Origin of the sequence: Melghirimyces algeriensis (genome assembly GCF_900182565.1) — a bacterium.
Lineage (GTDB): Bacteria > Bacillota > Bacilli > Thermoactinomycetales > DSM-45169 > Melghirimyces > Melghirimyces algeriensis.
On sequence record NZ_FXTI01000007.1, the window covers coordinates 1 to 57,671 of the forward strand.

58 protein-coding genes and 1 rRNA gene (1 of these 59 running past the window's edge) are annotated in these 57,671 nt (G+C 45.1%); 13 read left to right on the forward strand and 46 right to left on the reverse strand.

The annotated features are described in order from the left end of the window. Positions 1 to 139: ribosomal RNA gene (locus tag FN782_RS10775) — 16S ribosomal RNA — on the reverse strand; the annotation flags it as partial. Positions 140 to 444: 305 nt separating this feature from the next. Beyond that, a complete protein-coding gene (locus FN782_RS10780) occupies positions 445 to 1,338 on the reverse strand; it encodes a nucleotidyltransferase-like protein (RefSeq protein ID WP_185956228.1) in 894 nt (297 codons plus the stop codon). A 207-nt stretch (positions 1,339 to 1,545) separates the two neighbouring features. Between FN782_RS10780 and FN782_RS17170 the strand changes: the two genes are divergently transcribed. After that, positions 1,546 to 1,863: a YgzB family protein gene (locus FN782_RS17170; protein ID WP_281285942.1), complete on the forward strand. Its 318-nt coding sequence runs from the start codon at positions 1,546 to 1,548 to the stop codon at positions 1,861 to 1,863. A gap of 66 nt (positions 1,864 to 1,929) precedes the next feature. On the opposite strand, the gene perR is transcribed toward FN782_RS17170, so the two are convergent. From perR to bcp, 5 genes are all read right to left on the reverse strand, one after another. Next, complete coding sequence (gene perR / locus FN782_RS10790) at positions 1,930 to 2,367, reverse strand: peroxide-responsive transcriptional repressor PerR (RefSeq protein ID WP_185956229.1); 438 nt, start codon at positions 2,365 to 2,367, stop codon at positions 1,930 to 1,932. A 105-nt stretch (positions 2,368 to 2,472) separates the two neighbouring features. Beyond that, complete coding sequence (nth, locus tag FN782_RS10795; RefSeq protein ID WP_142505818.1) at positions 2,473 to 3,117, reverse strand: endonuclease III; 645 nt, start codon at positions 3,115 to 3,117, stop codon at positions 2,473 to 2,475. A 19-nt stretch (positions 3,118 to 3,136) separates the two neighbouring features. Then, positions 3,137 to 4,090: a D-2-hydroxyacid dehydrogenase gene (locus FN782_RS10800; protein ID WP_142505819.1), complete on the reverse strand. Its 954-nt coding sequence runs from the start codon at positions 4,088 to 4,090 to the stop codon at positions 3,137 to 3,139. After that, positions 4,087 to 4,875, reverse strand: a complete 789-nt coding sequence (locus FN782_RS10805; RefSeq protein WP_246064930.1) for a class I SAM-dependent methyltransferase — start codon at positions 4,873 to 4,875, stop codon at positions 4,087 to 4,089. Before FN782_RS10805 ends, FN782_RS10800 begins: the two co-directional genes overlap by 4 nt. A gap of 70 nt (positions 4,876 to 4,945) precedes the next feature. Then, positions 4,946 to 5,419 carry a thioredoxin-dependent thiol peroxidase gene (gene bcp, locus FN782_RS10810; protein WP_142505968.1) on the reverse strand — a complete coding sequence of 158 codons (474 nt, stop codon included), beginning with the start codon at positions 5,417 to 5,419 and terminating at the stop codon, positions 4,946 to 4,948. Between the two features lie 504 nt (positions 5,420 to 5,923). Between bcp and FN782_RS16875 the strand changes: the two genes are divergently transcribed. Continuing rightward, on the forward strand, positions 5,924 to 6,061 hold the full coding sequence (locus FN782_RS16875) for a hypothetical protein (protein WP_185956230.1): 138 nt from the start codon (positions 5,924 to 5,926) through the stop codon (positions 6,059 to 6,061). A gap of 71 nt (positions 6,062 to 6,132) precedes the next feature. Here the strand turns inward: FN782_RS16875 and FN782_RS10815 are convergent, their stop codons facing one another. Next, positions 6,133 to 6,336, reverse strand: coding sequence for a spore germination protein (locus tag FN782_RS10815; RefSeq protein WP_142505821.1), 204 nt, complete (start codon positions 6,334 to 6,336; stop codon positions 6,133 to 6,135). Between the two features lie 63 nt (positions 6,337 to 6,399). After that, the gene (locus FN782_RS10820; protein ID WP_142505822.1) at positions 6,400 to 6,822 is read right to left on the reverse strand and encodes an Hsp20/alpha crystallin family protein; all 423 of its coding nucleotides are present in this window, start codon (positions 6,820 to 6,822) and stop codon (positions 6,400 to 6,402) included. Between the two features lie 129 nt (positions 6,823 to 6,951). Between FN782_RS10820 and gerPC the strand changes: the two genes are divergently transcribed. Continuing rightward, a complete protein-coding gene (gene gerPC, locus FN782_RS10825; protein WP_142505823.1) occupies positions 6,952 to 7,356 on the forward strand; it encodes a spore germination protein GerPC in 405 nt (134 codons plus the stop codon). Between the two features lie 45 nt (positions 7,357 to 7,401). On the opposite strand, the gene FN782_RS10830 is transcribed toward gerPC, so the two are convergent. From FN782_RS10830 to FN782_RS10870, 9 genes are all read right to left on the reverse strand, one after another. Then, a complete protein-coding gene (locus tag FN782_RS10830; protein ID WP_142505824.1) occupies positions 7,402 to 8,187 on the reverse strand; it encodes an ABC transporter permease in 786 nt (261 codons plus the stop codon). Between the two features lie 7 nt (positions 8,188 to 8,194). Next, positions 8,195 to 8,989 carry an ABC transporter permease gene (locus FN782_RS10835; RefSeq protein ID WP_142505825.1) on the reverse strand — a complete coding sequence of 265 codons (795 nt, stop codon included), beginning with the start codon at positions 8,987 to 8,989 and terminating at the stop codon, positions 8,195 to 8,197. Then, entirely contained in the window at positions 8,982 to 9,986 is a 1,005-nt protein-coding gene (locus FN782_RS10840; protein ID WP_142505826.1) for an ABC transporter ATP-binding protein, read from the reverse strand. The genes FN782_RS10835 and FN782_RS10840 overlap by 8 nt, the downstream gene beginning before the upstream one ends. Positions 9,987 to 10,267: 281 nt before the next feature. Continuing rightward, positions 10,268 to 11,029 carry a sporulation protein gene (locus FN782_RS10845; RefSeq protein WP_142505827.1) on the reverse strand — a complete coding sequence of 254 codons (762 nt, stop codon included), beginning with the start codon at positions 11,027 to 11,029 and terminating at the stop codon, positions 10,268 to 10,270. A gap of 18 nt (positions 11,030 to 11,047) precedes the next feature. After that, positions 11,048 to 11,785 (reverse strand): sporulation protein, encoded by a 738-nt coding sequence (locus FN782_RS10850; RefSeq protein WP_142505828.1) that lies wholly within the window; start codon positions 11,783 to 11,785, stop codon positions 11,048 to 11,050. A 35-nt stretch (positions 11,786 to 11,820) separates the two neighbouring features. Beyond that, on the reverse strand, positions 11,821 to 13,215 hold the full coding sequence (locus tag FN782_RS10855; protein ID WP_142505829.1) for a class II fumarate hydratase: 1,395 nt from the start codon (positions 13,213 to 13,215) through the stop codon (positions 11,821 to 11,823). 49 nt (positions 13,216 to 13,264) lie between these two features. After that, entirely contained in the window at positions 13,265 to 14,713 is a 1,449-nt protein-coding gene (locus FN782_RS10860; protein WP_142505830.1) for a hypothetical protein, read from the reverse strand. A gap of 161 nt (positions 14,714 to 14,874) precedes the next feature. Beyond that, on the reverse strand, positions 14,875 to 15,957 hold the full coding sequence (locus FN782_RS10865; RefSeq protein WP_185956231.1) for a DUF1835 domain-containing protein: 1,083 nt from the start codon (positions 15,955 to 15,957) through the stop codon (positions 14,875 to 14,877). A gap of 63 nt (positions 15,958 to 16,020) precedes the next feature. Beyond that, positions 16,021 to 16,479 (reverse strand): DUF1499 domain-containing protein, encoded by a 459-nt coding sequence (locus FN782_RS10870; protein WP_185956232.1) that lies wholly within the window; start codon positions 16,477 to 16,479, stop codon positions 16,021 to 16,023. A gap of 197 nt (positions 16,480 to 16,676) precedes the next feature. Here FN782_RS10870 and FN782_RS10875 point away from each other — a divergent pair, with 197 nt between their 5' ends. After that, positions 16,677 to 17,978, forward strand: a complete 1,302-nt coding sequence (locus FN782_RS10875; RefSeq protein ID WP_142505833.1) for a glutamate-1-semialdehyde 2,1-aminomutase — start codon at positions 16,677 to 16,679, stop codon at positions 17,976 to 17,978. On the opposite strand, the gene FN782_RS10880 is transcribed toward FN782_RS10875, so the two are convergent. Further along, entirely contained in the window at positions 17,962 to 18,171 is a 210-nt protein-coding gene (locus FN782_RS10880; protein WP_142505834.1) for a hypothetical protein, read from the reverse strand. The genes FN782_RS10875 and FN782_RS10880 overlap by 17 nt on opposite strands. Before the next feature lie 67 nt (positions 18,172 to 18,238). Between FN782_RS10880 and FN782_RS10885 the strand changes: the two genes are divergently transcribed. Beyond that, positions 18,239 to 18,631: a globin domain-containing protein gene (locus tag FN782_RS10885; protein ID WP_142505835.1), complete on the forward strand. Its 393-nt coding sequence runs from the start codon at positions 18,239 to 18,241 to the stop codon at positions 18,629 to 18,631. Between the two features lie 151 nt (positions 18,632 to 18,782). Here FN782_RS10885 and FN782_RS10890 read toward each other — a convergent pair whose 3' ends face one another. From FN782_RS10890 to cyoE, 10 genes are all read right to left on the reverse strand, one after another. Then, the gene (locus FN782_RS10890) at positions 18,783 to 19,598 is read right to left on the reverse strand and encodes a cytochrome c oxidase assembly protein (protein ID WP_185956233.1); all 816 of its coding nucleotides are present in this window, start codon (positions 19,596 to 19,598) and stop codon (positions 18,783 to 18,785) included. A gap of 147 nt (positions 19,599 to 19,745) precedes the next feature. After that, positions 19,746 to 20,369 (reverse strand): cytochrome (ubi)quinol oxidase subunit III, encoded by a 624-nt coding sequence (locus FN782_RS10895; RefSeq protein ID WP_142505837.1) that lies wholly within the window; start codon positions 20,367 to 20,369, stop codon positions 19,746 to 19,748. Then, positions 20,369 to 22,186, reverse strand: a complete 1,818-nt coding sequence (ctaD, locus tag FN782_RS10900) for a cytochrome c oxidase subunit I (protein WP_142505969.1) — start codon at positions 22,184 to 22,186, stop codon at positions 20,369 to 20,371. The genes FN782_RS10895 and ctaD (FN782_RS10900) overlap by 1 nt, the downstream gene beginning before the upstream one ends. Positions 22,187 to 22,312: 126 nt before the next feature. Beyond that, the gene (gene coxB / locus FN782_RS10905) at positions 22,313 to 23,335 is read right to left on the reverse strand and encodes a cytochrome c oxidase subunit II (RefSeq protein WP_142505838.1); all 1,023 of its coding nucleotides are present in this window, start codon (positions 23,333 to 23,335) and stop codon (positions 22,313 to 22,315) included. Positions 23,336 to 23,565: 230 nt separating this feature from the next. Continuing rightward, a complete protein-coding gene (locus tag FN782_RS10910) occupies positions 23,566 to 24,435 on the reverse strand; it encodes a sulfite exporter TauE/SafE family protein (RefSeq protein WP_142505839.1) in 870 nt (289 codons plus the stop codon). A 310-nt stretch (positions 24,436 to 24,745) separates the two neighbouring features. Further along, positions 24,746 to 25,051, reverse strand: coding sequence for a cytochrome C oxidase subunit IV family protein (locus FN782_RS10915; RefSeq protein WP_142505840.1), 306 nt, complete (start codon positions 25,049 to 25,051; stop codon positions 24,746 to 24,748). 1 nt (position 25,052) lies between these two features. Beyond that, the gene (locus tag FN782_RS10920; RefSeq protein WP_142505841.1) at positions 25,053 to 25,679 is read right to left on the reverse strand and encodes a cytochrome (ubi)quinol oxidase subunit III; all 627 of its coding nucleotides are present in this window, start codon (positions 25,677 to 25,679) and stop codon (positions 25,053 to 25,055) included. Further along, positions 25,679 to 27,520, reverse strand: a complete 1,842-nt coding sequence (ctaD, locus tag FN782_RS10925) for a cytochrome c oxidase subunit I (protein WP_246064934.1) — start codon at positions 27,518 to 27,520, stop codon at positions 25,679 to 25,681. Before ctaD (FN782_RS10925) ends, FN782_RS10920 begins: the two co-directional genes overlap by 1 nt. 141 nt (positions 27,521 to 27,661) lie before the next feature. Continuing rightward, entirely contained in the window at positions 27,662 to 28,678 is a 1,017-nt protein-coding gene (coxB, locus tag FN782_RS10930) for a cytochrome c oxidase subunit II (protein ID WP_142505843.1), read from the reverse strand. Positions 28,679 to 28,813: 135 nt separating this feature from the next. Next, positions 28,814 to 29,752, reverse strand: coding sequence for a heme o synthase (cyoE, locus tag FN782_RS10935; protein ID WP_142505844.1), 939 nt, complete (start codon positions 29,750 to 29,752; stop codon positions 28,814 to 28,816). A 282-nt stretch (positions 29,753 to 30,034) separates the two neighbouring features. Here cyoE and FN782_RS17075 point away from each other — a divergent pair, with 282 nt between their 5' ends. Beyond that, positions 30,035 to 30,181, forward strand: a complete 147-nt coding sequence (locus FN782_RS17075) for a hypothetical protein (protein ID WP_221930178.1) — start codon at positions 30,035 to 30,037, stop codon at positions 30,179 to 30,181. Here the strand turns inward: FN782_RS17075 and FN782_RS10940 are convergent, their stop codons facing one another. The 5 genes from FN782_RS10940 to FN782_RS10960 form a co-directional block, all read right to left on the reverse strand. Beyond that, positions 30,182 to 30,640: an ATP-binding protein gene (locus FN782_RS10940; protein ID WP_142505845.1), complete on the reverse strand. Its 459-nt coding sequence runs from the start codon at positions 30,638 to 30,640 to the stop codon at positions 30,182 to 30,184. It lies immediately after the preceding gene. A 33-nt stretch (positions 30,641 to 30,673) separates the two neighbouring features. Further along, a complete protein-coding gene (locus FN782_RS10945) occupies positions 30,674 to 32,434 on the reverse strand; it encodes an ABC transporter ATP-binding protein (protein WP_142505846.1) in 1,761 nt (586 codons plus the stop codon). 279 nt (positions 32,435 to 32,713) lie between these two features. Next, on the reverse strand, positions 32,714 to 33,493 hold the full coding sequence (gene codY / locus FN782_RS10950) for a GTP-sensing pleiotropic transcriptional regulator CodY (RefSeq protein WP_142505847.1): 780 nt from the start codon (positions 33,491 to 33,493) through the stop codon (positions 32,714 to 32,716). A 245-nt stretch (positions 33,494 to 33,738) separates the two neighbouring features. Then, positions 33,739 to 34,269: a signal peptidase I gene (gene lepB, locus FN782_RS10955; protein WP_142505848.1), complete on the reverse strand. Its 531-nt coding sequence runs from the start codon at positions 34,267 to 34,269 to the stop codon at positions 33,739 to 33,741. A gap of 11 nt (positions 34,270 to 34,280) precedes the next feature. After that, a complete protein-coding gene (locus tag FN782_RS10960) occupies positions 34,281 to 34,823 on the reverse strand; it encodes a DUF402 domain-containing protein (RefSeq protein WP_185956234.1) in 543 nt (180 codons plus the stop codon). A gap of 439 nt (positions 34,824 to 35,262) precedes the next feature. On the opposite strand from FN782_RS10960, the gene proC reads away from it, so the two are divergent. Next, entirely contained in the window at positions 35,263 to 36,099 is an 837-nt protein-coding gene (gene proC, locus FN782_RS10965) for a pyrroline-5-carboxylate reductase (RefSeq protein WP_142505850.1), read from the forward strand. A gap of 40 nt (positions 36,100 to 36,139) precedes the next feature. Here proC and FN782_RS10970 read toward each other — a convergent pair whose 3' ends face one another. The 3 genes from FN782_RS10970 to uvsE all read right to left on the reverse strand — a co-directional run bounded on the left by FN782_RS10970 (position 36,140) and on the right by uvsE (position 39,183). Further along, complete coding sequence (locus FN782_RS10970; RefSeq protein WP_142505851.1) at positions 36,140 to 37,438, reverse strand: S8 family peptidase; 1,299 nt, start codon at positions 37,436 to 37,438, stop codon at positions 36,140 to 36,142. Between the two features lie 181 nt (positions 37,439 to 37,619). After that, complete coding sequence (locus tag FN782_RS10975) at positions 37,620 to 38,021, reverse strand: GNAT family N-acetyltransferase (RefSeq protein ID WP_142505852.1); 402 nt, start codon at positions 38,019 to 38,021, stop codon at positions 37,620 to 37,622. Between the two features lie 202 nt (positions 38,022 to 38,223). Continuing rightward, entirely contained in the window at positions 38,224 to 39,183 is a 960-nt protein-coding gene (uvsE, locus tag FN782_RS10980) for a UV DNA damage repair endonuclease UvsE (RefSeq protein ID WP_142505853.1), read from the reverse strand. An 88-nt stretch (positions 39,184 to 39,271) separates the two neighbouring features. Here uvsE and FN782_RS10985 point away from each other — a divergent pair, with 88 nt between their 5' ends. Then, complete coding sequence (locus FN782_RS10985; protein WP_221930182.1) at positions 39,272 to 39,523, forward strand: hypothetical protein; 252 nt, start codon at positions 39,272 to 39,274, stop codon at positions 39,521 to 39,523. Positions 39,524 to 40,044: 521 nt separating this feature from the next. On the opposite strand, the gene FN782_RS10990 is transcribed toward FN782_RS10985, so the two are convergent. The 3 genes from FN782_RS10990 to FN782_RS11000 all read right to left on the reverse strand — a co-directional run bounded on the left by FN782_RS10990 (position 40,045) and on the right by FN782_RS11000 (position 45,159). Next, positions 40,045 to 42,153 (reverse strand): MMPL family transporter, encoded by a 2,109-nt coding sequence (locus tag FN782_RS10990; protein WP_142505855.1) that lies wholly within the window; start codon positions 42,151 to 42,153, stop codon positions 40,045 to 40,047. A gap of 112 nt (positions 42,154 to 42,265) precedes the next feature. Next, positions 42,266 to 42,841, reverse strand: a complete 576-nt coding sequence (locus tag FN782_RS10995) for a TetR/AcrR family transcriptional regulator (RefSeq protein ID WP_142505856.1) — start codon at positions 42,839 to 42,841, stop codon at positions 42,266 to 42,268. Positions 42,842 to 43,089: 248 nt separating this feature from the next. Beyond that, positions 43,090 to 45,159: a tetratricopeptide repeat protein gene (locus FN782_RS11000; RefSeq protein WP_142505857.1), complete on the reverse strand. Its 2,070-nt coding sequence runs from the start codon at positions 45,157 to 45,159 to the stop codon at positions 43,090 to 43,092. Between the two features lie 273 nt (positions 45,160 to 45,432). On the opposite strand from FN782_RS11000, the gene FN782_RS11005 reads away from it, so the two are divergent. The 3 genes from FN782_RS11005 to FN782_RS11015 all read left to right on the forward strand — a co-directional run bounded on the left by FN782_RS11005 (position 45,433) and on the right by FN782_RS11015 (position 49,600). Beyond that, a complete protein-coding gene (locus FN782_RS11005; protein ID WP_185956235.1) occupies positions 45,433 to 46,227 on the forward strand; it encodes an MSCRAMM family adhesin in 795 nt (264 codons plus the stop codon). 121 nt (positions 46,228 to 46,348) lie between these two features. Further along, positions 46,349 to 47,599: an ATP-grasp domain-containing protein gene (locus FN782_RS11010; protein WP_142505859.1), complete on the forward strand. Its 1,251-nt coding sequence runs from the start codon at positions 46,349 to 46,351 to the stop codon at positions 47,597 to 47,599. Positions 47,600 to 47,614: 15 nt separating this feature from the next. After that, entirely contained in the window at positions 47,615 to 49,600 is a 1,986-nt protein-coding gene (locus FN782_RS11015; RefSeq protein WP_142505860.1) for a hypothetical protein, read from the forward strand. A 27-nt stretch (positions 49,601 to 49,627) separates the two neighbouring features. Here FN782_RS11015 and ablB read toward each other — a convergent pair whose 3' ends face one another. From ablB to FN782_RS11035, 4 genes are all read right to left on the reverse strand, one after another. Next, positions 49,628 to 50,476 carry a putative beta-lysine N-acetyltransferase gene (ablB, locus tag FN782_RS11020; RefSeq protein WP_185956236.1) on the reverse strand — a complete coding sequence of 283 codons (849 nt, stop codon included), beginning with the start codon at positions 50,474 to 50,476 and terminating at the stop codon, positions 49,628 to 49,630. Between the two features lie 143 nt (positions 50,477 to 50,619). Continuing rightward, complete coding sequence (locus tag FN782_RS11025; RefSeq protein ID WP_185956237.1) at positions 50,620 to 52,071, reverse strand: VanW family protein; 1,452 nt, start codon at positions 52,069 to 52,071, stop codon at positions 50,620 to 50,622. A gap of 356 nt (positions 52,072 to 52,427) precedes the next feature. Continuing rightward, complete coding sequence (gene mutY, locus FN782_RS11030) at positions 52,428 to 53,561, reverse strand: A/G-specific adenine glycosylase (RefSeq protein WP_142505863.1); 1,134 nt, start codon at positions 53,559 to 53,561, stop codon at positions 52,428 to 52,430. Between the two features lie 53 nt (positions 53,562 to 53,614). Continuing rightward, on the reverse strand, positions 53,615 to 55,009 hold the full coding sequence (locus tag FN782_RS11035) for a WD40 repeat domain-containing protein (protein ID WP_142505864.1): 1,395 nt from the start codon (positions 55,007 to 55,009) through the stop codon (positions 53,615 to 53,617). Between the two features lie 380 nt (positions 55,010 to 55,389). On the opposite strand from FN782_RS11035, the gene FN782_RS11040 reads away from it, so the two are divergent. Beyond that, positions 55,390 to 56,409, forward strand: coding sequence for a mechanosensitive ion channel family protein (locus FN782_RS11040; RefSeq protein ID WP_185956238.1), 1,020 nt, complete (start codon positions 55,390 to 55,392; stop codon positions 56,407 to 56,409). 74 nt (positions 56,410 to 56,483) lie between these two features. Here FN782_RS11040 and FN782_RS16880 read toward each other — a convergent pair whose 3' ends face one another. Then, complete coding sequence (locus tag FN782_RS16880; RefSeq protein ID WP_185956239.1) at positions 56,484 to 56,630, reverse strand: hypothetical protein; 147 nt, start codon at positions 56,628 to 56,630, stop codon at positions 56,484 to 56,486. 215 nt (positions 56,631 to 56,845) lie between these two features. Here FN782_RS16880 and FN782_RS11045 point away from each other — a divergent pair, with 215 nt between their 5' ends. After that, positions 56,846 to 57,067, forward strand: a complete 222-nt coding sequence (locus FN782_RS11045) for a hypothetical protein (protein ID WP_142505866.1) — start codon at positions 56,846 to 56,848, stop codon at positions 57,065 to 57,067. Between the two features lie 6 nt (positions 57,068 to 57,073). Here FN782_RS11045 and FN782_RS11050 read toward each other — a convergent pair whose 3' ends face one another. Next, positions 57,074 to 57,671: the 3' portion of a DNA-3-methyladenine glycosylase family protein gene (locus FN782_RS11050; RefSeq protein ID WP_142505867.1), read on the reverse strand. The gene runs 305 nt beyond the window's last position; the window shows 598 of its 903 coding nt (coding positions 306-903); its start codon lies beyond the right edge, outside the window — the gene reads right to left on this strand; the stop codon is at positions 57,074 to 57,076.

Consider the following 57,671-nt stretch of genomic DNA (forward strand, 5'->3'; position numbering starts at 1 on the left):
GTCTTGCAGGCAGGTTGCCCACGTGTTACTCACCCGTCCGCCGCTGATTCCACTCCCGAAGGAACTTCCTCCGCTCGACTTGCATGTATTAGGCACGCCGCCAGCGTTCGTCCTGAGCCAGGATCAAACTCTCCGTTGAATTCCGTTAGCGATTCCGCCGCTTACGGATTCATGTCCCGCACAAAAGTGCGGGGCTACATTTCGAGCTTGAAACGCTCAAATGAATCGACAGGTCGTTCATTCGCTCTTCAGTTTTCAAGGAACGCTTTTTCGCTGTCTGTCGCATGTTTCCGCGACTGCCACTCGTTCGTAGCGACAAGATCTATCTTATCATCCTCAGTTGATCTTGTCAACAACTTTTTTTAATTTCTTTTGTTGCCGCTCAGGCTGTTGACCCTCATCTCGCGACGACAGGTAATAATATATCATGGCCTTTTCATTTGGTCAACACCTTTTTTGATTTTTTTCATACCGTATACCGGATATCCATCGATAACGTTGTTCTTTCATCTCTTCCCCACTCATAACCAGTTCAACCAACGTACGACGAACCAATTCTTCCATAATAAGTGTGACATCTTGATGAAACTCCTTGATCCATAATTGCTCATGGATCTCATTTATACTCCAGCTTTCCTCTTTGGAAGCAAGCAACTCCATTAAGTAAGAACAATAATATTCCAGCCGATTTAGAATCGTATATTCAACTGCCAACATCACCAAATGCACTCTCTGGTCAATGCTTTCCTCTCCCCATACCAACTCTCTGTATAACTTGTAGACCCCCGGATTAATGGACTTGACTTGATACCATAAGTGGGCACGGGGATAGGTTCCAGATTCCACAACAGCGAGTCGTGCCCAATGAGTAAGAACTTTCTGTACGGAAGAATGTGCATCCAACAGATTCGCTTCTTTCATATAAGACTCGCTCTCCACATGAGCCTGTAATAAGCGGGAAAATTCCAAGCACATCATTTTTTGTTGCAGTTCCGTTGGAAATGTGCGCAAATCGTTCAATTGGTTCTGTATTTTTTCATAAGGATCATATAAAATGCGTCCATTCATCAGACATTCAACAACATCTCGTTCACCTTTCACCAATTCACTACTCCACTCTGATAGAGTGATCCACACTTCTTTTACTTTCCAATGATTTATACGGTACATCGATATTTGTTGATGAAATTTTCGGTTTTCCGTCAGAATCACCACCAGAAGGTCCAGCTCCTCTGGATTTACGGAATGATTCCTGCCCAGCTTTACAGCTATAGCACCCAGGGCATGGCTGTTTTGACTCAATTGCTGTCTTAAGTTGGGGCGGAATTTTTCCATCATAGCCCACACTCCCATCCATGGGAAGTTGAACGCTCAAGGATGTTATCTACTTTTTCGACAATTCCTCGAAAACTCCTCCCCTTTATCCGTTTGGGATGCATTCTTCAAATATGCTCCATTTTTATCCGCTCGTCTCCATGGTATACTGAAACCAAATCACTTCCAATCAAAGCGGATAGCCTTTATGTTTATAAGGAGGAAGCCCTATTGTTGTTTGCCGGCAAGATCAATAAATTTCGCACGGTCGCCCTTCTCATGATCTTTATTGGGATGGGTATTATGTATCTCGGCTTTCTGTGGCGTGAAGCCATGGCGGTTTTCTTTATTCTTGGGCTGCTCGGCGTGGGCTCCAGTGTAGCCATCTATTTCTGGGTCGGCGTACTTTCCACTCAGGCCGTTCAAGTGGAGTGCCCAGAGTGCAATAGAGCAACAAAAATGCTTGGAAAAATGGACGAATGCATGTTCTGTAAAGCCCGTCTGACGCTAGACCCTGAACAAGCAGGAACGGATCATCCAAAGAAATAAGGAAAAACCTGCCCCTTGGGCAGGTTTTTCATTTCACAGATTATTTCATCCCACATTCATCGGTCGTCAAACTACTTTTTCCTTTTGACACGATTGGCATAACCCATATATTTCCATTCGATGAGTCTCGACTCGGAAGCCGGTTTTACGAGCAGCTTCCTCCTCAATTTGATTTAAGGAAGGATAGTCAAAATCCACGATCTTTCCGCATTCTCTGCATATAATATGATAATGCTCTTCCATATTGGCATCAAAACGGCTTGAAGCATCACCATAGGTAAGCTCGCGCACCATGCCCGCTTCCTTAAACACACGGAGGTTATTATAAACTGTTGCTACGCTCATATTGGGAAATTTGCTCTCCAGCGCCCGGTAGATTTCATCGGCAGTGGGATGGCTATAGGAGGTTAACAAAAATTCCAAGATCGCATACCGTTGTGGAGTCATACGTACACCGTTGGTTTTCAGCCTTTCAATTGCTTGATTCAGGCGGTTTTGTTCCATTGCCATCACCTCGCTGGTTCCCGCCATGATATACCCGAAATGATTATTACTTAATAATATCTATAATTAGTCTACTTGCCACCTTGCAATTTTGTCAATAACTCATCAAGCCTGATTCTTTCCATACCAACACATCGCTAGCAAATCACAGTGATGACACTTTGGATTACGGGCAGAGCATACTCGGCGTCCATGCCAGATCAAACGATGATGGGTAAGCGTCCAATCTTTTTTGGGAATCCTTTTGGTCAGTTGCTTTTCAGTCTCCAAAGGTTGATCACTATCTGCAAGTGCCAAGCGATTGGCGACACGATGAACATGGGTGTCAACTGCTAAAGCAGGAACATCAAACGCATTGGAAAGGACTACATTGGCTGTTTTTCTGCCCACCCCTGGTAGCTTCTCAAGATCTTTTCGCTGAGAGGGAACCTTTCCACCGTATTGTTCCAATAGTATTTTACAGGTTGCCAAGATATTGCGGCTTTTATTCCGATAAAGCCCCAAACCACGAATCTCTGCTGCCAGTTCATCTTCTGTCAGCTGTACAAAGTCTTCAGGAGTGGGGAACTTCTGAAATAATTCTTTTGTCACGATATTTACCTGACGATCTGTCGATTGAGCGGAGAGAATGGTTGCAATCAACAATTCAAAAGGGTTGCGGTAATTTAATTCACAGTGGGCATCTGGATATAGCTCGGCCAAAGTGTTCAAAATTTTCTTCGTGGGTACACGTTTGGGCTTATTCTTCATTGAATGTTTCTCTCCTCCTTCAATAGCCTCTGTCCAGATCCAACTGGTTGACAAATGTTCCTGATCCGGAAAGATATACCTTCAGATTTTGTTGAAACAGCTTCAAGGCACGGGTCATATATAGCGGAGATCGACCCGAAATGTGAGGGGTGATAAACACATTGTCCAATTGCCAAAAAATATGATCGTTTGGCAAAGGCTCCTGCTCAAACACATCCAGAATCGCTCCCCCGATTTTTCGCTGAATAAGCGCATGACAAAGCGCGTTTTCTTCCACCACTTCTCCCCTCGACATATTAATCAGACAAGATGTTGGCTTCATCCAGCCAATCTCCTGATCTCCCAACAAGCCACGGGTTTGTGGAGTGGATGGAACCGTTACCACCACAAAATCGGAACGTTCCAGGATTCCTTTCAGCTCTGATGGGGTTCCCATTTCATCAAACCAAGGAAGGGAATGTCCTGATGTATTCATTCCCAGAACCGTGACATCAAACGCCTTTAAACGTTTGGCAATCCCCGTGCCAATCGCACCTGTCCCCAAAATACTAACCGTTTTACCTGCCAATTCCCCGACACGGATGCTTCGATCCCATTTCCCTTCTCTCTGTCGATCCCAAAAGGTGTGAAAGCGACGGGTCCACTGAAGAATCGCACCCAAGGCATACTCTCCCATAGGGACTTCATGAATCCCCCTGGATTGGGTCACCCGGATATTTCTTTTCTTCAAGGAGAGAAAAGGAAGCCGCTCTACTCCCGCACTGATGATATGAATCCAGCAAAGGTTGGGAAGGGAATTAATTTCTGCATCCGTAAGGTCTTCTCCGTAAGTAATCAGAACATCGGCCATATCCGCATTGGAGATGACATCTTTGATATGCTCATAAAAAGAAAACTGAACATCAGGGAATCTGTCAGCGAGCTGTTCCTGATGCTTCCTGCTGATCTTTGCCGATGAAGTGATCCGTGTCATGCACTCCCTCTTTTCTTCCTTTTTCTCGCTTCCACCACCAGCTCACTGCTTCCAGGACCAAAGGGTTCCCTGCGAAACCCTCCATAGCGGTGAATTATCTGAAAACCGCCTACATGTAACAGATGAAACAGTTCAGCCGGAAATATATAGCGGATGGAAAAGTTTGTCCGCAAGCGTGAAAGAGACATTCCATCTGAAGCAAACCGTTCATAGTATCGGGTGATGGATGCCCGTTGATGGAAAAAATCAAATTCCGTATAGTCATAAACGTCCACTGATTCATCGGTTCCAGGGATAAAAAAATTCCCCCGGCAGACATAGCGCTCATCTTCTTCCACCAATTGAGATACATTTGGAACAAACACATTAAAGGCGAACACTCCATCATCCGTTAAATGTTCCCTTACTTTTTGCAAGGCAGCGAGCTGATCTCGAATGGAGAGAAGATGAAGAAATGAACGGTAGGGAATCATCACCAACGGAAATTTTTTCTCTAAGTCAAAATCAGTCATATCTCCACATATCCATTGACATCGGTGGGACAGATCCATCGCATGGGCTTTCTTCTCGGCAACTTCAATCATCTCTGGTTGCTTATCAACGCCCACCACTTCGATTCCGTGACGAGCTACCCCAAGGCTGCAACGTCCTGTTCCGCAACCCAACTCCAAAACAGGTCCTCCCGACTCCATCGCCAGATTGGCATAGTAGGCCATGTCCCCGTCCAAACCATCTGACGTCCAATCATAATAATCCGGCCACTGATAGATATGGTTTTTTTTCAACAGTACACTCCTTTCCATCCAGAAAAGGGGGGCTGAAGTTCAATCTTCAACCCCCCCTCCTTATAGATGATTAATTGTTGAGATGTTCCCGAACCCATTCCAAGGCTTCATCCACATGTCCATCCACTTTTACTTTTCGCCATACCTTGGAAATTTTCCCCTCTTTATCAATGATAAAGGTGGAACGTTCAATTCCCCATTTTTTCTTACCAAACACATTTTTTTCTTTATACACTTCATATTTTCGGGAAACATCTGCATCTACATCACTTAAAAGGAGAAACGGAAGATTGTACTTGTTAATAAACTTCTCATGGGATTCCAAGTCATCCAAACTAACCCCCAGAATCACCGTATCAAGAGCAGAGAAATCCTTTTCTTTGTCCCGAAAATCACAAGATTCCGCTGTACAGCCTGGTGTATTATCTTTTGGATAAAAGTAAAGAACCACATTCTGCTTTCCCTGATAATCCGACAAAGATACAGATTGTCCGTTGGAAGCCGGCAAAGTAAAATTTGGCGCTTGGTCTCCTTCTTTGATCATGTTGCCACCTCCGATAATATCTTCATTCATTTTAACATGTCTTGGTACAAAAAGAAAAAACCTGACGTTTTACGGTCAGGATGTCTGATTACAGACTAGGGTAATTGGTATTTAATTTGTACATGCTTTACCTCTTCTCACCAGTTTATTCTTCCGGTAATTGATTTGCTTCATGGCATGACATCTCACAAATGTTGCTAAAGCAACCTGTCACGAAACGATAATACCTGCAAAGATTCCACTGGATGGCAGTACGAAAGGTGTAATCCCGGAACCCCCCAGATATTCTGGATGGACCAGAAGGTTTGAATCATACTTATGTATCCTGTGTAAAGGACGGATAAAGGCCGTAAATCCTCGTCCTCTAACGGTAAAGGATCGGAGAGGTTACAACCACAGGAGGCGAAAGCTGATAAAAGGTTCCGTTTCTCCAACCCCTTTTTTTCCATAAATAAGGATTGGAAACATACCCCATCGCTGGACCTGGGGCTGGAGCTGGTGCCGGTGGAGGTGGTAGTGGCGGCCCTATTGGAACGTCCGGCGGGGTTGCCGGGGGTTGAACAGGCTCTGGCTCCCTCTCCGGGGGAGTCGGCTCAGGCTTTGGTCTTGCGGATCGGATGTTTAGTGTCGTACCGATATTGAGAGAACCGTTCACATCATTCACCCGGAAACTTTGCGTCTTTATACATACATCCATCCCAACTCCTCCTGCCTTAAGCTTGATCAATGACATCGGGATCGATGGCTTGGTTGCGCTCAAAATCAACGTTGCGTGCAAAGTCCCCAATCGGCGAGGAACCACCCAATGACTTGGTATTGCTTTCCGCACCAATATTGACAGTATTTCCAAAATTAACAGACCCGGCGCTGGATACACTCTGGATTTTTAAATTGAAAATATTGTTGATCGTTCCCATTATTATTGAGCCTCCCCCGCTGGGGTCTATGTCATCCTATGTGCCGAATCTGGGCGATGTGAATCATCGATCACGAATGCGAATGGACGAACGATAGGATTCCCGATCCGATTTCGGCAGATGGATTTCCAACACTCCTTTTCGATAACGAGCGCTGCTGTTTTTTTGTGTTACATTTGTTCCCAATTCAATATTCCGTTCAAAATCACCGATATACCGTTCCTGAATCACCGGTTCATAATGGGTTTTCCGGGAATTGAGCCTTCCTCTGATCATCAGGGTATCGTCCTGCACCCGTAACTGAATCTGACTGATGTCTTCCACCCCCGGCAAATCCACCAGAACCAACACTTCATAATCACCGTGATAGACATCAACCTTGGGTCCGGACGTTGGAATCACATCCATCACATCAGACCAAAAATCCTCTCCCAAAAATTTTTTTGCCATTTCGCTCCACTTGATAAAATTTTGGTTTGGGTCCATTGGCGTACTCCTCCCCACTCCCTTCGTCACAATACAGTCTATTCAACATTTGCCCAACCTGACACCCATAGCATGATCGCAGGGAAACCTGTCATATACTGAATCATACAAAATGACGGGGAGGCAGAGGTGAGAAAAAACATGTATGCCTATCTATGGGACCGCATCAACCGATTGGAACAGGAAATGGAAGAGTTGCGAAGCGAAAATGAGCAGCTTCGAAAAAAAGTGGATTCCATTCAACCGCTTTCCATTGAACAGTTGGTGTACAAAATCCAGGAACTGAATGTACAAACGTTAAGCGGTACACTAAATGTTGGACTTACAACACAAGGAGACGGGGAAAACATTACCGATTTGATTGAGAAATTGCACCAGGAAGGGAAAGGAAAATTTGAAATTGGCGAACCAAAAGAGTCTTCCTCCTCTTCCATAGCTGTAGAGCATCATGAAAGCTCCTCTCCCTCTAACCCTTTAACTGACAAAACTTCCCCATCCTCCAATGAATCCAGCTCTAATCCATCCGACGGTTAAAAACCACGTTCAAACAGCAAATGCTCGACCTCTTACAAATTCACCTCAGTTTCCAGCACCTCGATAATTCCGGATTCCCCAATTCCAGACCTTGATTCCGAGATAAAGCCAAACCAAACCAACCACTGGAGTTAACAGAGCCAAAGTCATCCAACGCTCCTCATTCAAAAAGAAACTGGCTGGATAAAATCCAACAAAAGCAAAAGGGATCACCCATGTCAAAACCGTCCGAATCACTTTATTGTATACATCCACGGGGTATCTTCCATAGTTGCCTACATTAAACATAATCGGTTGGATATCCGTTTTTGAATCAGAAAACAGACTGATACTGGTCAAAAGAATATAGATTCCGGCATAAATCGCGCCTCCTCCGAGCACAAACAGAATAAACAGAAGCGGATCATACCAGGAAAGCTCCAATCCCATCTTCCAACCTGCCCATCCCATGACCAATAAACCAGTGATACCTCCACTCAAGGATTCTGGAGTCATGGTTTCCAATATCACCTGAAACAGGCTGTGAGCTGGCCGAGTTAAAACCCGGTCCAACTCTCCCTTAATGATATAACGTTCATTAAAATCCCACAGATTAAAAAAAGAAGCAAACAATGAAAAGGGAACGAGAAAGTAACCGTAAATAAAAATCACTTCTTCACGCGACCAACCACTCAAATCGGCAGTATGGGAAAAGACGACAATAATAAACACCAGGTTCACACCTTGAAACATCAGATCCGTCACCAATTGCACAAAAAAATCGCTTCGGTATTCCATCCGTATTTTTAGATACTGCATCCAGTAATGGAAAAAAAGTCGGACATAAAACATGGATTCATCATCCTCCTTGCACGATCAACCGACGACGGGCAGTCATCCACAACAACTGAATGGGAATCAATAAAAGGATTAACCAGAGCATTTGAATGCCCAGAAATTGAATAATTTCAGATGTTGGCAGTCCGCGGGAAAGGATTGTACTGGGCATATAACTGATACCTTGAAACGGCAGAAAGGCAAGAATCTTTCCAGCCCATTCCGGAAACAAATGAATGGGGATCAATAACCCGGACAGTAGATCCACCAATACCCTTTTCCCACGGATCAAACCTGTATTGTTCATAATAAAAAAAGCCATCAGCCCTGTGATTACATTAACCTGAGAATTGATTACAAAGGCAAAAACCAGACTGAGAACAAACCATCCCCAATCTTCCACTCCGGTCGGCAATTGAATGGGAAAGACCAAAGAGACCAAAAACAACCCTGGAGCACTAAACAGCAACAGACGAAAGATACCTTCCCCCAATCCCTGAAAACACTTGACCAAAATATAGTGATAAGGCCGGATCAGCTGTATTGCCACTGTTCCATCACGGATTTCTGCCGCGATCTCCCGATCCAGGTTGTTAAAATAAAACGCACGGGACATCCAGGCAACCGCTACATAGGTTGCCATCTGAACGGGCGTTGTCCCGTTTAGCGAAGAGTTTTCACCATAGATCGCCATCCATAGAAAATAATAAACACCAATATTTAAACTGTAGATAATAATCCCGCTGTAGTATTTCACCCGGTAGGCCAACATCATCAGAAATCGGATTCGAACCAGTTCCATATATGTGTTAAGCATGATGAGTGATGCCCTCCCGATAAATCCTGCGTACAATATCTTCTGTAGTTGCCTCTTCAATCTTCATTTCCCGAACGGTTACAGCGGGGACGAGCCGGGAGAGAACATCCGATACACCCGTTCCATTTTCCATATGGGCTACAAATCGGGTGCCTTCTCCTTCCCAGCGAAGAGCCAGACCGTGAGATCGTTCGTTCAGTGCGGATAACGAAATCTCATCTTTCAGCTCCAAAATTAAACGACGTCCATCTCCCCACTGAGAGCGAAGTCGTTCTAGGTCCCCATCGTAGATAATCTTACCCTGATCCAACATCACCACCCGTGAACATAAGGCCTCAATATCGGAAAGATCATGGGTGGTCAGCAATATGGTGGTTCCATATTCCTTGTTCACCTGTTTCAGAAAATGACGGATATTTTCTTTGACCAACACATCCAAACCGATAGTCGGTTCATCCAGAAACAATAGGCGTGGGCGATGTAAAAGAGCAGCTGCCAGCTCGCAACGCATACGCTGACCTAAACTTAATTTCCTGACCGGCTGATCAAGAAAGGAACCGATTTCCAAAACCTCAACCAGACGATCCAGATGTTGCCGGTACGAGTCATCGGGTATGCGATACAGCTTTTTCAGGAGACGAAAGGATTCCCTTACAGCGATATCCCACCACAATTGACTTCGTTGCCCAAAAACCACACCGATCGTCCGAACAAACTGTTCCCTTTCCCGATGCGGATCATATCCGTTTACCTGCAGGGTACCAGACGTCGGTTCCAATATTCCGGTTAACATTTTAATTGTAGTAGACTTACCAGCTCCGTTTTCTCCGATATACCCGACAATTTCCCCCTGTTCAATAGAAAGATTGATGTGATCCACCGCGCGGATCATGCGATATTTGCGGTTTAAAAGATCACGAAAGGCACCTTTTAATCCTGAGCGACTTTGATAAACCTTAAAATCCTTTGTTAACCCCTTTGCTTCAATACTTCGCACATGGATCCCCTCCCCCGGTCCCTGGTCCGAAAAAAGGCATCCCAAATTTGGGATACCCAATTATCAAAACCAAGGGTTACACTCTGAAATCTATCGATCCGGCTGATCATTTGGCGATCTTTTTCATCTTTTCTCATATGTTAACACAGTTGTCAAAAAGAGAGCTACTGAATTTTTACTAGACAAATTCCATCCACAGCCGTCTGTAAAAAACCATCTCTAACCCTTCATCGAAGGTTTATAAGATGGTTTTTTCACAGACAAGGATATGGCAAATATCTTTACTGTGCATGCTGTACGATCAGATCTGTCAATTTTCTTTCCAATTCCTGATCGCCCCCCTTGACATCCTCCTCAGAAATAGAAAGTCGAAATGTTTTTCGGTCCAGCTCCAATGCCTCTTCCAGGGATGACATCAAATCAGTCGCCTTCCGGTCCACCTGGAAAATCGCTTCCAACCGACGTTCTCCAATATAAAACATAAGATCCAGTCCATCCAATGAATTTCGCAAATCCCCAACGGGCTTAAAATTGAACACTTGGATAAACGGGTGACGAGAATAGAAATTCTCAAATTCAAAATCAATCTCTGTCAGTTGAAACCCGATTCTTTCCACTACTTGGAGCACCGTTTCCAACAAGGGATGGGGAAGAACTTCGATTCCATCTGTATCATCCGGATCCACTGCCATCGAGATATCCAAACCCGTCTTTAAAAATACCGGACACCCTCCAGTGGTAACAGGGGTGTCATAAGGAAGGCTAAATTCAAAAGGAATCACTTTTGTTTCTCTGGGACCAATCGTAAATACTTCAGACAATCGATATTCTTCCATCACATACTCCTGTTGGGAGTTATCTTGATGATATAAGATCACTAAATAAAGATAGATTTCATCAACCGTCTGTTCAACCTGACCTCCCTGGACAAATACCTCTCCTTCAATTAAATCGCCTTGACGATACTGAATTTGTTTCAGTCGGGTATCTACCTTGGCATTCCCGATTCCGAGGCTGGCCAGTGCTTTATTAAAAAACGACATCTCCTTGCTCCCCTCCGTTCAAGCTTTCAACAGAGATTGGATGGTTTCTACGGGGCTTACCACCGGATCTTGTTGTCCGCTGTGGGTATAGGTTAATGTTCCATCCGCATTTAATTGCCAACTGAAGGAAGTATTCAGTTTCCTTGTTCCTCTGGTGATTTCCACATCCATGTGAACGTCATGGGGAGTGACGTCAAAAAACAGATTCAGTTCGTCCAAATAGCCATGGTACTGTTCCGCAGGACGAAACTGGAACACTTGAATAAACGGTAGGCTTTTGGATGAAGGAACATATTCATTAAATACGCGATACATCAAAAAACCGGATTGTTCAATCTCTCCCAGAACTTTCTCCACTGTGGCATGTGGAAAAATTTCAATCCGGTCCAAATCCGTGGGATCTTTTGCCAGTTTAATATCCAGTCCCGTCTTGAGATAGATGGGAAACCGACCGCATGACATCGGTGTTTGATAAGGAAGGGAAAATTGAAAAGGAATAATCTGATAAGCTCCTTCTTCAATTTCAAAGGATTCACTCAGATGGAACTTTTCCATTACATAAGAAACTTTTTTATCATTTTTCAGGTAGTGAATCATCAAATACATATAGATATCATCCACCACCTGACTTGCACCTCCGCCGCGGACCATCACTTCGCCTCGTACCACATCACCCGGTTGGTATTGTTTTTTTTCCAACCGGGTATCCACTTTAGCACTCCCTACTCCGAGGCTGGCTAGCGCTTTTGTAAACATCTCACTCTCCACCTTCTTCAAAAGTTAACAAGTCACTAATTATCCGGAATTAAGTGATTTGGGTCAAGTATGCGTTCCGTCTCTTCCTGGCTGAGAATATTTTCATCCAAAATCACTTCACGGACGGTTTTTCCTTCCTGATAAGCTTTTTTGGCAACTTCGGATGCCCGGTCATACCCAATTACAGGATTCAACGCCGTCGCCAGGGCCAATGACTGTTCCATCAGTTCCCGACAACGCTCTTCGTTTACTGTCATTCGCTCCACAGCACGTTTTCTGAAGGCATCGATCCCATTGGTCAGTATCTGGATGGAATGCAATAAATTATGAGCAATCACCGGCATCATCACATTCAGTTCCAATTGAGCATGTTCCCCGGCAGCGGTTATGGCTGCATCGTTGCCAATCACCTGAATGCAAATCATATTCATCATTTCCGCCATTACAGGATTCACCTTCCCCGGCATAATCGAAGATCCGGGCTGAACAGGCGGTAATTGGTATTCCCCCAATCCCGTGCGAGGGCCTGAGCTCAATAAACGAAGGTCACTGGCCATTTTTCCGAGATGAATCGCCAAGCCCTTCAAAGCTGAGCTGGTTTTCAGTGCTGCTCCGGTATTCTGCATAAAGGCAAAAGAATATTCCGCTTTCCGAAAAGAAAGGTCCGTCCGACGGGCAATCTCTTGTATGGCCGCATCAGCATAACCAGGTGATGTATTGATCCCGGTCCCTACTGCGTTCCCGCCCAGTCCGATTTGAAAGAGAAAATCAAGCGTCTCTTTCACCCCATCCAGAGCGTGTTTTAATGCACCAATATAGCCGGAGATCTCCTGCTCCACACGTAAAGGAACCGCATCCTGAAGATGGGTACGGCCTGACTTTACAATCTGTCCAAACTCTTCTTTTTTCTTTTCTAGACTTTGAATCAACAGATCCACAGAAGGAATCAAGTGGTGCACCAGCTCTTCTGCTGCGGCAATATTCATCGCTACATGAATGGTATCATTGGTGGATTGTCCCTGGTTCACATGATCATTCGGGTGAATGGCTGAAATATCGCCTAGTGAACCACCCAAAATTTGAATCGCCCGGTTTGCAATCACTTCATTCGCATTCATATTTTGTGAGGTTCCTGCTCCTGCCTGATAAACATCCACCACAAAATGCTCATCCCAACGACCTTCAATCACTTCTTCCGCCGCTTGAATAATGGCATGGGCCCGCCTTTCATCCAAATCCCCACACATCATGTTCGCATGAGCGGCTGCCGCTTTAATCAACCCTTGGGCCCGAATAAAACGTCGGGGCAGCGTTCTTCCACTAATAGGAAAGTTTTCAACCGCTCGTTGGGTTTGAGCACCATATAGACGATCCGCTGGAATACGCACCGTTCCCAATGAATCCTGCTGAATTCGAACATCTTTGGTCATAAAAACACCTCCGGAGGAATATCTAACTGTTATGTAGTTTCTCCAGAGATTATCGATCAAACACCTTTTTCACATACTCTTCCATTTGAGCCGCAATCTGATCTTGTTGCTGTCTAACAATCTCTGCGCGCTTCAAGCGCTCTCTTTCTTCTCGCTCCCGCCGTTCCCGTTCCAGGCATTCTTTTTCTTCCTGCTCATGTCGCTCCTGTTCCAGGCGCTCCTTTTCTTCCTGCTCATGTCGCTCCTGTTCCAGGCGCTCCTTTTCTTCCTGCTCACGTCGCTCCTGTTCCAGGCGTTCTCTTTCTTCTCGCTCCCGCCGTTCCCGTTCCAGGCGCTCCTTTTCTTCCTGCTCACGTCGCTCCTGTTCCAGGCGCTCTCTTTCTTCTCGCTCCCGCCGTTCCCGTTCCAGGCGCTCTCTTTCTTCTCGCTCCCGCCGTTCCCGTTCCAGGCGCTCCTTTTCTTCCTGCTCACGTCGCTCCTGTTCCAGGCGCTCTCTTTCTTCTCGCTCCCGCCGTTCCCGTTCCAGGCGCTCTCTTTCTTCTCGCTCCCGCCGTTCCCGTTCCAGGCGCTCCTTTTCTTCCTGCTCACGTCGCTCCTGTTCCAGGCGTTCTCTTTCTTCCTGCTCACGTCGCTCCCGTTCCAGGCGCTCTCTTTCTTCCTGCTCACGTCGCTCCCGTTCCAGGCGTTCTTTTTCTTCTCGTTCACGATCCCAGTCTGTCTCTGCAAGCCTTTGTTGCAATAAGCTGGTTGACCTGGAAGCAGTGACGGACTCATTTGAGGTTTCAGGTTTAGATGTCTCCTTTTTTTCTTCACTGGATTTTTTGATCCGAAAGGGAAACCATCCTGACCCCCTTTTTAAATAGGAATCGACCTGAGAAGATACATAATCTGCCTTCCGATTAAAACTTTTTTGAATCAGCTTTGTCAATTGTTTTGGGAAATCTGCATCTTTGGGCAACTTTTTAATCGGCTCATCAATCAGATTTCCTGAAAAGAGCATATAAAGAAGATTGCCCCAATCCATATCCGCTTTTGGAAGTGTTCGACCTTCCACCCCGCAAAACAGAATTTGCAAGTCTTCTGCTGCAGTTATCCCAATATTGGCCGGATGAAGTAAAGGATACATTTGAAGAGGTTGTTGAATCAAAACCTCTTCCACCGGGAAAAGACGTTGTACCCAAGTAAAGATCTCATCTTCTTCCATTCCTCCACGTTGAATCCGTTCATGAAGACGTTCTTTAAATGGCACATAAGGACGGATCATCACCAGAGAACGTTCTTCTGAGTATACCTGAAGGTAAGGAACAATCAAATCATGCTTTAAAGACAGGTATTGTTGAATGGCACGCGGAGGTGCCGGCTTTTGCAGACGGATATATTGAAGATAAAAACGATCCTTCTCCGTTGCAGCAATAGCCAGTTCCCCTTCGAAAAACGCTTCCACATGTTCAATTCGGTATATATCCCGATAGGTTTCCCCAACAGTAAAAAAAGACAATGTCCTCTCCCCCACTCCTGTACTTCAATCTTCATTCAGGGTAGAAAAGTGTAGAAAACTCCATTTTCAGAATACCACACCCCCCTCTGATCGTACAGACTTCAAGCGACAAATGTTTCCACTTTACGACATAAGTCTACCCTCGCAAAACCGCCCAATCATTACTTTAAACATCCCTTGGAATCCCTGCGCCAGCATCCTTCCGAAGTTAGGTGTACGCCCCCTAGCCACCAGTCAATCCCACAGGTCTGTATCCGGTCTTTCTCGCCTGCCATTACGCTTTCCCCAAGAGATGTCAACATGATTGGACGATCTGGTCGATCCCTGTCGGGAATTGTAATCCCCTCTCCGCGTTCCGTACAAATCAAAGGAGCACACCCTTTGCCTAACTCATTCAACATGGCAGCGAAGTGAACTTCACTCAAGCCGTCTTCTTCTCGTAACTGATGGATCTCTTCATAGAGTTCAAAGAACGTGGGAGTATGTTCACTAATCACTTGAAGAGCTTGCGCCTCTATCACATTTAATCCGTTCTGATATTGAGGAAAATAATCCAAATGGCGATGAAAAGCATTAAAAACAAATAGGAGAGGAGAGAATGAGGTACCCAACCAGTGAAGGATATTTCGTGGATCGGATGAAATGTAATTCTTCCATGCAGTAACCGCATGCTTCAAGTGCTGTCGCTCCAATGAATATCTGTTTTCATATTGACGAAGCAACACTGCTTCAGACAAGATTTCTTTCTGAGGAACCTCTACCCAATCCACATATTTCAAACCATATTGATTTATTCGATTCAAAAGATAGAGAAGCATTAACTGATCATGTCGGTGCGATTGGAACCAAAGCGTGATTGTCGTTGTTTGGGGAATTCGTTTTAAACGCTGCTCCTGATAGTAGCTAATCATCTCAAACTGTGCTTTGGAAATTCCGATTCGATCCTCAAAAAAGGAGGCTCGGCGTGTAATCATTTCTTTCGCATCCCATTCGGAAGAAAAAGGACCAAGATCATACATTTCGCGCCAAACAAATATCTCTCCTTTGAGGGGCTCACACTTCGATAACTGTTCTCCCAATGCATCATTGTTTACAATGTGAATCATGACCGTTCCCCCTTCAAGCGGCTTATGCTGAAAACTTTTTTCCTCCGAAGCTTCCTCCGGATCTATCACAGATTCCGGTCGATCCCTTACTGGATCAATTCTTCCTCCAGCATGACACATCCGCCCCAAGGTTTCCAAGGTTCTCCTTTTACAAGTCCGTTTATCCCTAAGTAAAACTGTAGGAAACGGTCTCTCACATCATTATTGACGTTGCAGATATCTCCGGCGGATTTCCTCCATCCGCTTTCTGTTTGCACCGGAATGGAGAAGTCGTGTTCGAGAAGCGGAACGAAAATGGACTTCCTTTCTTTCGCTGTCAATATAAAACTCCACATCATCCATCAAACGTAGCAGGGGTGTCATGAACTCCACATGAATATACCGGTCATCCTCTTTGACTACCCGTGCACGATCCATGGAATAAATAATGGATAAAAGATCTGACTTTACCTCTTGCTCACTCTTTTTATATGTTAAGGGTTTCATATAACCCTTTCCCTCCACTTGAGTAGAGACGCAACCGTTTGAAGTACAAGGCGCAAGATGCCCCTGTTTCACACCCAAATATGAAGGCATACGACCAACCCCTTTCTGTGCAATCACCACCCATCCCAAAGTGAGAACACCGAGAAATCCCATTAAAATCAGCCCTGTTGTCACCTTTTTCTCACCCTTTCTCTGAGATAGCACTCTTCCAAGATAAAGTTTTTCCTTCCTTCTCTTATGCCATACACCGGAAATCATGTGATTCTTCCGCCTTGAACCGATATAACCCATATAGATTTGTATTACCATTGCCCATCGCTTTCCTTCCCCGGTACAATGAACAGGTAGACAGTAAAAGGAGGAAACCTGCTGTGACACAGAACCGATCCAAGCGATTACATAAAAAGGCAACAGATGTAATTGTGGGAGGTGTAAACAGCCCCTCCCGTTCCTTCAAATCCGTCGGACTCAACTACCCGATCTACATGAAAGAGGCCAAAGGAGCTTATTTTTGGGATGAAGATGGAAACCGGTACATCGATTACCTAGCTGCCTTCGGTCCCATCATCCTGGGACACGCACACCCTCAGGTCACAGAAGCTTTACGGGAGACTGCCGAGAAAGGCGTTCTCTACGGAACGCCCACAGAAAAAGAAATACAGTTCGCTCACATGATACGGGAAGCGATTCCCTCCTGTGAACAGATCCGTTTTGTCAACAGTGGAACAGAAGCCGTTATGAGTACCATTCGTCTGGCCCGTGCCTATACAAAACGGGAAAAGATCATTAAATTCGCAGGCTGTTATCATGGTCACTCCGATCTTGTATTGGTGGCAGCGGGATCAGGCCCTTCCACACTGGGAACTCCTGACAGCGCAGGAATTCCCCAAAGCATTGCCAACGAGGTGATCACCGTACCCTTTAACAACCCAGAAGCCTTGAAAGAAGCCCTTGAACGTTGGGGAGATCAAGTAGCTGCTGTTCTGGTGGAGCCCTTGGTAGGAAATTTTGGTATCGTAGAACCGGCACCGGATTTCCTTCGGTTCGTAAATGAACAGGCTCATGCAGTCGGTTCCCTAGTCATCTATGACGAAGTGATTACCGCCTTCCGTTTTCATTATGGAGGGGTACAGACACTGTATGATGTGGAACCTGACTTAACAGCTCTGGGGAAAATTATTGGGGGAGGATTGCCAATCGGAGCCTATGGTGGACGACGGAAGATCATGGAGGAGGTAGCTCCCATGGGTCCCACCTATCAAGCGGGTACCATGGCAGGAAATCCACTCTCCATTTCATCGGGAATCGCCTGTTTGAAAGTACTTTCCCAGCCTGATATTTACGACGGAATGAACCGAAAAGGTATGGTTTTGGAAAAAGGCCTTCTCTCTGTTGCACGATCTGTGGGAATTCCAGTGCAGGTCAACCGAAAAGGTGGAGCTCTCACCCTTTATTTCACAGAGCATCCGGTGATGGATTATGAAGGGGCACAGCAAGCAGACAGCAAACAGTTCGCCTCCTTTTTTCAGGCGATGCTCCGTCAGGGAGTTTATCTGGCGCCTTCCAAATACGAAGCTTGGTTTCTCACCATCGCTCATTCCGACAGCGATGTGGAGTATACAATCGAAGCTAGTGAGAAAGCTTTTAAAGAATGTATCAGAGCTGTTGAATAGCCAGAAAACCGGTGGAAAAATGAGAGTCGTGTACTGCCAAAGCAATCTTTGCCATCCTACCCAGCGGAAAATCTGGAGAAGGCAACATGGTTCCTTGTGATGCTTCCGAACGGCTTTGCCCTGCCCGGCCGGAAGATTTGGAGCGGCCCGTTTTTCTTTCTTGCTGGATGGCTAGCCGAGCGTGGTAGTACACGCCTTTCTATCCCATCATCGGCTAATCAACACACCTTTAGAATGTATATAAGAAAAGGGGAATTCCATTGTCTCAGAAACCATTAACCATCTACGAGCGGATCGGAGGGGAGCATGCCATCACCCGAATTGTAGAAGCCTTTTATCCGCGGGTACAAAAGAACCCGCTTTTAGCTCCCCTTTTTCCTGAAGATATTCAACCAGTGATGGAAAAACAAAAGCGATTTCTCACCCAGTTTTTCGGGGGGCCCCCTTTATACAGTCAGCAACATGGACATCCCCGCCTTCGCGCTCGGCACCTTCCCTTTCCCATCACTCCCAGTCGGGCCGAGGCCTGGCTCCATTGTATGAAAGAAGCCCTGGATGATGCTGAGATTCAGGGTGAAGTACGACAAGAAATCTGGAGTCGTCTGTGTTTTACCGCCAGTCATATGGTCAACACTCCAGAAGAAAATCAATGAGCGATCTCTCACCCATCAACCCCTTCTCCTATTGTCGGAGAAGGGGTTGATGGGTTCTACTAAATTCAGTAAATGTTGTACGCTCGGAGAGATGCGGATCGGTTCAACCTTGCCTGACGGAAAACACCACTCCCCTACTTTGTCAACCATCTCAAGACTCCTCTTTTTCTAGACTTGTTTGTCCTTCCCCGCGAACCCATTGAAAAAAAACATATCCCAGTGCGATTCCATAAGTGATCTCCTGTAAAATCTTCATAATCACTCCCCCGAACTGTTGGTCATCGATGGGAGAAAGAACCGGAAACAGAGTGCTCGTTTCATGAAAAGAGAGAAAAAGAAGATGATCGGCAAAGATAATCAGAGCACATGCAGGGGTTAACAGCATTCCAGCGGCGGCAATATAAGCTAGCTTAAGTAACGGTGTCAAGACGGATTCTTCCTTAAGAGGGGTCATAACCGGCCACCACATGAAAAAAGCGGCAAGAGTCAAGACCCCATGGGAAAAAAGATGGTATAACTCATTTCCCATTAAAAAATCAAAGATTCGTGGAATATGGTAGAGAGAAAACAATCCATTAAACAAAACCAAAGTAATGATCGGACGTCTTCTCCAGTTCGTCCCCTTTTCAATCCATTGGATTACCAGGATCTTACGCCATATCCATTCCGGGATTCCCCGGATGATCAGCGGTGGCATTATCAGGTAGAGAAGCGATTGTTGCAACATATGGATACTGAACAGCTCATGTCCAATTTCGTACAGCGGACTCCCCAACGCTAGGTAAAAGATTGTCAGACCTGCCATAAAGACAGCTTTCGTCCCAGGTTTAACAAATGATTCTTCAGAATCCACCCCTTCTCTATTCCGAGTTACGACCAAATAACAGACTCCAAGAGCCAAAAGCAACACATTAAGCTTCATATTCCATAATCCGGAAGTAAAGAAAGCTTGAATCAATTTCTCCATCCAGCCCATTCCCCCTTTCTCTGAAAGATTATCCGTGTTACCTGAAGAAACAACTTGACACCACAGGTCCGTTTGGAGTGAACCAGCGCTCAAATCTTTTTGCATTCCATTTGCAAACGATGGCAACTGCCACTTTTGAATATCCGGTTAAGGGATCATTCCCATCAGATAAACCACGGTAAAAATAAAGATCCATACAACATCAACAAAATGCCAGTAAAGGCTGGCCACATAAAATTTGGGGGCTGTATGAACCGTAATCCCTTTTTTCCTTCCCTGAATCATTAATCCCAGAATCCACAGGACTCCAAAGAGTACATGCCCTCCATGTGTCCCCAAAAGAAGATAAAACGAAGACCCAAACGCACTGCTGGTAAACGTGTGTCCTTCATGTGCATACTCCATAAACTCGTACACTTCCAGTCCCAAAAAAACAGCTCCCAACAGGATCGTAATCCCAAACCATTGCAACAGCTTTTTGAGTTGGTTCGCATGCATTCCCATAATTCCGAGGACACTGGTCAGGCTGCTGGTTAAGAGAATAAGGGTAGCGAACGCTACCATCGGCATTTTGAATAATTCATAAGGAGTGGGACCATTCATCGTTTCTCCTTTCAGAGCCAAATAGGTCCCAATCATCGTGGCAAACAGAGTGGTTTCCGCCGCAAGAAAAAACCAGAATCCAAGGATTTTATTCTTCCCTTCCAAGGTTGCTTTTTCAGGTTCAGCAGGTAATCCCGCCACCGAAGCTGTCTGCTCTTCGATTCGCATTAACTTTCCACCCCATTCCATTCATCCGGTTGAATATGGTAACCATGATCCTCTTCAAAAGAGCGGACAAACAGGATAATTGCCACACCAATCAATCCCAGAAAGCCCACCTGCCAACTGTGAAAGACAAAACCCAAACCAGAGATAAAAAAGCTCATTGCCATCAGAAAAGGAAGGTGATTCGGGGATGGCATATGAATGGGTCCCAGTGGTTCTGCCGCCTTTAACGTTCCGTCTCCTTCATACTTTTCCAGCCACCAGGGGTCCAATCCCCGTACACGGGGAATCTGCGCGAAGTTATATACGGGGGGCGGAGAAGAAATCGCCCATTCCAGTGAGCGTCCATCCCAAGGGTCGGAACCGGCAGGCTCTCCCTTTCGGAGAGTAAGCATAATGTTGTAAAGCAAGGCTAAAACCCCTGCTGTCATCAGAATCGCCCCTATAGAACTGAGCAGATTGCTCATCTCCAGCTCATACCCTTTCATATAGGTAAAGATCCGACGGGGCATGCCGAACAAACCAAGGAAATGTTGCGGAAAAAAGGTGAGATGATGACCCAGGTAGAAAAGCCAGAAGTGAGCTTTTCCAAGCCGTTCGTTAAGCAAGGTTCCAAACATTTTGGGCCACCAGAAATACAGGCCGGCAAAAAATCCCTGAATGGTCCCTCCAATCAATACATAATGAAAATGCGCTACAACAAAATAGGTATCATGAACTTGCAGGTTAGCTGGAACGACAGCCAGCATGACACCTGTCACACCGCCCATGACGAAGGTGACGATAAACCCGGCCGCAAAAAGCATGGATGTTGTAAAGCGAATCCGTCCTCCCCACATGGTAAACAGCCAATTGAAAATCTTGATTCCCGTGGGTACTGCAATCGCCATCGTTGCAATGGCGAAAATCGTGTTTGCAATCGGCCCCAAACCGACCGTAAACATGTGATGAACCCAGACCATGAACCCTAAAAAACCAATCAAAACTGTGGCAAAAACCATGGAGTTATATCCAAACAGACGTTTCTTGGAAAACGTACTGATTACATCGGAAAAAATCCCAAAAGCAGGAACCATAATGATATACACTTCCGGATGACCAAAAATCCAAAAAATATGTTGCCAGATAGTGACGTTTCCCCCACCACTTATCGCGAAAAACTTGGTGTCAAACAGCCGATCAAACATCATCATAAACAGCCCTGCCGTCAGCGGAGGAAAAGCGAACAGGATCAAAATAGAAGCCACAAAGGTCGTCCATGTAAACAGAGGCATCCTTAGGTAACTCATCCCCGGAGCCCTCATATTTACGATTGTCACCAGAAAATTGATCCCGCTGATCAATGTCCCGATTCCTGCAATTTGCAAACCGAGCACATAGTAGTTGATCCCCGGTCCCGGACTGTAATCATTTAATGCCAGGGTAGCGTAGTTGGTCCAGCCCGAATCCGGAGCTCCGCCAAACAACCAGCTTAAGTTTAAAAGCAATCCTCCCGCAAAATACAACCAAAAGCCCAACGAATTCAAAAACGGAAACGCAACATCTCTGGCTCCAATCTGTAATGGAACAATCACATTCATTAACCCAAACAACAGAGGCAATGCAACCAAAAAGATCATGGTCGTCCCGTGCATCGTCAATACTTGGTTATAAAAGTCTCCCGTCAGCAATTGGTTATCAGGAAACATCAACTGAATCCGAATCAAGAGAGCCTCCAATCCGGCAACACCGAAAAAGAATCCTCCTGCCAACAGATATAAAATTCCTATCCGTTTATGGTCTACCGTGGTAATCCATTGCCAAATCCAGCTTTTTTGCATGCGTTCTAAATATTCCCTGTTGTATCCTCCTGTCAATATCGCACCGAGGAATAGGGCGAATACAATAATGACAATTAAAGTGGCCAAGGTGCTCCCTCCTTTATACGAAATGCGCTGGACAAAACCTCACTTCAGGGTTTCCAGGTACTCAACCATCGCCTCAACCTGTTGATCCGTCAGATGATCAAAAGCAGGCATCCGATTCCCCGGTTTAATCCCTTGAGGATTTTTCAACCAAGACTTCAGGTTTGCACGATTGTTATCCAAGACGCCTGCAATACGGGTTCGTTCACTAAATGCAGTCAGTTCAGGAGCTGTCCTGCCAAGCACTTTGTAACCGGCTCCCCGGATCGCATGACAGCCGATACAATTCTGAGCAAACAAGCGGCGCCCTTGTTCTGCCTGCTTATTTTTCGGAGTCGAATCAGGTGTGACTTGTGAGGCAATCCAGTCCTCAAAGTCTTCCGGTTGATGAGCAACCACCCGAAAGCGCATCAACGCATGGGAAGCTCCACAAAGTTCTGTGCATTTCCCTTCATAAATTCCAGGCTTATCCGCTTGCAATACCAATCGTGTCGTCCGACCGGGAGTTAAGTCCTCTTTCCCACCTAAGCTCGGAACCCAGAAAGAATGAATGACATCATGTGCTTTTAAGATAAATTCCACTTTCTTACCTGTGGGAATATGAACTTCATTGGAAGTGGTCACTTTATAATCGGGGTATTCAAATCCCCACCAATATTGATATCCAATCACATTAATCCGGATGGAATGATCCGGGTCCGGCTTTTTATTCAAAGTGAACGTGGTAGAAATCGTTGGAATGGCAAGTACGATTAACAAGAGAATTGGAACCGAAGTCCACAAAATCTCCAGCTTTTTACTTCCAGCTACCTGTTCCGGAGGGTCTTTCTCTTCATCTCCGGGACGTTCTCTATAACGCACAACCACATATATGTAGATAACGGCCACCACAATCACAACAAATGTCATGATGCCAGTGCTGAGATAAAGCAGATTTAATTGCACCTTTCCGACCGGCCCCTGTGGGTCCAAGACAGACATGTTATGCTTTGCACATCCTGTAACCCAGATGAATATCATCAACAGACAGGCCACAACCCACTTGGCCGGTAAATAACGTTTCATTTATATTCACTCGCTTTCATTCCCTATTATGGTTTCCATTTGTTAAAACTAGGAGGAAAACAACCAAACCAACGCTGTTAAAGGAACGAAGGCACACCAGAGAATAGTGACATGAAGCCATCCAGGAGACATCTTCCATTCATGATTAAGCTTCCATAAGCGTATCCAAATTATGCAAAAACAGAGACAAAAAAATACCCTCGCCGCCCGGCGAGGGTTTCATAAGGAGATTAGCTTTTGTCACGTTCACTTTTCTTCTTTCGAATAGCCCATGCCAGACACGAAAGCCAGAAAACAGAGAGAGATCCATATACCGCGTAATGCCAAATTTCCGGAATGATATCCACTGTGGAGAGTAAAGTCTGGGTGTTGGTAGTGATGATTAATCCGCCCACCAATACTCCCAATAGATACGAAGGGATTACTCGAACAAACCATGCTGCAATCGGTGCAGCTACAATGCCACCGATCATCAACACGCCCACCCACAACCAGTCAATATCTTGAAAGCCAAGAGAAATCAGAAAACCTAAAGAGGCCGAAACAGCAATGGCAAACTCACTGGTGTCTACAGAACCAATCACTTTCCTCGCTTCCATCCCCTTGTGGGAGAGAAGAACTGGTGTAGTCAACGGTCCCCAACCACCACCGCCGGTTGAATCAAAAAAACCTGCAAACAACCCGAGAGGAATAGCCCAAGTACCCGGTTTACCGGTATGTTTTTTTCGGACTGAACCCATAAAGAGGAAACGGTAAATTACATAAAATCCTAACAAAAACAAAAAGGCGGAAATAAATGGCTTTACCGCTTCCCCTTTCAAGCTGCTCAGAAAACAGGCTCCTGTAAAAGCGCCAATGGAACCGGGAATCATCAACCGTTTCACCACTATTTTATCAATATTTCCAAATTTCCAATGGGAAACGCCGGCAGCTGCTGTTGTTACCACTTCCGCAATATGAACAGAAGCAGAAGCGACTGCTGGTGCAATACCAAACATCAGCAGGAGTGAGGTGGATGTAACGCCATAAGCCATCCCAAGAGATCCATCGATTAATTGTGCGACAAATCCGATAAAAGCGAGGATGATCAGCCTTTGCATGAGCCCTTTCCTCCCTGAAGCGCAGTTCAAATACTGGACATCATCCATCTTTGCAAACGATATTAGCATCCTATGCATCATAAAGAAGACGCGTTCTGGAGGAAAAGATGATCGCCATAAAAAAGACCCCTGTAAGGGTTTCCTGTGATCCACAAAGCGGGCTGGAGGTGTTCGATTTTCCTTCGCATCTCTTTCCTTTAGCAAAGAAAACTCCCTGGAAATCACCCCCTCTTTTGTTGAAAGTCTCAGACTCCTGTAAGGGCCGACCAAAACAAAAACCTCTCGCTTTGAAAGCGAGAGGCCGTTTTGATTATACGAGAATCGCAACTGCCACAGCACAGACAACTCCAATAAAGAGCCCTGTAACCATAAAAGAAACCGTCACTGCATCCTTCTTCAAGTCCAGATGCATAAAGGTAAACAGTTGCAGGAAAACCTGTACAGCCGCCAAAACCAAGATCAGAGGAATCACCCAACCTTGTGGAACGATATTCATCGCCACGGCTGCAAAGGCAACAGCAGTCAATAAAATCATAAGGGCAAAAGATGCCACATATTTCAACCCGCTGTCCTGCTTGCCAGTCTGGGCTTGTGTTGGTTGTGTATTAGCTTCCATCTCAGCTCACCTTCCCCATCAGGTAGACCACAGTGAAAATAAAGACCCACACTACGTCCACAAAGTGCCAGTAGAGGCTGGCCAGATAGAATTTCGGAGCCATGTCTAGATTTAATCCCCGTTTGCGTGCTTGGATCATCAGTGTAGTGATCCAGGTAACCCCAAACAACACGTGGGCTCCGTGGGTTCCGAGCAGGGTATAGAAAGCAGACCCAAATGCACTGCCGGTGAAGGTATGCCCTTCATGAACATACTCTACAAATTCATAAATCTCCAGACCCAGGAAGGACAGACCCAGCAATACCGTGACACCAAACCAGAACATCATCTTTTTGTAGTTGTTCTGATGCATGCCATGTACACCGATCACACTGGTCAAACTACTGGTCAATAGGATCACCGTGGATAAAGCTACCATTGGAATCTGATAAAGCTCCTGGGTGGTTGGACCATCCATCGAAGATCCCCGCAACGCAAGATAGGTTCCGAAGAAACAGGCGAACATGACCGTCTCGGCACCTAGTAAGAGCCAAAAGCCGAGAACTTTATTGCGCCCTTCCATGGTTGCCCGCTCCGGATGAGCAGGCAAACCCGCCGAAGCGTCTGTACGGTCAACCTGAGCACTCATTACACACTCGCCCCTTTCTCCGTTTTTTCAATTTCGTCCGTCTCAATATGATAACCGTGATCCTGTTCAAAAGAGCGCATAAACATGACCAGGAACACAAAGATCAATCCCAGCGCACCCACTTCATTTGACCGGAAGACAAAGCCCAAACCGGAAACAAAGAAAGCTAGGCTCATCAAAAATGGCAAATGGGTGTTGTTCGGCATATGGATCGGACCGACCGGTTCTGCCGGTTCCAATTCCTTTTTCCCATTCATTTTCTCATGCCAGAAAGCATCCAAGGCGCGAACTTTGGGCAACTGGGCAAAGTTGTACACCGGTGGCGGAGAAGTGATCGTCCATTCCAGTGTCCGTCCGTCCCATGGATCATTACCCGCAGGCACGCGATTGCGATAACTGTAAATCACATTGATCACCAAAACAACTACAGCCACCGCTTGCAGGAAGGCACCCACCGTACTGATCTGGTTGATCAGCTCCACTTGGTCTTCCGGCTGATAGGTAAACACCCGGCGCGGCATTCCGAAAAGTCCAAGGAAATGCTGGATAAAGAATGTCATGTGGAAACCGATAAAGAAGAGCCAGAAATTTAATTTGCCCAGCTTTTCATTCAGCAAGTAACCGAACATTTTGGGCCACCAATAGTAAACCCCTGCCAAGATGCCAAAAACGGTTCCACCAATCAGAACATAATGGAAGTGAGCAACAACGAAGTAACTGTCATGGTATTGATAGTCCCCTGGAGGTGAAGCCAACATGACACCGGTCACACCACCGAGCACGAAGGTCGGGATAAAACCGACTGCATATAGCATCGCTGTCGTGAAGCGGATCTTTCCTCCCCAAAGGGTAAACAGCCAGTTAAACACCTTGATTCCGGTTGGAACGGCAATCGCCATGGTAGCAATCGCAAAGATTGAGTTGGCGACAGGGCCCATACCGACGGTAAACATATGGTGCACCCAAACCATGAATCCAAGAAAACCGATCAACAGGGTAGCAAACACCATTGATGTATATCCGAACAGACGCTTTTTGGCAAAAGTGGAAATTACTTCAGACATTATTCCAAAAGCGGGCAAAATCACAATATACACTTCCGGATGCCCAAAAATCCAGAACAAATGTTGCCAAATCACAGGGTTTCCGCCAGCCGCCACATCGAAAAAGTTGGCACCGAAGAGCCGGTCAAACATCACCAGAAACAAACCAGCCGTCAACGGCGGGAAACCAAACAGAATCAAAGCGGAAGATACAAACGAGGTCCAAGTAAAGAGCGGCATCCGCAGGAAGGACATCCCTGGTGTCCGCATGTTAATAATGGTCACAATAAAGTTCAGACCACCAATCAGGGTACCAATCCCTGAGATCTGAAGACCGAGGACATAATAGTCAATTCCAGTTCCCGCGCTGTACTCATTTAATGCAATCGGTACATAGTTGGTCCAGCCGGAGTCAGGTGCATTCCCAAAGATCCAACTGAGATTCATCAACAATCCACCGCAAAGAAACAGCCAAAAGCCCAACGCGTTCAAAAAGGGAAATGCAACATCCCGTGCACCGATCTGAAGTGGGATTACAGCATTCATCAGCGCAAACAGCAGTGGCATGGCCACAAAGAAAATCATGGTGGTACCGTGCATGGAGAGAAGTTCGTTAAATGTCCGACCCACCATAAAGTCATTATTGGGATAAAAAAGCTGCGTCCGCATCAGCAGTGCTTCAATACCACCAATGACGAAGAAAATCGTACCGCCGATCAAATACAAAATCCCGATTTTTTTATGGTCCACTGTCGTAATCCAATCCCATAACCAATGGGATCTAAAGCGGGCCAACATCTGTTTATTGTACCCTCCGGTCAATATCGCGCCCAAAAACAAGGCGAACACGATAAGGACAACGATCGTAGCCAAAGGTATTCCCTCCTCCATTCAGTCCTGCCAGGCAACCGATTGAGGTTGATTCACCGGCGATCCTGTTTATTCCAAACTCTCCAAATACGCTTTCAGGTTGTTCATATCTTTTTTGTTCAAAAAGTCAAAGGATGGCATGTAAGTGCCTGGTTTAATTTGGTCCGGATGCTTCAGCCATTTTTCCATGTTTTTATCATTGTTTTCCAACAGTCCGGCGATCTTATTGCGCTCGGAAATTCCGGTCAGGTTGGGAGCTTTATCGCCTTTTGTCTTCAATTTCGTACCATCAATGGCATGACAACTCATACAGTTCTGAGAGAAAACCTTTTTACCGGCCTCTTGCTCAGCTGTTTGAGGTTCAGAGGACGGCTTCTGCCTTTTTGCCACCCACTGGTCAAACTTCTCTTGCTCTTGTGCAACCACTTCAAAGTTCATCAATGCATGACTGGCTCCGCAAAGTTCGGCGCAACGTCCGGCATAAACACCTGGCTCTTTCGCATCCAACCACATGGTGTTGGTCTGTCCCGGAGTTAAATCCTGTTTACCACCCAGTTCCGGAACCCAGAAAGAGTGCACCACATCGTCAGAAGTCAGTTCAAAGTGTACCTTCTTTCCGACAGGAATGTGGAGCTCCTGGGCGGTTTTGATCCCCAGTTCCGGATATTCAAATTCCCACCAGTATTGGTGAGCTGTCACCTTTACCTTTAAAGCATCTTTCTCATTAGGCGTCTCAGCCAAGGAGAAAGTCGTGCTCAAAGTGGGAACCGCCAGAATAGCAAGCAGTATAATTGGAATGATAATCCATAACATTTCCAATTTCATGCTTCCTTCAACCTGCTTGGGGATGCTGTTATCTCCCGGTTTCTGACGATAACGGATCAGAACATAGACGAAGATGATCATAACGACTGCACATACAAAGGTCATAATATAAATCGCCGTCATAATCAGATCGAGATTCATTTCACCGGCAGTGCCTTTGGGATCAAAGACGGACTTTGCCGGTTCCTGACACCCAGTCAACATCAGGGCAAATATAGCGAATGTAGATAACAGAAGCGCTAAACGTTTCCCTCGACTCATACCCGTTTAACCCCGCTTTCTCTCATTAAATCATAAAAAACTAGCAATCATTATTTTATATCAAACAACGCCGCCAGACCTTGAAAAGATATCTGATCGGCAGTTGAGCGCACCATTACGCCCGCCTTCAGTCCCTTATCTGAAAAGCACCGGATCGATTAACATCGTCACTTGCATCAGAGTCAGGTAGAGAAGTGAATAAAGGAACATCTTTCGTGCCCAGCCTTCATCATCTTCTGAGGACCAGCCGGCAAGGGCCAGATAAAGCCAAACGCCTCCCAGAATCAAAGCCATCATCAGATAAAGCCAACTTACCACTCCGGTACCGAAGAGGAAAAGCGAGACCGGTAACATCAGAGCGACGAAGAAAAGCGTTTGCCTTCTGGTTTCCGCCATACCTTTTACCACTGGCAACATGGGAATCCCAGCCGAACGATAATCTTCCACCTTCAGCATCGCCAAGGCATAAAAGTGAGGTGGTTGCCAGACAAACATAAACAGGAACAAAAGCCATGCTGACAGATCCAAAACCCCTTCCACTGCCACCCAACCAATGAGTGGAGGGATGGCTCCGGAAACGCTGCCTACGATCGTGTTCCAAACAGTCGTCCGCTTTGTCCAGATTGTATAAACAAAAACATAGGCAAAGAATCCGATTGCTGCCAAAAACCCCGACAAAGGGTTGACGAAGGCCACCAATACAGCTACGCCCGCCAGCCCTAAAAGAATACCCATCCAGAGGGCAGTTTGTGGCCGAATCCTTCCTGCAGGAATGGGGCGGCTTTGTGTTCGTGCCATGAAAGAGTCTATATCACGATCAATATAGTTGTTGACCGTACACCCACCAGCGATCACCAAAGCCGTCCCCAGAAGTGTAGCTATCAAGAGGGCAAGACTGAACGTATCATGACCGGCCAACCAGAATCCCGTGAACGCCGCCATCAGATTGGAAGCGTTAATTCCCGGTTTGGTAAGAACCCAATAATCCCTCCAACTGGCTTTGGCCACCGTTTCTGGTCGAGAATCCTCTGCAAGAAAGCTTTGAGATGATTGCTGCGTCATGGGTCGTTCCACAGTACCCCTCCTTTCTATGGACCAGGCCACTAAAGTTATATACTGACCATTTAGGGACTCGGCGGCACCCTTCATCCATCGGATGTTAAGTCCTGTTACCATCCAAAAAGCTGTGGAAGGACGACAAAAAACTGCGCTGGAAATCCTCCGTTGAAAATCTCGTTCCTCTCACAGGAGATCCAGCGATCATTCCCCGGCGATCAAGATGAAGTACTTCTAACGCCGGATTCCTTCTTTTTATTTTCTTAAAAATGGAAGTCAAGAAACAGGACAAAACACACAATGAATGGCAGTATAGTCATTAACATTTTAGATGAGCCGAAAGAAAACCGTCAAGTAAGTGTGACAAAGGTTCAAAATATGGATACATTACATCTGGTATCGCTTTCCTGTTCGTCAGCCACAGCTGAACCAAACATGTTGGTGTGATCAACCATCGGAGTCTGAACATCGGATGGACTGGCATCGATCGTCTTGCGATGCCTCCTTGGACACCTCAAACCATTTGGTAACTTCCACACAGGTTCCTTTTCCTTCCACTGCACGAATCGTAAAATCATCCATCAAATCCCGAACTTGACGAAGTCCATACCCTTCTGCTGATACAGGAGACTCAGACAGACGGATAACTTCGCCCAAATCCTCAATCCCCGGTCCGAGGTCCTGAACGGTGATTCGAACCCCTTTTCGTCCCTCTTCACATACCCCTTCCACCGAAACAATGCCTTCTTCCGCATGGTGCACCACATTTCGTGCCAACTCTGAAACCGATTGAACAATCCGGGTCTGATCCAGTTCACGAAAGCCCATCTCTCTCGTCAAGTCCCGTACCCTTCTGCGAATGTTGACCACATCCCACTCATATTTCACCGGAATATTGATTTTCACAACGTCCCCTCCCCCGACATACAGTGCACCGTCCTAAAATGTCGGTACATCCGGCGTTTCCAGATATTGAACCTTGAACAGATGTGCATACTTTCCGTTCTGATCCATTAACTCATAATGTGTTCCACTTTCAGTAACCCGTCCATCTTCCACGACACAAATCTTATCCGCATGGGTAATCGTTGATAAACGATGCGCTACAATCAATGTCGTACGATCTCTGGCCAAACGGTTGAGCGATTCTTGAATCAACCGCTCAGATTTGAGATCCAGAGCGGATGTCGCTTCGTCCAAAATCAAGATCGCCGGATTTTTCAAGAACACTCTAGCAATTGCAATGCGTTGCTTTTGTCCTCCGGAAAGTTTCACTCCCCGCTCCCCGATCTCCGTCTCATACCCTTTGGAAAGCTCGCTGATGAATTTGTGAGCATTTGCCGCTTTTGCCGCAGCAATCACTTCCTCCATGGATGCATCCGGTTTTCCCAAGCGGATGTTCTCCAACACAGATCCACTAAAAAGAATGTTGTCTTGCAAAACCATCCCAATCTGTCCTCGAAGGCTTTTCAGCTTCCATTTTCGAACATCGACTCTATCGACTTCCACACATCCCTGTTTCACATCATAAAACCGGGGAACAAGAGAAATCAGGGAGGACTTTCCCCCTCCACTCATTCCGACTAACGCGACCGTTTGTCCGGGATCGACATGAAGATCGATACCTTTCAACACTTCTTCTCCCGCTTCATAGGAAAAATGAACATTTTTAAAAGCAATTTCTCCGTTTGCACGGGAAAGGAATTGTGCACCAGGTCGATCCTGAATATCATAGGATTCATCCATCAGTTCAAATACACGATCCATCGAGGCGAGTGATTGGGTCAAAGTGGTTGATGCATTTACCAAGCGCCGGACAGGAGAGTAGATGAGTTGCAGATATCCATAAAAAGCAGTCATTCCCCCGATCGTCAACTGATCCTGAATCACTTGTAAACCGGCAAATGCAATCACCAGGATCGGAGCAATATCGGTAATTGTATTGACAACTGCAAATGTTCGAGCATTCCAACGGGAATGAGTAAGTGCCTTCTCTAAAAAGTGACGGTTACGACGATTGAACTGAACCGTCTCATAATCCTCCAAGTGAAACGCACGAATAACAGAAACACCCTGTATTCGCTCATGAAGATGCCCCTGCATCTCAGCCAACGCTTGCGAGCGCTCGCGGGTCAACCGCCTGAGCCCCTGATAAAAATATTTAACGGCCAGTCCGTAAAAGGGAAAGACAACAAGAGAGACAATCGTCATCCAAGGGTCCATCCACAACATAATCCCCACTGCAATCGATAACGTAATCAGATCCAACCATATATTCATCATACCGGTAACAACAAAGTCCTTGGTCTGCTCCACATCGTGAATGACCCTTGAAATAATCTGTCCTACTTTCTGGTTGTTGTAGAAACGGAGAGATAATTTCTGCAGATGTTCAAACAGGCTGTTGCGAATATCAAACAGAACCCGACTGGCCGTCCATTGTGCAAAATATTGACGGTAATATTCAATCGGAAACCGTAGGACTACAAATATAAACAGCGCTCCGGCAACAATCCAAGTCAGATTCCTCAACTTCTCCTGATTGGGCAGATCTGTCAATAAAATGTCATCGACAACATATTTGAGCATCAATGGCAACAATAAAGGGATGCCGAACTTTAACACACCGACTCCCACAGTTATTGCAATCTGCTTACGGTAAGGACCGATAAATCGAAGATACCTTCGAATAGTCCCCAACCAACTTCAACTCCCGACATATAAAAATATCAGCTAACATCTTTTTTCATTATAACAAAGGAATGAGCCACCCATGAGATTGATTTCTCCGTCCGTTTCAGCCCCTAAACTTCCACTTCAGTGGATACAAGGGCTTTTTGATCCCGACACATAAAAATGAAAAACAACACGTGCTTTTGCATATGAAACAGATGCCTGAGAGATCATTTCCTTCATTTGATACTCTCTGATACTCCCGATATCCATTAAAAAAGCCGCCTTTTTATGGCGGCTTATCATTTAGCTTCGAGCCTTTTCCAAAGCGGGAAGAAGCTTGTTATTCAAAATTTTAATATAGGTTCCCTTCATTCCGAGGGAGCGTGATTCTACCACACCAGCACTCTCCAGCTTCCGAAGCGCATTGACGATCACTGAACGGGTGATCCCCACACGATCGGCAATCTTGCTGGCTACCAACAAACCTTCATTTCCTTCCAATTCGTTAAAGATATGCTCCGCAGCCTCCAACTCACTAAATGAAAGAGAGCTGATCGCAAGCTGTACGATCGCCCGACTGCGAGCCTCCTCTTCAATTTTCCCTGCCCGTTCCCGAAGAACTTCCATACCGACGACAGTGGAACCGTATTCAGCCAGTATCAGATCATCATTGACAAACTTTTCATTGATTCGGGAAAGGACAAGGGTTCCCAAATGCTCTCCTCCGCCTACGATCGGAACAAGTGTTGTATAGCCATGTTTAAACATATCCTTCATTTCCACAGGGTATGCAGTCAACGGGTCATCCACACTGATGTTGGACGAGGTTTTGTCCACATCCATCAACATCGTTGCATACTCTTCCGGAAATTGCCGTTCTTTCAGATATTTTTGCATTCGCTCATTTTCAATTTCATGATTGATGGCCAATCCGAGGATTTCTCCCTCTGGACTCACCACATAGATGTTCGCACCGATTACATCACACAAAGCTTCTGCCACCTGGTCAAAATCCACCAGATGATGACCAACGTTTTTTTGGAGAATTTTTGAAATCCTGCGGGTTTTGTTTAACAAATCCATTATTGTTCCCTCCTGCAAGCTATAGACACATGATTTTTTATTTTCCAACTACACCGGAAATGTGTAGAGTATTTCGTATTTATGTTGGATACGTGCCATATGACACAACATTTTGTAATTAATCACGATCGTGAAAGGGGAGTGCAATCCCGTACACTTCTCCCATTATGCAACGTTCGTACCACATGCGCAGCAAATTTTTGTGAACAATTTTCGACTTTTTTTATTCGTTGAACTTGTTCCTATTAGAGGAAATTCGTTAGTGAAGGGCGCCAGATAATCCATTCCACCTTTCCTTCCACCAATTCGCAGGGGATCTGGCCAACACTGGGGTAACGACTATCCCTGCTTGCATAACGGTGACGATTATCTCCCATCACAAAGATTTTTCCCTCTTCCACAATAATGGGACCAAAGTCCCCATCTTCAACATCGGTATTGACATAGGGTTCATAGACATATTTTCCGTTACGATAAAGATCACCTCCCTTGATCTCAATACGATCCCCCGGAATTCCCACCACTCTTTTCACCAGATATTTTCCCTTTCGGTTGGGATCTTCAAAAGTGACCACATCGCCTCTTTTTGGATCGTCAAACATAAAATAGAACTTATTGATTAAAAGGCGATCCCCGTCTTCCAATGTTGGTTCCATAGAGGTTCCATTCACAATGGATAGTGCCAGTCCAAACTGATTGATCATCAACGCAGCTGAAATGGCCAACAGAATGGTTTTCAGCCACGGAGTGTAAAGCGGTTTAAAAATCGCTTTCATTTTGCATCACTTCACCCCATCAGTTGATGTTCACGGGATAAATAAAGATGATATCCATTTGTCACAAACTCCGTATTAAACGGATCTTTTTGATTCTTCACATTGAATTCCAGCTTTTCTACCCCAGCCATCACATTGGTGACAATGTGCGGTGGATAACGGTATAATCGACGGTTCTTTTCAAATTCATCCTGATCCAGCCAACGATATGACCCGTCCGCTTCCACCAATAAATCCAAGTCGTAATCGGTATATATCAATCTTTGGTTTTCAATGATAAATGGGGCGGCAATATTGCAGTAAAAGCGGTAAAATCCATCTGAAGAGAATAATAGTATGGTATTAAACCACTCATTTCTATGAAACTGGCAAAGAGCCAACCCTTTTGAAACCCACTTTCGACCATCGGCTTCAGTAACACCTACATCCCGATTTGCCACTAAGAGAGATTGATCTGTACAATTGAGAACAATGGACCGTTCCCAGGAGCGATGAAAAACACCACTATGTTTTCTGCTTTCAATCTGGATAATGTCTCCCGCTCGAACCGACATGTCCATGTTTCCTCCCGGTTTATTTTCCTTTATTTCCAAAAAGATCTGTTTATAAAACAAAAAAAATCAGAATTGATGCGAAGGATTGAAAGCTATACACTTTTTACTTGACATTTTCCTGTCAGGTATGCATAATAATAAAAATTAAAAGATACTGTTCGGAAACGCAATGAAGGGGCCAGTAAGATAAGGAAACCGATCAGAGAGTAAACTCCGACAGGCTGCAAGAGTTTACCGGCAATTCTTGTCCCAACCCACCCCGGAAGCGGACGGCGATAAGCCGAGACGGTACTTCCCGTTATCGATCGGAGGCAACCTGCCTCCCCAAAGCCGGGCACACTCTGTGCCAAAAAAGGTGGTACCGCGGAAGAACCCTCTTTCGTCCTTGAGACAAAGGGGGTTCTTCCTGTTTTTTAAAACAACGAAGGAGGAGTCATCCATGGTTGATTGCAATCAAATCTGTTTTATCGGTGCTGGCTCCATGGCGGAAGCACTGCTGTCCGGTCTGTTAAACAATACTCCCACTTCAGCAAAACATATCCATGTAATCAATCGACAAAACCAGAATCGAATCCAATATTTATCAAAAAAATATGGGATTATTTCCCCAAAAGACAACCAAGCTGCAATCAAACAAGCAGACACTGTGATCCTGGCTGTCAAACCCAAAGATATCACACATGCCCTTGATCAATGGGGAATGTACTTCCACCCTGGACAACGAATCATTTCTGTTGTCGCGGGAATTTCCATTCCGTTTATTGAAAACCGACTGACCACCCGAATTCCTGTCATTCGTGCCATGCCCAACACCTCTTGTGCCGTGGCCCAATCAGCCACCGCTCTTTGTACAGGTACCCATGCCAGTGAGAAGGATTTAGACACCGCTTTTCAGATTTTCTCTTCCATTGGGACTGTGGTAGTCGTTGATGAAAAGGATATGGATGCAGTTACCGGTTTGTCAGGAAGTGGTCCAGCCTATATCTACTATCTGGTGGAAGCTCTTGAACAGGCAGGAATCCAGGCAGGACTCACCCCCTCCATCGCTCGGCATCTTACATTGCAGACACTTGCAGGGGCTGCACATATGTTGATGGAAACGAAAGAAGAGCCTGCAGAGCTCCGCCGGAAGGTAACATCTCCCGGAGGCACCACCATGGCAGGATTGGAAACCCTGGCTCAACATCATTTCCAAAAGTCATTGATCCATGCAGTCCAAAAAGCAAAACAACGCTCCAAGGAACTGGGAAAAAGCTTTTCACCTTCTCCTCGCTAAAAACCACCCCTGAGGGGTGGTTTTTGGAATAGACTGAATTTTATTTTGATTCAATGGCTGTTTCCTGAAACGAGCGATATTCCTCTGCCAATGCTACAGCTTTGGGGACATCCAAATACCCTGCTTGATCTCCCTCCATCTTCTGGGCAGTATGCATAAGGATGCTCTTTACATCATTGGGACTCAACAGAGGGTTGGCTTCCAATAGCAACGCTGCCACCCCGGCACAGAACGGGGTTGCCATAGAGGTACCCGACAGACTGATATAGTGTTCACCGACACGATTTTCTGGAAGTTGCCTTTCAATCGGTGAGTCAGGCACGGACAGAGAGATAATATTTGTTCCTGGAGCATATATGTCAGGCTTCACTAACCTGTCTAGCGTTGGACCACGACTGGAATATGGAGCCTTTTCATCATCTTCCCGTTCCAATGTATTGTGATCATCCGCGGAACCAATCGTAATAACGGAAGGAGCAATCCCAGGTGTACTGATCGTACCCGGATAAGGACCTTCATTTCCGGCTGCTACACAGACCACAATCCCCTTGTGCCAAGCCGTCTCCACTGCCTGAGCCAAAGGATCATCCCTGTAGGATTCAAAGGCCGGTGCACCCAAGGAGAGAGAAAGTACCCGAATGCCATATTGGTCGCGATGCTCCACACACCATTCCACTCCCTTGATCACCGTCGATAACCGACCACTTCCCTGGTGATCGAGAACCTTTACCCCCACAACCTTGGCTTCAGTCGCGGGTCCAGCATACAAACCCTCGGAGAGAAATCCGTTTCCAGCAATATCCCCTGCACAATGCGTTCCATGTCCTTGATCATCATATGGATCTTCTTTTCCGGAAACCAAATCAGAAAAAGCAATAATCCGCGAATCAGGCTCCATCAAGTCTTTGTGTGGATGAACACCTGTATCTATGACGGCAACGGTCACATCTTTTCCAGTCAATCCTTTCGCCTGAGCCTCTCCTACACCGCTTGATTTTCGGGCGATATCCAAATAAGCCCGCACTTCGCGGTCAAAATAAACTCTGTAAACCCCTTTTTGTGCAGTTAACTCATGAATCGTTTTAGGGTTCACTTTTCCATAAAAGCCCTTTAATAATTTAAACTCACCACTGACCTGATTGCAGGAATCCTTTTGACAAAGGTCAACAACCTCTTTTTGATGAGAAGGGTCCGCCTTGTTTTCATAGCTAACAATCACCGGAACTGCTTCTTTTTCTTCATCGACCCCGATCTCCCTCCTCTTTTTCAACTCCACAACTAGACCGGGGTCCAACACAGAACCTGCCCGTTCAAACCAAACTCCTTTTTTTCTTTTCACTACAATCACCTCCTTTTAACCCTTTTGACGAAGGAATATTTATATCCTTCTTATAATTTTGTCAATTTATCGCGAAAAATAAAATATAACCGACTGGAACACAGACGGTTTTAACAAAGTGAAATAAATATTTGTTCCGGTTATACCGGTGCGGTTAACCGGAAGTCAAAACAGTAAATGATTATAGCGCCGGTTTGCTTTCAAGAATGGAATAATACCCAAGGTGCTGATAAAACGGATAAAGCTTCTCTGTTCCTTCATCCACCATCACTTTCATCCGACGGACACCCTTGCTGCGAAAACGCTTTTCCAAAAGTTGTGTCAGACTTCGTCCGATACCACAACCTTGGTAATCAGGATGGACCGCCAAACAATAGAAGTACCCAGTGTCCTTCTTGACTGATCCTACGATGGCACCAACAACTTGATCTCCTATTTCCGCCACTAAAACCAAATCCCTGTCACAAACCAGTTGCTTGGACAACACCTTGATTGTTTCCTGTTCCTTCCTTCGTGATGCCGTCAATTTCCAAATCGAGGTAACGGCGTAAATATCGGAAAGTTGGAATGAACGAAGGTTCATAAGATGAGTCCTCCTACTACAATGGTTTTATCAGTGTACTAAATAAGGGGTTCCTTCGCAATTGTGATATTTCTGTGAAGAAAACGCTTACTCAGCCTCTTAGGTGCTTCTTTCGCCCTTTTTTTACGGATATCACAAATCTCAAACCCAGGGCTGTAAAATGAACCCCCCCCCTTCAAGGCCTTTCATCTCTATCTACTATCTAGATCTCAATAGAAGCACCATTGATCACCTTTACTTCGGGTAACGTTTCCATTTCCTTCATCAGCTTAAATAAGGCAAGGTCTTTCTGTTTTGCTTCAATCATAATATCCAAATGTTTGCTATGTTCCCTGGCAATCTTGAGAAAAGGGATCAGATCAGCCGGGTTGATTTCATCCGCATGATTTCTAAATTCCTGTTCACTTTTGGGTGATGATATATGAACTTTAGGTGGAAATGCTTCTCCTTTCCATGTTTCTGCTATATGAGGCCATAAATCTTCCAACCCTTCTCCATGATGGTTGCAACGATGATGATGAATATCCAGTACCATTGGAATATTACAGGAACAGGCAATTTCCAGCGTTTCCTGAGCCGTAAACGACTTATCATCATTTTCCAGGCAGAGATGTTCTTGCAGTTCTGGATGAAGACGGACAAAATTTTTCTTAAATGTCTCTCCCGATGCCTTCTTATCCCCGTAAACCCCGCCTACATGGATATTACACTTATATGCAGAATTCAGCCCCATCGCCTTCAACATATTGACATGACGTCGCAGATCCGCTACAGAATTCTTCAAAACTTGCTTTCTTGGAGAGTTGAGAACCGTAAAGTGATCAGGATGAAATCCGCATCGAATCCCGTTTTTTCGGACAAATTCACCAATGGAACGGAACTCGTCCTTTAAGTGTTCCACAAAATTGACTCGCTGGACTAATTCATGTCCAGCTAAAGGAATCAGCTTGGAAGAAAACCGATAAAAGGTAATATCATGTGCCAGACAATGATACAGGATTCGCTGGGTATTTCTCAGGTTTTCCCTAGCAATACGGGCAACCTTCTGTAAAGCCGCCTTACGATCGGAAATGGATTGAAATGTCTTGGCTGTCATGGTTTTGGAAGGGGAAGCATCCTTCACATTGAGGCTCATCGCTACAAATCCAAATCGAACCAACATATGCAATCACCCTTCCATAGATTGCCCTGTCCATTCACAATGTATGAAAACAACAAAGTTCACCATACTTGATAATGAGGTGATGAGCGTGTATATGGGCAGAACATTGGATGAACTTACCGGTGTCCCGATTTCAGAGTGGGATATGGAAGAGCTTTCCTACCATCACTTTTCTATGTCTCAGATGTCCCCATTGATGAATGCCCAGGGAATCAGTCTGCACAATCAGGTCATCAAGGAAATCGAACGACGGGGTGGTTTGCAATCCGACAACAATGCGGGAGCCAACCACCCGGCATATGACAGAGACAGTTTCGATGAACATCGATTTACCTTTTAAAGGACACGGGGGCTTGACAAAATGGTGAAGGGATGATTTCCGTCTCTGCATCAACAGGCGAAAAAACGAGAGCAAAAGCAGACTTGGAGAGGGGTTAAATCACCCTTTCCTCGTCTGATGCTCGCTTTCATCCCCATATCTAAAGCCAAGGGTTTTCTCGCTCGCAAAAAATATAAAAAACCGGGGCCATACAACCTTAGGCATCGTTTCACTTAAATTTTCAATGTGAACTGCTCTCCACGAAAGTGGTAGAGCTTCTCGGTTCATCGAGCCGCAGGCGGGTACTCTCCGCGAGCTTCACTTCCCGTAGTTTCTACGGTACATGTTGAAAATGTTTTTGTGGATTTTTCCACATGACAGGAATCGTTTTACATGGTGACTGTTCCTTCCTCATCACAACCCCATACGACTCGGTTTTCAAGGTATAAATCGAACGAGTTTTCGCTCTTATTTTGAGTATACAAAAGATTGTCAAACTTGCGAGGGGGGGTATTGGATTCCCGCTCGCATTTCCTAAATGTCTATTCCTGCTCCACTTCCACTTTCTTATTCCTTTCCAACAACACTATCAATCCTGGAAGCAGTACACCCCGGATCAGGAAGGTATCCAGAATAATACCCACGGCGACAATGAATCCGAACACAAACAGAAGCTGAACTGGTTGGGTCATGAGTACTGCAAAGGTGGCGGCCAGAATAATTCCGGCAGATGAAATGACGCCTCCAGTACTGGCAACCGCGTTTTCAGCCGCTTCTTTAACCGTACGAGTTCGGCTTTCTTCCTGAAACCTGGAGACAAGCATAATATTATAGTCGATACCAAGAGCCACTAGGAATACAAAGGCATAGAGCGGTACCCTTGGGCTAATGGTATGGATGTCAAAAAACAGGTCTGTCAGGAATATCCCCAGTCCCAACGCAGCCAGGAAGGAAACCAGAATTGTCCCCATCATGTAAATCGGCATTTTCAACGATTTCGTCAACACAATCAGCATGAAGAAAATCAAAATGGTTTCCAGCAGTACAATAACGACTACATCACGATTGTTTATGGCTCGTTCGTCGATTTTAGCTGCAGTTTCCCCGGCAAAATAAAGTTCTCCCTCTACGTTGCTGGCAGCTAAAATGTCACCCTGTTCAGCAATAATCTCTTCCAGTGTATCCATGGTCTTAACATCATAAGGATTCTCTGCAAACGTCAGACTATAATCCACGACTTTTCCTTCTTCTGCGACCCTGTTAATCCGAACCTCACTGACTAATGGCTGGTCTGCCAGTACCTTCCGTAAATCCTCCTGCTGGCCTTGGGAAAGAGCTTTTTCTCCTTCAAACAACACCGTGGTTGGAGCCAGATCTCCCTTATCAAATTTTTCCCCTAACATTTCATATCCCTGTCTGGATGGCATATCCTCAGGGAAGGAACTCATGGTGTCATATTCATATTGCAGATGAAACATATTCCCAGCAGACACCATCAGAGAAATAACAATGGCAGCAACAGAAATGCCGGGCTTTCCTACAACAAAACGGCCTACCTTGCTCCAGAAGGAATTGTTCTTAACCGCTTTATCTCCTACCCGCGGAATTTCAGGCCAGAAAGACCTTCTTCCAAATAGAGTAAACAGCGCAGGAGTAAAAGTGACAGATGCCAGCATCACAACTGCCATGATCGTGGCAAAGGCTGGAGCAAAATTTTGATAATCTCCGGACTTTGCAAAAAACAGCACCAGCATGGCAACCAGCACCGTACCGCCAGAGAAAAATACCGGCATCCCCGTTTCTCTCATCGCCGCCTTCATGGCTTCAAATTTATTTTCATGCTTTTTTAATTCTTCGCGGAACCTCGAAAACACAAACAAAGAATAATCTGTTACAGATGCAAATAACAGAATCGAACCGATGGATAATGTCTGGTTGCTGATCGTAAACCCGGCCATTCCCATCAGACCTAGAAGCTGATTGGCCATTTCATACACAAAAGCCGCTGCAAGAAGTGGGATCAGCGCCAGCAATGGTGAACGGTAAATCACAATCAATAAAATCAAAATGATTCCTATAGTAGAAAAAAGTAAAACAAGATCCGCTCTGGAAAAAAGATCTAGAGAATCGACTGCGATCCCTGCTGGCCCGGTCATATACAGTTCAAACCCATCATATTCGGCCGCAATTTCTTCCATGCTCTCCTTTGACTCCCGCAGCTCTTTTGACTCAAAAGATGGGTCAAAGATTAACGGAATCATCACTGTTCGTTTATCTTCTGAAATAAAGTCAACCTGAGCCTGGGGCGGCAGTTCAGCAAATGGAATAATCTGGTCTACTCCTGCCACATCACTGATACGATTTAATGCCTCCTCCAAGTCAGAAGCCTCTAACTCTCCATCATTCGAATCAATCACTAATATGGCTGGAGTCCCATCATCATTTTCTGAAAAATATTTATCCACCTTCTCTTGGGCAATGACAGAGCTGGCATCATCGGATAAAAATTCAACTGTGGATACTTCATACTCCTTAGCGTTCGGGGCAAACATAGCCAAAAGCATTGTTGCAATCAGCCAGAGAAGCAGGGTCACCCACATCCCCTTCTTCGTTGATACAAGATCTGTAAGCTTATTCAATAAGGATTTCATCGTTTCATCCCTTTCTTTTGATAAAATCCTACTCAAAATGACAAAAATGTCACTTTGGATATAAAAATTACACTTCCATTACTAGTTATTATCTTCCAAAGTAACAGAAGTGTCAATTATCATCTGTAAACATTCCGTCACGAATAATTTCCTTCATAGACTGAACCCACTCGGAATGAGGGATTTGTGCCAAATTAGGAACTAAAAAAGACTGAAGAATGTAGCCAACAATCAACGTGTCAGGAATATGGGGTTTTAGTTTTCCCTCCTTTTTTCCCAAGCCCACAAATCCAACGAGAGATTGATACATGTTCAGGTGCAGGCCGTCCAGTTTTTTGTTTTTTTCTTCCATTTTTTTATTATTTACAGGAACATGTCGTCCAATTTCAATGAGCTGATGAATGTTCCGATGACTCATCATAAGCTCCAGCAAATAATTAAACTGATCCTCAAAATCGTCATAATCATCAATTTTCCTCAACTTATCCATAAACTGATCCATTTCATACATCATAAATTCCATGATCAGCTCTTCTTTATTGCCAAAATACTTATACAGTGCACTTCTGGAAACCTTCAGCCGCTCCGCCAGCAACCCAAAAGTAAACCCCTCATATCCATGATTCAGGAGAAGCTCTTTTGTCGCCAGGAACAAATCCTCATCCGAAAACTTCCGCTCACGCGCCATGATCTCACCTCCATTTCATTATAAAACAACAAAAAAGGAAACGACAGATGAAAAGCTTCAACCCTGCAGATAGAGCAACAAGCCAAAACGACCACACTCCGTGATCTGCACCAGTTTTCGAATTTGCTTATACTTGATGTGAGTACCTCTTTATTATTGAGGGGGCAGTCCTAGCACCTGACACCCTGACTTACAGGAGGCACTTTTCTTTTTCTAAATGCTGACACCCGTTCATGGAACGGGTGTTTTCATTTCAGCTGTTGGACTGCTTCCTTATAGCGTTTATTATCCGGGTCCAAACTTAGCGCTTTTTTATAATGTTTTCTAGCCTTCTCCTTTTCTCCCATACGCTGTAAAACAATACCATATTGATAATGAGAAGAAGCCGCACCGGGTGCCAATTCAAGAGAACGTTTTGCACTCTTTTTCGCTTGCTTCAGATCACCTGCGTAATACTCAGCAATGGATAAAAAGTAGTAGGCATTCGCGCTGTCCGGATAAAGTTTCGTTGCCTGTTCAAAGGTATCAACGGCAGATTTGGTATATTGGTCCATCATTTTTTGTTTCTTTTTGGAAGGGAGCTTTGAGTCATCGGAAAAGCGCTTCCGTTGTGTTAAATAGATTCTGCCCAACCTCATATGATATGCCGGGTTGTTAGGCTTTAACTGAACCGCCTTTTCAGCATGGGTCATAGCTTTTTCCGGCTGGTTTTCTTCTAAAAGAAACTCAGCCAAACGATCACGGTAAGAAGCTTGATCCGGTTTGATGTCAACAGCAGATTCCAAGGATTGAATGGCTGCTTTGTAATCCTCTTTTTCACCATAAATGTTCGCCAGCTGATATAAATAATCGGGGTTGTTTTTATCTTTGGAAATCGCTTTCTTTATCGCAGACTCCGCTCGGTTCAACTGACCTGACCAAAGAGCATTGACAGACAAGGTATAATATACTTCTGGATCCGAAACCTTTTTTACGCCTTGTTCCAGTATATCCACTGCCTTATTATACTTTTGCTTTTGATGATACAGATCCGCCAAGTGAAGCAAATACTGCTTATCTGAAGGATCCGTCTCCACGGCCAATTTGGCTTTGGAAATGGCCGATGGATAATTTTCATCCTTCATATACCGAACAGACTCTCCATAATAACGGGCAGCCTCTTCCTCATCCCCAGTTCCGAACAAAAGATAACTGGCTCCTAGTCCAGCGATTAAAAGAAGAGCAACACTCCATAAAGCAGGTTTTTTGCGAACAAAATCAAAAAATATCGGTTTCTTCTTCACCGATGGGTCGGAAGACGGAGCAAGAACCTCAAATGTAGCCGCTTCTTCTTGAAATTCCTCTCTTTCCCATACCTTGTTTCCTGGAGGAAGTTCATGGGATCGGTGCGGGTCCCTACACTCCTGAGTTGGAAAAAGTGGACCTGCAACCCAGTTCTCCCATTCATCAGGATTTAATGCGGCGGATGGAGAGTCTGGCAGGTCATCATTCTTTAACAGCAATGCAAATGGATCCTCTCGAACTGTATCCTCGTTGGGTTTTCCTTGGGGGGCAGTACCCGTACCTCGTAAACCTTCAGCAAGAAACATTTCCAATCTGCCAACAAATTCGGACAAACGGGGACGATCCAATGGATGCTCTCCCAAACTCTTCAAAACCATATGTTCCAGATCAGAGGGAACATCATCTCTGTACCAACGCATGGATTGCACTTTTCCCGGTTCTAGTGCAGTACCTGTCAGCATCATATATCCCATCAATCCGAGGGAGTAAACATCCAGCGCTTCATTCATCCGAAGACGTTCCTCCAGGGGCAAGGAGCGATATTGACTCCCTTTCCTTTTGGGTAACATCCCTTCAGGACCCCCATATAAGAAACGTACGGAATCATCAGTGATGAAGATATTCTGAGGGTGAACAACTGTAAACTGCCCCTCTGCATACATCTTCACCAAAGGTCGGGAAATCGATGTTAACAACCGGATACTTTCAGCTAAAGACCAAGGTACTGAAGGGTACAAACGTTGTGTAAACAATGTTCCTTCTACGTTTTCAAATACTTGATATAAAATCCCATCTTCCACAAATAGTCCTTCAATAGGAAAGAAGAAAGATGGATTTCTATGGAACAACTCCTCCATTCTTACGTTCTCATCCACCCAGTTCAGATCCAATGCATGGATGAAACGCGTTTGTCCCATGGAATGTTGTGTTGGAGAATGGATGCGCACATAATATAATGCTCCCAAAACAAAAGGATACACATTCAGCACCTGAAAGGTGTCCCGAATCCACTCATCCTTTCTTTTCATCTTCATCCGTTATCCTGCTCCCTTGTCATCGCTCTGAGTTAATAACGGTTAATAGTTTTCGATTAATATCTAAATTTGTTCTGCAATTGCGGTATTTTCATCTTACCATGGACGCACGAAATAGAGTAGCCTTACTGATGCGGGTCAAATTCTCAATCAACAAAATCGAGCATGGGACAAGCAGTATCATAGTTCCAATTTATAACTTATGTAGGATTTCCCTAAAAAAAAACACAAGACATAATGAAGAGGAATATGTTGTTAAAGGAGGAAGATCTATTGGGAAGCAAGAAAGTAAAACTTGCTACAATCACTTCACTGTCTGTGGTCGGACTCATGGTGTCCAATCCAGCCTATGCCAACCCATCCGAATTACCAGGTAATCCGGATGTAACGGTTGACGACGAAATCACTGTGCAAACACCTACTCCTCAGCCTGATACTCCGGAACCTGATCCCGATAATCCACCAGATGGTGGGGATAACCCTCCGGAACCTGATCCGGGAAACCCACCAGATGGTGGGGATAACCCTCCGGAACCTGATCCGGAAAACCCAGGTGATGGGGACAACCCTTCCGATCCTGATCCGGGAAACCCAGGTGATGGGGACAACCCTTCCGATCCTGATCCGGAAAACCCAGGCGATGGGGACAACCCTTCCGACCCTGATCCGGAAAACCCAGGTGATGGGGACAACCCTTCCGATCCTGATCCGGGAAATCCAGGTGATGGGGATAACCCTTCCGACCCTGATCCGGAAAACCCAGGTGATGGGGATAACAATGACAATAATGACGGCACTGACACTCCTGGTGAGGACTTGGCTCCCAGTCCTTCCAATCCGGTTGATTCAGATAAACCTGAGTCCGTCAGCTATCATCATAACTCCAAGGGACAACAAAATGATAAGAATGACGACAAAGAGGATGATAAAGAAAAAGAAGATGGTGGAGAGATGCCGGACACCTCTTCTTCTCATCCCACCCAAATGGCCAGCGGTCTGATCACGGCCATGGCCGGTGCCATGCTTTTGTTCTTCCGTCGCTTTCGTCCGCAAAAAGAAACAGAATAACGATAAATCTCTCCTCCCCAGTGGAGGAGTTTTTTTTTATGCAGATCTCTACTTATAGCTTTAGAACAATCTGGAGAAAATGACAAAGGATAGCCATACAAACAGGAGGAAAGCAGAAAATATGGGAGCACAGGATACACAAAAACGCATTGCCCTAATCGGCTGGAGCTTACCGATCATGGAAGCGGCCGATCGCTTAAACCGGCCTTTTGTCGTTGTGGGGATGCCAAACTGTCAGGATTACGCAAAAAAATATGACCTTCCATTTGTGAGTTGGGATTTTGAAAAGATGAACAAACAAACGGAAATGGAAGACCGATTGAAACATGCGGAGGAACTTTACTACCGTTTAAAGGATTATGGAGCGGAGCACGCGATTCCACTATTTGAAGAAACTGTTGAATGGGCGGGAGCCCTTAATGCACTCTTCAAAGAAAATCCGCGTCATTTTTATCATTCGCTTCTCTTTCGCCATAAAGCCAGAATGAAACGTAGAGCACTGATTGGCGGATTGAAAGTGGGTGTGTTTGAAGAGGGAAAAAACAAAAATGATGTCAAACGTTTTTTTAAATCCATCAATGACGCTTGTTTAAAAATCGATAACAAAGATTATGAACCTGTTCATATAAAAGCTTTTGACCGAGCTGGGGCTGCTGGACACCGGTTGATCCGTTCTGAAGAGGATATTGAAAAAAAACTGACAGACCATAATTTCCCTTGCCTGATGGAGAGTCATCTGGACGGTACAGAAGTGTCCTGTGAAGTATTTATCCGTAATGGAAAGATTCTGTTTTTGAACATTACGGAGTATGTGGTATTTGGATATTCCATGATGGCCCCCCCATCACCGGAAATTGAAAAAAAACGACCCCAAATTCGCGAAGCCTGCCAACAATTGATTGATGCCTTTGATATTGACTGTGGTGTCATCCATCCGGAATTTTTCCTTGCCGAAGATGGCAGAATCAATTTTGGGGAAGTTGCTTTCAGGGTACCTGGAGGCCATATTTATGAACTGATACAGCGAACCTACGGTTTTAATGCTTTTGAGGGTCATCTGTTATGTTGTGACCCAAATACAACGGACGAAGAGTTACATGACTTTTTTCCCGATGAAACCAAACCGAAAGGGCATGCAGGTAGTTTGCTGGTCTATCCGAGGGTAAAGTATATTCAGGGTTTAAACATTCCGGAGACACTTGAAAACCATCCAGGGTATGATCGGCACAATATGTTTACCCCGGTAGAACGAAAAGTTCCCGATCGAGAAGGGTATGGAAATCACCATGGTACCGTTTTTTTCTATCACGAGGACAGCGAACATGTCAGGCAACCACTACAGGATTTTGTTGAGCATGACTTTTATATATAAAGGGAGGCGTGAAATATGAGTGTGAATCCAGAGAAAACACTTCAGTCAGAACGATTTGTACAGGCACTTCATACACTGGATCAAGCACAACCGTTTGTCAAACAGTTGTATCAAAACAATTTCTTTCAAGAGGCATCACGTTTAATGGACAGCATGGATGGTATGCAAATGCTGTATCAATATGCCGACCAGTTTGATCAGGCAGGTGTGTTCGAAGGGGGGCCTTGGGAAGATCCGTCGAAACTACAGCCCAATTTGGTTAATGGATCGTTAAGAGTCGATGGGTTAGAATCGGTCGTTACCATTTTGAGCGAGCTTCGCATGCTATCAATTGCAAAAGAACGGCAACAGCATGAAAAAGTGACCACTACGATGGCCAAAAAATACTTGTATGAGGTGATGGCACTCAATCTTGACTTTATTTTCCCCGAAGAAACGGAACAGGCACGAATCGAACAAGGAAAGGAAACGGAACGCGCTCAACGTTTGTTTCAAGTGATTGTCGATGAATTGTCCCTAAAGGCTATCTCCAGAACGTTGATTCAGGAAATCAAACGGTTATCCATCCAACGTCCCATTATGGTTAATCGTATTCATTTAATGATCCATAAGGGAGAACAGTTGTTACATACGGATGTGGATGAACAGGACCGGGAAGAATTACAACAGTTTCATGGCGCCATTTCCAGGCTAACCCCTCTTAGTCAAACGCATTCTGAATTTCCGGCTTATCGGTCTCAATTAAAAACACTCTCTGAAACAGAGTTAAGACAGGAAGCCGAAGCCTTTTCTGAATCAATGAGAGAAACGGGTCTTGTCTCTCCCTATCATGCCATTCTTGTTCGATATCTGAACCGTTTCAAACCCGAAATGCTGCCTGAAGCACTGAAGCTAAACAACAAAGGAACGGCAAACTTTGAAGAGCATCGACCGCTGATTCAAGAGCTGATTAAGGTAGCCATTCATCCTCCCACTTCCCAATCTTTGTATGGTCTTGCCCGCATGTTGGAAAGAGGGGTGTTATCCCATTTCCCTGTCATCCCCAGTTTGCGCCGCTTGATCGAGCTGGACTTACAGCCGGATGTGCGAAAAACACTGTTGGAAGCGTTTCCTGACACGGATGGATTGACGGCAAACGACATTTTGGTGGCTGGTATTCTCAGTGTACTGGGTCAGCCACTGGGCATCGGTCAAGGTTTAAACCCCACCTGTCAAAGTGCACGAGCACTCAGTCTCTGGTCTATTCATGCGCCGGGACATCTGTTGCACCTGATCGCCAGAGCCGCACGGGATGGAGATATTGACTTGACCTTTGAAGGAGACCGGATTCACTCCCGTTTTTTGCCTGGTGGTCTAACGCCTGAGCTGCACAAAGAATTGGACCCGGTCTCTCTGGTTCTCGTTCCGCATTTGGATCGGATCTATGCAGAGATGATTCGCCGGGTACAATTTCGGCTGGACGACCCTCACAAATGGGTGAACCCTGCCTTTTATGGAGAATGGATTCCCAGAGGATTTACCAAGGTTTTTGATCATTTCACCGGAAATGTCACCGATTTTTCTCCATTTGTACGTCTTTTTTACGCTACACATCATCCGGAATACAATGAAGGATATGAACTGATCTACCCCAATCCCGTGGGGATCTGTGTCACAACCGTTCACGGTAAAATGCTCGGCTTCCATGCAGTTTCGATTCAACGCATTAAAAAGGACCCAGATGGCGAATACCGCATCTATTTCTACAATCCCAACAATGACAGCTCACAAAACTGGGGGCAAGGTATTGAACCGGCCGTTCAGGGACATGGGGAAGTGGAAGGAGAATCCTCTCTGCCTTTCCACGAATTTGTATCCCGTTTATATGCCTTTCACTATAATCCATATGAACAAGGAGATGCTTTTGCCGTAGAGGATTCCATTGTGGAAAAGGTAGAGGAATTGGCTCGCAACAGTTGGGGGCAAGAATACCATTGGACCGGGAAAAATACGCTGGGTTAATCGCCAACCATCTCTTTTAGGGCGGTTTTATTCATGTAAATTTTTAAACCAAATATTCATGGATTCCAACCGCCCTGCTATATTGCTGTTTTGTACCATCCGACCCCCGTAAGTAAATCCGTGACGGGAATTAATCAAATTCATCCCTGCGGAAACAGCACGAGCATAGCAGAATAATGTTTGCACACCTTTTTGCTTCATCTGTTTCACCTGGTATGAAAATTGATGGGAAAGCAAACGAAGGTTGCGATGCTCAGGCAATGTAACACAATCACTGATCTCTGCACAATTAAATAAAGGCAAAATATCTGTTGAACAGGCACTTACAATGCAACCATGATACTTTACAACGGTAAAAAAAACCTGATTGTTCATCATCTCTCGTATAAATTGAGGGTCGTTCATCGGTGTAGGATATGTTTCAAACACTTGCTGATACAGCTCAGCCATTTCAGGAGCATCTTTTGCCTGGGCATTTTGCATAGTGTATCCGTCCGGCAACGAAGGTTTGACAGCCTTTTTGCGATTTCCCTTTACTACTTCCATCACCCGTTGCTCTTCCTTGAGATCCACCGGACGATTCCTTTTCGGGTCAAGAAACAGTGAATAAATATATGCAGCCTCTCCTTGAAAAAAACCGTCGATATATCCTTCCGGTATAAATCTCTTTCCCTTTAACGCATCCTTCTCTTCTTTTTTTACATAAAAAAGCAGTTTATCACACTGTTCTTCATATGCCACTTTTTTCAGTTTTTCGATCATACGATCTACTGGGTCAGACAGCTGATACACTTTCATTCGACGGCTGATCGGTTCCACATCTACTTTTTGTCCCATTTGAACCCGTTGCCGGACGATTTCTCGCGGAATACTCATCGGTTTATTTCTACCTCCCACCAATGTTTCTTCCTCTCTCATTATAAGAATCGGTCAGGGACTTTAGAACTGCAATATCACTGGGGGTTACAGCTGTCCGCAAAGGAAAAAACCCTTCCATTTACGGAAAGGGTTTTTGATCATTATTGAGCCGTATAAATATTGACGGAGAGTACTCCCCCATTGATATAAGACTTGATCAAAATCGGTTTGTCGAGATTGTTTCGAAACTTAAAGTCAGGACCATACCAAGCTACTGTGGCATCCCTTCCTTTGGGGACATAGTCAATCTCCTTACTGTGAGAAGCGCGAGCTACTATTTGAAGACCCGCATAATCCACACTGTTAAACAAGGTGGAGGATGTTTGACAAATCCCTCCCCCTAGACCGTCTGTAAATTCACCATTGACGATCACAGTGGCGGATTTATATCCACGGGCTCTTGTCCTTTGGCCCACCGTTTTATTAAATGAGAAAACTTCACCGGGATTTACCACCCGGTTATTGATTGCTTGGCTGGACAGCCGGAGATTGGTTGTTCGGTTGACATTTCCCGGATTAAAACGAGTGCGGTAGCTTCCTATGCGTTTTTCATCTACTCGTTTTATATCCTCAGCGGTTACCTTTGGTTTCAACGTTTTTACAGGCAGAACCCGCTCCTCGTTCACCCGTGCTGGAAGTTCGGAAAGCCATGTATCGATTTCCTCATCATCGATCGCTATTCCCTCTCTTGCAGGTTGGATTTTTCCTCCAAAACGCTCTGTCCTGGCATCGACAGCGGGTTGGTTTACTTCCTTTTTCACTTTTTCAAACCATTTATCCCACTTTTTCCGATCCAGTGATTTCGGATCTTCTCCATCAAAGCCCATTTTTCGCAGATCTGCTTCCCACGTTTGGTCTTCATAGCTCAATGTGAGTTTCAACGGCTTCGGCTTCTTTTTCTCTGCAACTTGTTCTTGGGCCGGATCGGCGGCACTTGTATCTTGAGTCACTCCACCGGTCAAAACCGCTACAGCAGCCACAATCAAAAGAGCTCCAATACTCAGGGTTCCCATAGCCGCCTTCATCGGTCCCCATTTACGCAAAGGAACGTTTCGGAGAAACGGGATACCAGCCATGATCCCAATCAATCTCTCTCCCACACGATGCATTTTGAGAGATACAATTGAAAGAACTTTACCTTGTGAGCCAACTGGCGGATTGGAGTCATTGGACTCTTGCTCGGTTTTTTCCTTCGTTTTCTCGACTGGTGCGGACTCTCCTTCCGCCTTTTCTGTCGACTCCTCAGATGATGTGGACTCTTCCTCCGCCTTTTCCTTTGTTTTCTCGGCTATTGCGGACTCTCCTTCTGCCTTTTCCTTCGTTTCCCCAGCTGGTGCGGACTCTCCCTCCGCCTTTTCTGTCGACTCCTCAGATGATGTGGACTCTTCCTCCGCCTTTTCCTTTGTTTCCTCGGCTGTTGCGGACTCTCCTTCCGCCTTTTCCGTCGACTCCTCAGATGATGTGGACTCTTTCTCCGCCTTTTCCTTCGTTTCCTCGGTGGTTTGATCTCCTTCTTCTATTTCTCGATCCCGGTCTATTCTTTTCTCTTCCAAAAGTTTCCCTCTCCTTTTAGAATATTTCTCTATCCGGGCAAAGCCGACTTTGATTTTTTTGTATCTATTTCTAACGTAATCGTATAGGAAACAGCTTGCAATCATTCTTGGCAAATTCCGTCTAATGGTAAGTGATCCCCACTACTTCTTCAGGAAGAAAATATACGCAAAGAGTCCTATCCTCGCACTTCAAAAGCCTCTGAACTGTATTATATTACATAAAATTCCATTATTTAAGAATCAAACACCCATTTATTGCAAAACAGCGTGAACAAGGACCTAGACGTTAAGAACAACTGCAAAAAGATAAGCGGTAGAAGATAAAATCGACTCCTCACACCGCTTAACAACCCCCCTTAGAAAAGTCTTCCTTGAATTCCCTGTGGATTGCGTTGATTCTTATGAATCAGTTTGATCGCTTTACGATACACATTGGGAAAAGCATAGGTGGACAGCTCTGACTCCTTTACCCAATGATAATTTTCTGGAGACAGCTGATCGTAATCAGAACAAAGCGCTTCAACTACTGTCACATACCATCGGCGGTGGCTGAACAGATGCTCCATTTCACCCAGAATCGCTCCAAGTTCCAACTGAAATCCCAAACGGGACATCATTTCTTTTATCGTTTCTCCCGGTGCAGACTCACTCGGTTTGTCATCTACTGTTGGCAACCCCCACATCCCGGCCAGTAATCCCTCAGTTGGTCGCCGATGGATTAAAACAAAGTCGCCCTTCCGAATCCAGCCGAAAGTAACCTTAGCTGGAACAGGAGGTTTTCCCTTCGCTTTTATGGGAAGTTCCGATTCAACCCCCTGTTTTCGTGCCTTACACAACGCACGGACGGGACAAGTATTACAGGACGGTGAGAGTGGGGTACAGACCAAAGCCCCCAATTCCATCAGGGCTTGATTAAAATCTCCGGGGCGATCTTCCGGGATTAGCATTTTGTCCAGCTCTTCCATTTTACGACGGGTGGCGTTTTTGGATATATCCTCCCATGATGCAATCAAACGGGATAAAACTCGAAGGACGTTTCCATCGACAGCAGGAACCTGACGGTCAAATGCGATGCTTAAAATAGCTCCTGCCGTATATGGACCCACTCCCTTTAATCGGGAGATAGAATCAGGTTCTTGAGGCACTTCTCCTCCATACTGCTCCACAACCTCTTTTACAGCGCTGTGCAAATTTCTCGCACGAGAGTAATAGCCCAGCCCTTCCCAAGCCTTAATCACTTTTTCCTCATCCGCTTCAGCCAGGGATTCAAGGGTTGGGAAAGTGGACATAAAACGTTCATAGTAGGGGATTACAGTATCTACGCGGGTTTGTTGAAGCATAATCTCGGAAACCCAAATCCGGTAGGGGTCCTTGTTTTTACGCCATGGGAGATCTCGGCAATTTTTATCATACCAATCCAACAACGTTTCCCGAATGGCTTCAATCCATTCCTTTTCTGGATGCAATAAAGGCTTGGCAGCCCGTCCCATGAACCATCCTCCTTGTTCCCTTCTGTGTTGTCCAATAGATCGGTGACATGGTATCAACTGGTGACATCCTGACTCTTTTTCAGATCAACCAGTCTCAATATTTGTCCTTCCTTTGATTCTTCACGAACCAATAATTTTTTCCGCTGGCTGGAAAGATTAAATCCAAGTACCTGTTTGTCTGTTTGATATACTCGTTTTTCTTCCATATTATCAGCCACAAACAAGATCTCGCGGTTTTGCACCAGCCATACACCTTTTGGGTCAAACCGGACATAATCAGGATCACTCTGCACCTGATGATATACATCATACACTTTCGATTCCTGGGTTCTCAGATCGATTAACTTAAGAATGCCATTGACGGCGTAGCTGAGATAATCACCATTTGGACTCAGGGTAAGGTGATTAAGGCGGGTGGGCATGAGGTTTTGCTCGTTTTCCGTATAATGAAACATTTTCCCATCCGTGACATGGACTTTTTCAAAATAGGTCTCTTCATTGATTTTCTTACCTGTGGGAAAAGAGACATAGCGACCGGACGGATCCCATACAGCCTTTCCTACAATCCACTGCTCTGCCTCTGTCTCATACAGGCGCTGCAATTTCCCGCTCTCCATATCGAGAATCATCAACCGGGTTCCCAGAATAAAAGGGCGTTCTTTGGAATCTTTTCTATCATCCACCTGCTTCTTCGGGCTTTCCACATAAACCAGTCGTGCTCCATCAGGTGCCCACACCGCAGCATGTCCATCCAGCTTTTTGACTGGTTTTCCATCCTTTGAACGATACAGGGTATGATCAATCAGGAAATATTCACCCTCAGCTGACCATTGTACCCACTGTTCACCAGAAACTTTTGACGGTTCCACTTCTTTGTTTAAAAGAATATCCTTTTCAGCTTCAACGATATATAAGTGCAAATTCAGACCCGATTCAGCCTGTTCAGCATAAACAAAGAAATTTCCTGCCGGCGAAACAGAAACAGGTTTTTTTAATAGAGGAAGAGAACCAGAGATCTTTTTCCTAGTTTGATGCCCTTCCAGCATCAACGACCGCTCAGATTTTTTATCATTGATTCGGACCTTAAACTTCTTTCCCACTCGATAAACACCTTTGCTGTCTCCATACTTATGGGTCCAATCTTCCTTGATCAGTTTTTCGCTTTTCAAATCAAAAATATAATAACCACTTTCCTTGTCTTTCTGCCCCCAGAAATAAAATCGATCCTCCTTGAAAAAATAGGGAACCACCTTTTGAAAAGTCGCTTCTTTCAGGACATAGACAGGGGTGGGTTCCCTGCTTACCAGCCAACCGATCCCGATCAACGTCCCCAACAGAGAAAAGAGGAGTAAAAAAAAACCGAATCTGGACTCTTTCAGGTACCTGGACAGCTTGAAAGCTTGTATAGCTTTGTGGAGACCATCATCCTCTTTCGGAACATGGTTCATCTACTCTACGCCCCTTAACGCCAACATCCGGTGATTTTCTATGCCATTGCCCAGTCACTCCATTGAAGAGTGGGCGGAGGGCGATGTCCCTCTTCATCCGTTGCCTCTCTGTCAGGCAGTCGGAAAAGAGGGCTCATCAGAAATCAACCCCCGCTTTCGTTGAAAGACAACTGAATCAGTAATTTAAATTCCCCTTTTTTCCTCCACGGTAAAATACTCCTTGTGATTCAGTTTACCAAAAAGAGAAGTAGGTTGTAAGAGAATCTTTATATGATTTCCATAAGACAAAATGAAGAATGAAACGATGGCTAATAAATCATGCTATAATGATCATCAGGGTTTTCTATATGTTTTTGGATCACAATATCGGAGGTGAGCACATGACGCTTCCCACAACATTTACATGGTTGGGAACAGCTTTCACGTCGTTGTTCAATATGGATGGTTTTCAAAGTTTTACTGAAGAGATTATTGAGGACCCTTCCGGCCTTTGGGGACCCTTTGTAGACGATATCCTTATTCCTTTATCCCATATCTTATTGATTGTTTTTCTCACCTATATTTCTCTTCGTTATCTGGACCGGTTCATTGATCGGCTATTGAATATCAGTCAGATTCAACAAAAGAAAAGTACCACTCTCAGCCGCCTGATCAAGTCAACCGCTCGTTATGCGATCTATTTTATTTCAGTCATCGCCATCATGGAAAAGCTGAATATTCCCGTTACATCCATCCTAGCCGGAGCGGGGATTGTTGGGCTGGCAATTGGCTTCGGTGCCCAAAGCTTGGTTAAGGACGTAATCTCCGGCTTTTTCATCCTCTTCGACAACCAGATGGAAGTGGGAGACTATGTTCAAATTAACGGCAACATTGAAGGTACAGTGGAAGAGATTGGGCTGCGTGTAACGAAGATCCGAGAATTCAGTCAGCGGGTGCATTATATTTCCAATGGGGAAATTTCGCGTGTTACAAACTATAATCGCGATCGGATGCGTCCTGTCATCTCTGTTACTGTTCCTTATGAGACAGATCAGGACTTGGTTCAGCAAACGTTACAACAGATCAACTCTGATCTCAGCCAAAAACTGGCTCCCTATTTGATCGAGCCTTTCAGTATCTTTGGTGTCACCGATATCCAACAGGATGGAGTAGAATACACCATTATGGGAGTGGTCACACCGGATGAATACTGGATGGTGGAGCGGGAAATGCGTAAAATGATCATCCATACCTTTAATAAAAACGGAATTGAAATCGCCTACCCTCGTCAAGTGCTTATGACTCCCCAAAACCTACAGGACATCGCTTCATTATCCTCTGAAAACCGCATCAAACCGAACAACCATACAGAATCACATAAACTTAAAGGAGAACCGCAGGATGGAAACGACGAAGGCTGAGGGATTATTCCCTCAGCCTTCGTCGTTTCTGTATCCTCCTGTTTCCATGCAAAGCATTTCTTAAAAACTGCTACTTAAGTAACGCTGCGGAAAAACACAGCTAAAGCCGTGGTTATTCCGAGGGAGATCCCTCCCCACAGGGCCACACGCTTCAGATCAGATTTCAGGGCTTCAGTATGATCCACTGATTTGTTTTGCTTTTTTTTCGTTTTTTTCGCCATCATTTTCACTCCTTATCATCCACTGTTTTCTTCACTTTGTTTTTGTTGTAACATGAATGTAAAGAATCTGTAATAAGGAACGTACATTCACTTTTTTTCATAGTATAGTATGAGTTCATTTTCATTTGACTTGAATGATTCCAATCTGCTTGCAAAGTTTTCAGATGGAGCACCCCTTCAGCGGGGTATGAGAACAGAAGAGTTGAGGTGAGAAGATGTTATTCAGACAGAAGATGACCGTTATTCATCAGTCATATGGAACACCGCGTGTCGTTTATGCCTTGAAGAGCTGTTTGGAACGAAACAATATATACAGCGAACTGAAGGTTGAATCCAAAAAAGGTCTGGTCGCTTACCAACTCCTGGTTCCACGGCAAAAAGCCCAAAAGGCACGAAACCTTCTCCATTTGTATAAAAAGGAGTTGGAAAAGGCTTAAGTTGGATCAACCGTTACTGAGATAGTCCCAGAGATAAAAGGTAACATAACTTCGCCAAGGAGACCATCTCTCTCCCCACTGACGAACCTCCGCTTCAGTTGGTTGGTGGTTCAGTCCATACACTTTCTTCAAGGCGTTTCTAAGCCCTATATCCGCAGCAGGTAACAAATTGGTACGCCCCATGCCAAACAAAAGAATACACTCCACCGTCCAGCGTCCAACCCCTCTTAGAGCAACCAACCGTTCTATCACTTCTTCGTTTGGCAACTGCTTCAATGAATCCAGATCCAGCTTTCCTTCTACAATATCCCTGGACAGGTCGATCACATATTCCGCTTTTCTGCGATTAAAAGAAAGTTTTTGCAAATCTTCAACATTCAGCCGGGCCACCTGATCGGGAGCAGGAAAAACGGGAAGTTCTTCCCCTTGAAAAACCAGACTGTCTCCAGCAAACTTCACCAGACGGTGGACAAGTTTTCCTGCAAAAGAGAGATTTAGTTGTTGGCTGATAATCGTTTTAATTAAACACTCATACAGGGTGGGGTCCAAAACAAGATGCAACCCTCTCCTGGATTCAATAATGGGAGCCAAGTCAGGCTCTTTT

What these genes read in the sequence shown, in the direction of transcription:
- FN782_RS10780 (WP_185956228.1), bottom strand. Translation starts at nt 1,338, where the DNA reads ATGATGGAAAAATTCCGCCCCAACTTAAGACAGCAATTGAGTCAAAAC.
- perR (WP_185956229.1), bottom strand. Translation starts at nt 2,367, where the DNA reads ATGGAACAAAACCGCCTGAATCAAGCAATTGAAAGGCTGAAAACCAAC.
- nth (WP_142505818.1), bottom strand. Translation starts at nt 3,117, where the DNA reads ATGAAGAATAAGCCCAAACGTGTACCCACGAAGAAAATTTTGAACACT.
- FN782_RS10800 (WP_142505819.1), bottom strand. Translation starts at nt 4,090, where the DNA reads ATGACACGGATCACTTCATCGGCAAAGATCAGCAGGAAGCATCAGGAA.
- bcp (WP_142505968.1), bottom strand. Translation starts at nt 5,419, where the DNA reads ATGATCAAAGAAGGAGACCAAGCGCCAAATTTTACTTTGCCGGCTTCC.
- FN782_RS10815 (WP_142505821.1), bottom strand. Translation starts at nt 6,336, where the DNA reads ATGGGAACGATCAACAATATTTTCAATTTAAAAATCCAGAGTGTATCC.
- FN782_RS10820 (WP_142505822.1), bottom strand. Translation starts at nt 6,822, where the DNA reads ATGGACCCAAACCAAAATTTTATCAAGTGGAGCGAAATGGCAAAAAAA.
- FN782_RS10830 (WP_142505824.1), bottom strand. Translation starts at nt 8,187, where the DNA reads ATGTTTTATGTCCGACTTTTTTTCCATTACTGGATGCAGTATCTAAAA.
- FN782_RS10835 (WP_142505825.1), bottom strand. Translation starts at nt 8,989, where the DNA reads ATGCTTAACACATATATGGAACTGGTTCGAATCCGATTTCTGATGATG.
- FN782_RS10845 (WP_142505827.1), bottom strand. Translation starts at nt 11,029, where the DNA reads ATGTCGTTTTTTAATAAAGCACTGGCCAGCCTCGGAATCGGGAATGCC.
- FN782_RS10850 (WP_142505828.1), bottom strand. Translation starts at nt 11,785, where the DNA reads ATGTTTACAAAAGCGCTAGCCAGCCTCGGAGTAGGGAGTGCTAAAGTG.
- FN782_RS10855 (WP_142505829.1), bottom strand. Translation starts at nt 13,215, where the DNA reads ATGACCAAAGATGTTCGAATTCAGCAGGATTCATTGGGAACGGTGCGT.
- FN782_RS10890 (WP_185956233.1), bottom strand. Translation starts at nt 19,598, where the DNA reads ATGGAGAAATTGATTCAAGCTTTCTTTACTTCCGGATTATGGAATATG.
- FN782_RS10895 (WP_142505837.1), bottom strand. Translation starts at nt 20,369, where the DNA reads ATGCGAATCGAAGAGCAGACAGCTTCGGTGGCGGGATTACCTGCTGAA.
- ctaD (WP_142505969.1), bottom strand. Translation starts at nt 22,186, where the DNA reads ATGCAAAAAAGCTGGATTTGGCAATGGATTACCACGGTAGACCATAAA.
- coxB (WP_142505838.1), bottom strand. Translation starts at nt 23,335, where the DNA reads ATGAAACGTTATTTACCGGCCAAGTGGGTTGTGGCCTGTCTGTTGATG.
- FN782_RS10910 (WP_142505839.1), bottom strand. Translation starts at nt 24,435, where the DNA reads ATGCAAAGGCTGATCATCCTCGCTTTTATCGGATTTGTCGCACAATTA.
- FN782_RS10915 (WP_142505840.1), bottom strand. Translation starts at nt 25,051, where the DNA reads ATGGAAGCTAATACACAACCAACACAAGCCCAGACTGGCAAGCAGGAC.
- FN782_RS10920 (WP_142505841.1), bottom strand. Translation starts at nt 25,679, where the DNA reads ATGAGTGCTCAGGTTGACCGTACAGACGCTTCGGCGGGTTTGCCTGCT.
- ctaD (WP_246064934.1), bottom strand. Translation starts at nt 27,520, where the DNA reads ATGTTGGCCCGCTTTAGATCCCATTGGTTATGGGATTGGATTACGACA.
- coxB (WP_142505843.1), bottom strand. Translation starts at nt 28,678, where the DNA reads ATGAGTCGAGGGAAACGTTTAGCGCTTCTGTTATCTACATTCGCTATA.
- FN782_RS17075 (WP_221930178.1), top strand. Translation starts at nt 30,035, where the DNA reads ATGAATGGCAGTATAGTCATTAACATTTTAGATGAGCCGAAAGAAAAC.
- codY (WP_142505847.1), bottom strand. Translation starts at nt 33,493, where the DNA reads ATGGATTTGTTAAACAAAACCCGCAGGATTTCAAAAATTCTCCAAAAA.
- lepB (WP_142505848.1), bottom strand. Translation starts at nt 34,269, where the DNA reads ATGAAAGCGATTTTTAAACCGCTTTACACTCCGTGGCTGAAAACCATT.
- FN782_RS10960 (WP_185956234.1), bottom strand. Translation starts at nt 34,823, where the DNA reads ATGTCGGTTCGAGCGGGAGACATTATCCAGATTGAAAGCAGAAAACAT.
- proC (WP_142505850.1), top strand. Translation starts at nt 35,263, where the DNA reads ATGGTTGATTGCAATCAAATCTGTTTTATCGGTGCTGGCTCCATGGCG.
- FN782_RS10975 (WP_142505852.1), bottom strand. Translation starts at nt 38,021, where the DNA reads ATGAACCTTCGTTCATTCCAACTTTCCGATATTTACGCCGTTACCTCG.
- uvsE (WP_142505853.1), bottom strand. Translation starts at nt 39,183, where the DNA reads ATGTTGGTTCGATTTGGATTTGTAGCGATGAGCCTCAATGTGAAGGAT.
- FN782_RS10990 (WP_142505855.1), bottom strand. Translation starts at nt 42,153, where the DNA reads ATGAAATCCTTATTGAATAAGCTTACAGATCTTGTATCAACGAAGAAG.
- FN782_RS10995 (WP_142505856.1), bottom strand. Translation starts at nt 42,841, where the DNA reads ATGGCGCGTGAGCGGAAGTTTTCGGATGAGGATTTGTTCCTGGCGACA.
- FN782_RS11000 (WP_142505857.1), bottom strand. Translation starts at nt 45,159, where the DNA reads ATGAAGATGAAAAGAAAGGATGAGTGGATTCGGGACACCTTTCAGGTG.
- FN782_RS11010 (WP_142505859.1), top strand. Translation starts at nt 46,349, where the DNA reads ATGGGAGCACAGGATACACAAAAACGCATTGCCCTAATCGGCTGGAGC.
- FN782_RS11015 (WP_142505860.1), top strand. Translation starts at nt 47,615, where the DNA reads ATGAGTGTGAATCCAGAGAAAACACTTCAGTCAGAACGATTTGTACAG.
- ablB (WP_185956236.1), bottom strand. Translation starts at nt 50,476, where the DNA reads ATGAGTATTCCGCGAGAAATCGTCCGGCAACGGGTTCAAATGGGACAA.
- mutY (WP_142505863.1), bottom strand. Translation starts at nt 53,561, where the DNA reads ATGGGACGGGCTGCCAAGCCTTTATTGCATCCAGAAAAGGAATGGATT.
- FN782_RS11035 (WP_142505864.1), bottom strand. Translation starts at nt 55,009, where the DNA reads ATGAACCATGTTCCGAAAGAGGATGATGGTCTCCACAAAGCTATACAA.
- FN782_RS11040 (WP_185956238.1), top strand. Translation starts at nt 55,390, where the DNA reads ATGACGCTTCCCACAACATTTACATGGTTGGGAACAGCTTTCACGTCG.
- FN782_RS16880 (WP_185956239.1), bottom strand. Translation starts at nt 56,630, where the DNA reads ATGGCGAAAAAAACGAAAAAAAAGCAAAACAAATCAGTGGATCATACT.
- FN782_RS11045 (WP_142505866.1), top strand. Translation starts at nt 56,846, where the DNA reads ATGTTATTCAGACAGAAGATGACCGTTATTCATCAGTCATATGGAACA.